The 57671-nt window shown below is 40.3% G+C and carries 59 protein-coding genes and 4 pseudogenes (2 of these 63 running past the window's edge); 51 read left to right on the top strand and 12 right to left on the bottom strand.

What is annotated here, in order from left to right; translation table 11 throughout:
* From G7Y32_RS04560 to G7Y32_RS04515, 10 genes are all read left to right on the top strand, one after another.
* Positions 1-95: the 3' portion of a flavodoxin gene (locus tag G7Y32_RS04560; protein ID WP_165211334.1), read on the top strand. 370 nt of this gene lie to the left of the window's left edge; only the last 95 of its 465 coding nucleotides appear in the window; the start codon falls outside the window, past its left edge; its stop codon occupies positions 93-95.
* 283 nt (positions 96-378) lie between these two features.
* On the top strand, positions 379-1332 hold the full coding sequence (locus G7Y32_RS04555) for an aldo/keto reductase (RefSeq protein ID WP_165211223.1): 954 nt from the start codon (positions 379-381) through the stop codon (positions 1330-1332).
* A 22-nt stretch (positions 1333-1354) separates the two neighbouring features.
* A complete protein-coding gene (locus G7Y32_RS04550; RefSeq protein ID WP_165211220.1) occupies positions 1355-1645 on the top strand; it encodes a YciI family protein in 291 nt (96 codons plus the stop codon).
* 1 nt (position 1646) lies between these two features.
* Positions 1647-2165, top strand: a complete 519-nt coding sequence (locus G7Y32_RS04545) for an NAD(P)H-dependent oxidoreductase (protein ID WP_165211217.1) — start codon at positions 1647-1649, stop codon at positions 2163-2165.
* Between the two features lie 72 nt (positions 2166-2237).
* A complete protein-coding gene (locus tag G7Y32_RS04540) occupies positions 2238-2696 on the top strand; it encodes a MerR family transcriptional regulator (protein WP_165211214.1) in 459 nt (152 codons plus the stop codon).
* Positions 2680-3600: an amidohydrolase family protein gene (locus G7Y32_RS04535; RefSeq protein ID WP_165211211.1), complete on the top strand. Its 921-nt coding sequence runs from the start codon at positions 2680-2682 to the stop codon at positions 3598-3600. Before G7Y32_RS04540 ends, G7Y32_RS04535 begins: the two co-directional genes overlap by 17 nt.
* Before the next feature lies 1 nt (position 3601).
* A complete protein-coding gene (locus G7Y32_RS04530) occupies positions 3602-4234 on the top strand; it encodes a putative quinol monooxygenase (RefSeq protein ID WP_165211208.1) in 633 nt (210 codons plus the stop codon).
* Positions 4235-4384: 150 nt separating this feature from the next.
* Complete coding sequence (locus G7Y32_RS04525) at positions 4385-4804, top strand: cupin domain-containing protein (protein WP_165211205.1); 420 nt, start codon at positions 4385-4387, stop codon at positions 4802-4804.
* 1 nt (position 4805) lies between these two features.
* Positions 4806-5129, top strand: coding sequence for a carboxymuconolactone decarboxylase family protein (locus G7Y32_RS04520; protein ID WP_165211202.1), 324 nt, complete (start codon positions 4806-4808; stop codon positions 5127-5129).
* A gap of 114 nt (positions 5130-5243) precedes the next feature.
* Complete coding sequence (locus G7Y32_RS04515; protein WP_004225781.1) at positions 5244-5732, top strand: GNAT family N-acetyltransferase; 489 nt, start codon at positions 5244-5246, stop codon at positions 5730-5732.
* Positions 5733-5821: 89 nt separating this feature from the next.
* Here G7Y32_RS04515 and G7Y32_RS10365 read toward each other — a convergent pair.
* The 4 genes and pseudogenes from G7Y32_RS10365 to G7Y32_RS04495 form a co-directional block, all read right to left on the bottom strand.
* Positions 5822-5953 (bottom strand): annotated as a pseudogene (locus G7Y32_RS10365) (ABC-ATPase domain-containing protein); the annotation flags it as partial.
* 38 nt (positions 5954-5991) lie between these two features.
* Complete coding sequence (locus G7Y32_RS04505) at positions 5992-6702, bottom strand: ABC transporter permease (RefSeq protein ID WP_165211199.1); 711 nt, start codon at positions 6700-6702, stop codon at positions 5992-5994.
* A complete protein-coding gene (locus G7Y32_RS04500; protein WP_165211196.1) occupies positions 6695-7408 on the bottom strand; it encodes an ABC transporter ATP-binding protein in 714 nt (237 codons plus the stop codon). Before G7Y32_RS04500 ends, G7Y32_RS04505 begins: the two co-directional genes overlap by 8 nt.
* A 54-nt stretch (positions 7409-7462) precedes the next feature.
* A complete protein-coding gene (locus tag G7Y32_RS04495; RefSeq protein WP_165211193.1) occupies positions 7463-8011 on the bottom strand; it encodes a PadR family transcriptional regulator in 549 nt (182 codons plus the stop codon).
* Between the two features lie 226 nt (positions 8012-8237).
* Here G7Y32_RS04495 and G7Y32_RS04490 point away from each other — a divergent pair, with 226 nt between their 5' ends.
* Entirely contained in the window at positions 8238-8549 is a 312-nt protein-coding gene (locus G7Y32_RS04490; protein ID WP_165211190.1) for a carboxymuconolactone decarboxylase family protein, read from the top strand.
* 567 nt (positions 8550-9116) lie between these two features.
* Here G7Y32_RS04490 and G7Y32_RS04485 read toward each other — a convergent pair.
* The gene (locus G7Y32_RS04485) at positions 9117-10037 is read right to left on the bottom strand and encodes a phosphatase PAP2 family protein (RefSeq protein ID WP_165211187.1); all 921 of its coding nucleotides are present in this window, start codon (positions 10035-10037) and stop codon (positions 9117-9119) included.
* Between the two features lie 193 nt (positions 10038-10230).
* Here G7Y32_RS04485 and G7Y32_RS04480 point away from each other — a divergent pair, with 193 nt between their 5' ends.
* From G7Y32_RS04480 to G7Y32_RS04425, 12 genes are all read left to right on the top strand, one after another.
* Positions 10231-11109, top strand: coding sequence for a substrate-binding domain-containing protein (locus tag G7Y32_RS04480; RefSeq protein WP_165211184.1), 879 nt, complete (start codon positions 10231-10233; stop codon positions 11107-11109).
* Positions 11110-11119: 10 nt separating this feature from the next.
* Positions 11120-11965: a phosphate ABC transporter permease subunit PstC gene (gene pstC, locus G7Y32_RS04475; RefSeq protein ID WP_165211182.1), complete on the top strand. Its 846-nt coding sequence runs from the start codon at positions 11120-11122 to the stop codon at positions 11963-11965.
* A 29-nt stretch (positions 11966-11994) separates the two neighbouring features.
* Positions 11995-12849 carry a phosphate ABC transporter permease PstA gene (pstA, locus tag G7Y32_RS04470; RefSeq protein ID WP_435796726.1) on the top strand — a complete coding sequence of 285 codons (855 nt, stop codon included), beginning with the start codon at positions 11995-11997 and terminating at the stop codon, positions 12847-12849.
* On the top strand, positions 12839-13591 hold the full coding sequence (gene pstB / locus G7Y32_RS04465; RefSeq protein ID WP_165211176.1) for a phosphate ABC transporter ATP-binding protein PstB: 753 nt from the start codon (positions 12839-12841) through the stop codon (positions 13589-13591). Before pstA ends, pstB begins: the two co-directional genes overlap by 11 nt.
* Positions 13591-14241: a phosphate signaling complex protein PhoU gene (phoU, locus tag G7Y32_RS04460; protein ID WP_165211173.1), complete on the top strand. Its 651-nt coding sequence runs from the start codon at positions 13591-13593 to the stop codon at positions 14239-14241. Before pstB ends, phoU begins: the two co-directional genes overlap by 1 nt.
* Positions 14238-14912, top strand: coding sequence for a winged helix-turn-helix domain-containing protein (locus G7Y32_RS04455; protein ID WP_165211170.1), 675 nt, complete (start codon positions 14238-14240; stop codon positions 14910-14912). Before phoU ends, G7Y32_RS04455 begins: the two co-directional genes overlap by 4 nt.
* Complete coding sequence (locus G7Y32_RS04450) at positions 14902-16560, top strand: sensor histidine kinase (RefSeq protein WP_165211167.1); 1659 nt, start codon at positions 14902-14904, stop codon at positions 16558-16560. The genes G7Y32_RS04455 and G7Y32_RS04450 overlap by 11 nt, the downstream gene beginning before the upstream one ends.
* Positions 16561-16870: 310 nt before the next feature.
* Entirely contained in the window at positions 16871-17356 is a 486-nt protein-coding gene (locus tag G7Y32_RS04445) for a MarR family winged helix-turn-helix transcriptional regulator (RefSeq protein ID WP_241154203.1), read from the top strand.
* Positions 17357-17365: 9 nt separating this feature from the next.
* A complete protein-coding gene (locus G7Y32_RS04440; protein ID WP_165211164.1) occupies positions 17366-17722 on the top strand; it encodes a class Ib ribonucleoside-diphosphate reductase assembly flavoprotein NrdI in 357 nt (118 codons plus the stop codon).
* A 58-nt stretch (positions 17723-17780) separates the two neighbouring features.
* Positions 17781-18089, top strand: coding sequence for an antibiotic biosynthesis monooxygenase family protein (locus G7Y32_RS04435; protein WP_165211161.1), 309 nt, complete (start codon positions 17781-17783; stop codon positions 18087-18089).
* An 824-nt stretch (positions 18090-18913) separates the two neighbouring features.
* Entirely contained in the window at positions 18914-20263 is a 1350-nt protein-coding gene (locus G7Y32_RS04430; RefSeq protein WP_165211158.1) for a dihydrolipoyl dehydrogenase family protein, read from the top strand.
* Between the two features lie 672 nt (positions 20264-20935).
* Positions 20936-22120, top strand: coding sequence for an oxidoreductase (locus G7Y32_RS04425; RefSeq protein ID WP_206221352.1), 1185 nt, complete (start codon positions 20936-20938; stop codon positions 22118-22120).
* Positions 22121-22431: 311 nt separating this feature from the next.
* On the opposite strand, the gene G7Y32_RS04420 is transcribed toward G7Y32_RS04425, so the two are convergent.
* Both G7Y32_RS04420 and G7Y32_RS04415 read right to left on the bottom strand, forming a co-directional pair.
* Positions 22432-23346, bottom strand: a complete 915-nt coding sequence (locus tag G7Y32_RS04420) for a LysR family transcriptional regulator (RefSeq protein ID WP_165211155.1) — start codon at positions 23344-23346, stop codon at positions 22432-22434.
* A gap of 124 nt (positions 23347-23470) precedes the next feature.
* Positions 23471-23605 (bottom strand): annotated as a pseudogene (locus tag G7Y32_RS04415) (MurR/RpiR family transcriptional regulator); the annotation flags it as partial.
* 276 nt (positions 23606-23881) lie between these two features.
* Between G7Y32_RS04415 and G7Y32_RS04410 the strand changes: the two are divergent.
* The 13 genes and pseudogenes from G7Y32_RS04410 (at position 23882) to G7Y32_RS04355 (ending at position 35116) form a co-directional block, all read left to right on the top strand.
* On the top strand, positions 23882-24325 hold the full coding sequence (locus G7Y32_RS04410) for a MarR family winged helix-turn-helix transcriptional regulator (RefSeq protein ID WP_165211152.1): 444 nt from the start codon (positions 23882-23884) through the stop codon (positions 24323-24325).
* A 14-nt stretch (positions 24326-24339) separates the two neighbouring features.
* A complete protein-coding gene (locus G7Y32_RS04405; protein ID WP_165211149.1) occupies positions 24340-25326 on the top strand; it encodes an alcohol dehydrogenase catalytic domain-containing protein in 987 nt (328 codons plus the stop codon).
* A pseudogene (locus tag G7Y32_RS10545) lies at positions 25304-25480 on the top strand (replication-associated recombination protein A); the annotation flags it as partial. The gene G7Y32_RS04405 and the pseudogene G7Y32_RS10545, both read left to right, overlap by 23 nt.
* Positions 25481-26438: 958 nt before the next feature.
* On the top strand, positions 26439-27131 hold the full coding sequence (locus tag G7Y32_RS04400) for a GNAT family N-acetyltransferase (protein WP_165211147.1): 693 nt from the start codon (positions 26439-26441) through the stop codon (positions 27129-27131).
* 394 nt (positions 27132-27525) lie between these two features.
* A complete protein-coding gene (locus tag G7Y32_RS04395; RefSeq protein WP_165211145.1) occupies positions 27526-27954 on the top strand; it encodes an Rrf2 family transcriptional regulator in 429 nt (142 codons plus the stop codon).
* A 131-nt stretch (positions 27955-28085) separates the two neighbouring features.
* Positions 28086-29090 (top strand): NADP-dependent oxidoreductase, encoded by a 1005-nt coding sequence (locus G7Y32_RS04390; RefSeq protein WP_165211143.1) that lies wholly within the window; start codon positions 28086-28088, stop codon positions 29088-29090.
* A gap of 3 nt (positions 29091-29093) precedes the next feature.
* Entirely contained in the window at positions 29094-29939 is an 846-nt protein-coding gene (locus tag G7Y32_RS04385) for an alpha/beta fold hydrolase (protein WP_165211141.1), read from the top strand.
* A complete protein-coding gene (locus G7Y32_RS04380) occupies positions 29932-30213 on the top strand; it encodes an SDR family NAD(P)-dependent oxidoreductase (protein WP_165211139.1) in 282 nt (93 codons plus the stop codon). The genes G7Y32_RS04385 and G7Y32_RS04380 overlap by 8 nt, the downstream gene beginning before the upstream one ends.
* 184 nt (positions 30214-30397) lie before the next feature.
* Positions 30398-30883, top strand: coding sequence for a QueT transporter family protein (locus G7Y32_RS04375; protein WP_165211137.1), 486 nt, complete (start codon positions 30398-30400; stop codon positions 30881-30883).
* 264 nt (positions 30884-31147) lie between these two features.
* On the top strand, positions 31148-31972 hold the full coding sequence (locus G7Y32_RS04370; protein ID WP_165211135.1) for a glycosyltransferase family 8 protein: 825 nt from the start codon (positions 31148-31150) through the stop codon (positions 31970-31972).
* Positions 31973-32138: 166 nt separating this feature from the next.
* A complete protein-coding gene (locus G7Y32_RS04365; protein WP_165211133.1) occupies positions 32139-33026 on the top strand; it encodes a LysR family transcriptional regulator in 888 nt (295 codons plus the stop codon).
* An 88-nt stretch (positions 33027-33114) separates the two neighbouring features.
* The gene (locus tag G7Y32_RS04360; RefSeq protein WP_165211130.1) at positions 33115-34053 is read left to right on the top strand and encodes an NmrA family NAD(P)-binding protein; all 939 of its coding nucleotides are present in this window, start codon (positions 33115-33117) and stop codon (positions 34051-34053) included.
* A gap of 121 nt (positions 34054-34174) precedes the next feature.
* Complete coding sequence (locus G7Y32_RS04355) at positions 34175-35116, top strand: NAD(P)H-binding protein (protein ID WP_241154202.1); 942 nt, start codon at positions 34175-34177, stop codon at positions 35114-35116.
* 323 nt (positions 35117-35439) lie between these two features.
* Here the strand turns inward: G7Y32_RS04355 and G7Y32_RS04350 are convergent, their stop codons facing one another.
* On the bottom strand, positions 35440-37383 hold the full coding sequence (locus G7Y32_RS04350) for a BglG family transcription antiterminator (RefSeq protein WP_165211127.1): 1944 nt from the start codon (positions 37381-37383) through the stop codon (positions 35440-35442).
* Positions 37384-37580: 197 nt separating this feature from the next.
* Here G7Y32_RS04350 and G7Y32_RS04345 point away from each other — a divergent pair, with 197 nt between their 5' ends.
* The 4 genes from G7Y32_RS04345 to mngB are packed head-to-tail and all read left to right on the top strand — an operon-like array spanning position 37581 to position 42208.
* Entirely contained in the window at positions 37581-38036 is a 456-nt protein-coding gene (locus G7Y32_RS04345) for a PTS sugar transporter subunit IIA (protein ID WP_165211124.1), read from the top strand.
* Between the two features lies 1 nt (position 38037).
* A complete protein-coding gene (locus G7Y32_RS04340) occupies positions 38038-38352 on the top strand; it encodes a PTS fructose transporter subunit IIB (RefSeq protein ID WP_165211121.1) in 315 nt (104 codons plus the stop codon).
* A 31-nt stretch (positions 38353-38383) separates the two neighbouring features.
* Positions 38384-39478: a PTS fructose transporter subunit IIC gene (locus tag G7Y32_RS04335; RefSeq protein ID WP_165211118.1), complete on the top strand. Its 1095-nt coding sequence runs from the start codon at positions 38384-38386 to the stop codon at positions 39476-39478.
* Between the two features lie 60 nt (positions 39479-39538).
* Complete coding sequence (gene mngB, locus G7Y32_RS04330) at positions 39539-42208, top strand: mannosylglycerate hydrolase (protein ID WP_165211115.1); 2670 nt, start codon at positions 39539-39541, stop codon at positions 42206-42208.
* Between the two features lie 372 nt (positions 42209-42580).
* On the opposite strand, the gene G7Y32_RS04325 is transcribed toward mngB, so the two are convergent.
* On the bottom strand, positions 42581-43585 hold the full coding sequence (locus G7Y32_RS04325; protein ID WP_165211112.1) for an AraC family transcriptional regulator: 1005 nt from the start codon (positions 43583-43585) through the stop codon (positions 42581-42583).
* A gap of 112 nt (positions 43586-43697) precedes the next feature.
* Between G7Y32_RS04325 and G7Y32_RS04320 the strand changes: the two genes are divergently transcribed.
* The 7 genes and pseudogenes from G7Y32_RS04320 to G7Y32_RS10540 all read left to right on the top strand — a co-directional run bounded on the left by G7Y32_RS04320 (position 43698) and on the right by G7Y32_RS10540 (position 51072).
* Positions 43698-45605, top strand: a complete 1908-nt coding sequence (locus G7Y32_RS04320) for a beta-glucoside-specific PTS transporter subunit IIABC (RefSeq protein WP_165211109.1) — start codon at positions 43698-43700, stop codon at positions 45603-45605.
* Between the two features lie 359 nt (positions 45606-45964).
* The gene (locus G7Y32_RS04315; RefSeq protein WP_165211106.1) at positions 45965-46603 is read left to right on the top strand and encodes an AEC family transporter; all 639 of its coding nucleotides are present in this window, start codon (positions 45965-45967) and stop codon (positions 46601-46603) included.
* 15 nt (positions 46604-46618) lie between these two features.
* On the top strand, positions 46619-48109 hold the full coding sequence (locus G7Y32_RS04310; RefSeq protein ID WP_165211103.1) for a family 1 glycosylhydrolase: 1491 nt from the start codon (positions 46619-46621) through the stop codon (positions 48107-48109).
* Positions 48110-48178: 69 nt separating this feature from the next.
* On the top strand, positions 48179-48865 hold the full coding sequence (pynA, locus tag G7Y32_RS04305) for a pyrimidine 5'-nucleotidase PynA (protein ID WP_165211100.1): 687 nt from the start codon (positions 48179-48181) through the stop codon (positions 48863-48865).
* A gap of 855 nt (positions 48866-49720) precedes the next feature.
* The gene (gene msrB / locus G7Y32_RS04300) at positions 49721-50161 is read left to right on the top strand and encodes a peptide-methionine (R)-S-oxide reductase MsrB (protein WP_165211097.1); all 441 of its coding nucleotides are present in this window, start codon (positions 49721-49723) and stop codon (positions 50159-50161) included.
* 22 nt (positions 50162-50183) lie between these two features.
* A pseudogene (msrA, locus tag G7Y32_RS04295) lies at positions 50184-50669 on the top strand (peptide-methionine (S)-S-oxide reductase MsrA); the annotation flags it as partial.
* A gap of 64 nt (positions 50670-50733) precedes the next feature.
* On the top strand, positions 50734-51072 hold the full coding sequence (locus tag G7Y32_RS10540) for a hypothetical protein (RefSeq protein WP_165211094.1): 339 nt from the start codon (positions 50734-50736) through the stop codon (positions 51070-51072).
* A gap of 277 nt (positions 51073-51349) precedes the next feature.
* Here the strand turns inward: G7Y32_RS10540 and G7Y32_RS04285 are convergent, their stop codons facing one another.
* Together G7Y32_RS04285 and guaA are read right to left on the bottom strand one after the other, a co-directional pair.
* The gene (locus tag G7Y32_RS04285) at positions 51350-52006 is read right to left on the bottom strand and encodes a CPBP family intramembrane glutamic endopeptidase (protein WP_241154201.1); all 657 of its coding nucleotides are present in this window, start codon (positions 52004-52006) and stop codon (positions 51350-51352) included.
* A gap of 181 nt (positions 52007-52187) precedes the next feature.
* Entirely contained in the window at positions 52188-53741 is a 1554-nt protein-coding gene (gene guaA, locus G7Y32_RS04280; protein WP_165211091.1) for a glutamine-hydrolyzing GMP synthase, read from the bottom strand.
* Between the two features lie 148 nt (positions 53742-53889).
* Between guaA and G7Y32_RS04275 the strand changes: the two genes are divergently transcribed.
* A complete protein-coding gene (locus tag G7Y32_RS04275) occupies positions 53890-55425 on the top strand; it encodes a hypothetical protein (RefSeq protein WP_004227451.1) in 1536 nt (511 codons plus the stop codon).
* 164 nt (positions 55426-55589) lie between these two features.
* On the top strand, positions 55590-56288 hold the full coding sequence (locus G7Y32_RS04270; protein ID WP_165211087.1) for a GntR family transcriptional regulator: 699 nt from the start codon (positions 55590-55592) through the stop codon (positions 56286-56288).
* Between the two features lie 112 nt (positions 56289-56400).
* On the opposite strand, the gene G7Y32_RS04265 is transcribed toward G7Y32_RS04270, so the two are convergent.
* Positions 56401-57162, bottom strand: a complete 762-nt coding sequence (locus G7Y32_RS04265; RefSeq protein ID WP_165211084.1) for an alpha/beta hydrolase — start codon at positions 57160-57162, stop codon at positions 56401-56403.
* A 117-nt stretch (positions 57163-57279) separates the two neighbouring features.
* Between G7Y32_RS04265 and G7Y32_RS04260 the strand changes: the two genes are divergently transcribed.
* On the top strand, positions 57280-57612 hold the full coding sequence (locus G7Y32_RS04260; protein WP_004229497.1) for a putative DNA-binding protein: 333 nt from the start codon (positions 57280-57282) through the stop codon (positions 57610-57612).
* A gap of 28 nt (positions 57613-57640) precedes the next feature.
* Positions 57641-57671, top strand: partial view of a signal recognition particle protein gene (gene ffh, locus G7Y32_RS04255; RefSeq protein ID WP_165211081.1) — the 5' end (the start) only. It continues 1544 nt past the right edge of the window; only the first 31 of its 1575 coding nucleotides appear in the window; its start codon is at positions 57641-57643; its stop codon lies beyond the right edge, outside the window.

Raw genomic sequence — 57671 nt, 5'->3', positions numbered from 1 at the left:
CGATCTTTAACCAATATGCAGCTAAATATCATATTGCAGGTGATGTCTTGAATAGTACAGCGGCCATGAAACGTTGGCTAAAGCAATTAAACTAAGGGAGTTACATTAATATAGAGCAAAAATCCCTCAGCTTAGCTTTGACAAAAGAAGTGGTTGCGCTTATTGTCAGTGTGACTAAAGAAGGCTATCTAAATGATTATATAAACACTCTGATACTATTCTTACAGCCGATGATAGTCTATCTAGATAAATTTCACACCACTCACATCATATTGTAGGAGTTCTCAGATAAGAAAATTAATGTTTGATCAAAAAGTCTTGACTTACAGTTCACTAGAAGTAGTAGAGTAATCTCATAAAGAAAAAAGGAGAATTTTTATGTCAACTAACCAAACAGCACCAATCGTACTTGGAACTTGGTCTTGGGGAACTGGCGGATTTGCCGGTGGGAACGTAGTCTTTGGCAATAGCCTTGACACCGCAGATCTCAAGGATGTCTTCAAAACAGCTATGGATGAAGGGCTCAACACCTTTGATACAGCTTATGCCTATGCTAATGGTGAAGCTGAACGTATCTTGGGTGAACTTACTGGTCAATATGATCGCTCGCAAGTAATCCTATCAGACAAGTTTACCCCTGGTATGCAAGATGACACGAAGGAAAATCCTGTAGAAGATATGCTGGAAGGCAGCCTCAAACGTCTGGGTACTGATTACATTGATATTTATTGGATTCACAATTCTGCCGACGTGGAACGTTGGACACCCTTCTTGGCTGACTTGGTCAAGTCAGGCCGAGTTAAGCGCATCGGTGTTTCTAACCACAGCCTTGAGCAGGTTAAACGTGTGCAAGAAATCTTGAAACCAGCTGGTGTACAAATTTCAGCCGTGCAAAATCACTTCAGCCTTCTCTATCGTCATTCTATCAATGATGGTCTTCTTGACTACTGTAAAGAAAATCATATCCAATTTTTCTCATACATGGTCTTGGAACAAGGGGCTTTGTCTGGTAAGTATGATAGTCAGCATCCAATGCCTGCTGACTCTAACCGTGGTAAAACCTATAATCCAATGTTCCCAGCTTTGAGTGATTTACTGGCTGAGCTGAAGCGTTTGGCAGACTATTACAAGGTCAGTCCAGCTCAAATTGCGACCGCTTGGGCTATTGGACGCGGCACAACACCAATTCTTGGTGTGACAAAAGTAGGGCAAGTCGAAGATGCTGCTAAGGCTAGTCATGTGTACCTTACAAATGGAGAAATGGCTAATCTTGAAAATCTAGCGACTCAATCAGGTGTTGATACACGTGGTGGCTGGGAAGGTCAAGCCTAATATCAATCAAAAGGAGTCTATAATGTTTTTAATTACCATTACTATCAAAGCCGATCAAGTCCCTCAAGACCAGGCCGATGAACTCTTGAACAAACACAGAGCTTGGTTCAAGTCAGAATTTGATGCAGGTAACTTCAAGATTGTTGGCCCTCTTAAAGATCGTGGCATGGCAGGGATTGTCATTGCCAAGGCTGATTCACGAGATGATTTGGATGCTATGATTGCCAAAGATGCCTATTACCCAGACTATGCCACTTATGACGTGGCCGAATTTAAAGCCAATCTGGTAGCAGATGATATCGAAGGAGACTAAGATGACAACAAGAATCTTTTTATTCCATCCTAATCCTGACCAATCTAGAGCCAATAAGGCCATGGCTCAAGCAGCTGCTGAGCAAGGCATTGAGGTACGTAATCTCTATGCCCTCTACCCAGATGGTAAGATTGATGTCAAGAAGGAACAGGCTGCGCTGACAGCTACAGACCGCATTGTCTTACAGTTTCCAATGTACTGGTATTCTATGCCATCCTTGATGAAGGAGTGGCTGGACCAGATACTAGAGTATGGTTGGGCTTATGGTTCATCTGGTGACGCCCTCCAAGGCAAGCAAGTCCTGCTTGCTGTCACTCAAGGAGCAGGAGCGCAGGATTATACAGCTAACGGCCGATTCCATGTAACCACACAGGAATTGCTCAAACCAATAGAGACCATCAAGTACCATACGGGTCTCGTTTTTGAAGAGCCTTTTGTTCTATCTGGCGTACTCAATTTATCGAATGAAAAACTGGCTCAAGAGGCGGCTAATTATGTTGGCTGTTTACAAGAATCATAGCCAAAAGGTTTAAAATTGTGTATACTGAACAGATAGTTAAACTGATGTGTATATATTGAAAGGTGATCGAATATGCCAAAAGAAGGAACTTACACTATTACTCAGGTTTCTCAAATGTACGATATTAAGCCCAATACCTTGCGTTATTACGAGCGCATTGGGCTCTTGCCTGAGATTCCTCGTCAGGCAAACGGCAATCGCTATTTTACAGATGATCTCAATAAGTGGCTAGAGATGGTCATTTGTCTGCGTCATTCGGGTGTTTCTATCGAGGTCTTAGTAGATTACTGTCAGTTGCTCATGCAGGGCGATCAGACAGTCGAGGCACGTGAAGAATTGCTTCGTGAGCAGTTAGAGAACCTTGAAAATAAGAAAAGGAATCTCCAGCGTTCGATTGATCGCCTGACCCATAAAATAGGTCTCTACGAGTCGGGAGAAATTCTCAATAAAGACACCTACTATGAGGAATATGGGATCATCTTCGATAAAGACGGCAGCTGGAAGGAGCGCTTAGATGACTTTGAAAATTGATGCCTTTGCTCATGTGCTCTTGCCTAATTTTTATGAAAAAATGCTTACGCTGGATAAGGCGTTAGCACAGAAGATGCCTTTTATCCAAAATCCAGTCCTGACCGATCTGAACAAGCGCCGTGAGACCATGCCTGCTGACACTAAGCAGATTATCAGCTATGTCAATACCAATCCAGAGGATTATATGGCAGGTGAGATGGCGGCCCTCTTAGTAACCGAAGCCAATGGAGAATTGTTAGCAGCAGTGCAGGCCAATCCCGATATCTTTACTGGCGGTGTCGCCATGGTCGCCATGAATCATATTCTGGAAGCCGTGCGCGTGGTGGAAGCATTTGTCCCAGCCCATCCTGAGATACTGGGAATTCAGCTCTTTACCCGTCATCTAGGGAAGTCTGTGGCGGATGAGGAGTTTAAATCTGTCTTTGAAGCAGCGGCTAAGCACGATGTGCCAATCTGGCTCCATCCTGTTTTTGATGCCCGAAAGCCCGACAATAACATTATCTTTAGCTGGGAGTACGAGCTGACTCAAGCCATGCTTGAGATCGTACAGGCTGGTTATTTTCAGGCATTTCCAAATTTGAAAATCTTGGTTCATCATGCCGGCGCCATGGTTCCTTACTTTGCCGGTCGTATCGAGCGGATTCTGCCAGAAGATCAGGCCGCTGACTTTAAGAAGTTTTATGTGGATACTGCTCTCCTTGGTAATCCTAAAGCCCTCGAACTCTGTGTGGATTATTATGGTGTTGACCATGTTCTCTTTGGAACAGATGCGCCCTTAGGAATCCTGCCGGCGGGTGCGACGGAGGTCATTGCCCAAGCGATTGAAACTCTTGCGCTCGGTGATGAAGAGAAACGGCAGATTTTCACGGGTAATGCTCAAAAATTATACGGATTGGAAGATTAATATGACAGAGATTTTTAGATTATTTAGATTGGGGCTCGATTTGTCCTATGAGACTGATTTTAACCAAATCGGCTATAACAACTTTACCCAGTCAATGGAGCTGGAGCCAGGAACCTTGGCTATGTATGGCAGTCATGTCCCCAGTGATAAGAGTCAGCAGGTTGTTCTTGAGCGCTATGCCAGTGATGAGGCCTACCAAAAACATGTAGACTCACCGCATTTTAAAGCCTTTGCCGGTTTGGCGCAAAAGGCCATCACCAGCCGTGAAGTAGTGACATTAAAGCCTGAGATTTTTCTCCAAAAACCAACAGCATTGAGAGTTTTGGAGCCAAACGATTTTTCAGTGCGTCTGGCAAGAGTGACAGTCAGTGACAGTCAGGCTTTCGCAGCTATCGTCTTACCAGAGATGCAGGCCAGTATGGACAAGGAGTCTGGTGTCCTTGTCATGTACGCAGGTAGAGACATTGAGAATCCCAATACTTGGTATTTCTTTGAAGTTTATGAAGATGAGGCTGCCTATGAGGCTCATCGGGGAACCTCCCATTTCAAAGATTATATTGCAAAAAGCAGCAACCTTGTTTTAGACAAGACCCTGCAAGTCTTGACTGGTGACATGCTGGTTAATAGAGGCTAATTTATTCAAGCCTTTATCAAGCAGAGGGTAACGTGCAACTGAAATGCCTTTTAAGCATGGCAGTTAGTTGTTCTTGGTATTTGTAAATTAATTTACACAGAGCTATACTAATGGTAAAAAATAACTATTGAGAGAAAGAAGTGATAATTCATGGCTAAACATGAAGAAGTAAAAGCACATCCTTTATTTGCCTTTGGTGAAGAGAACCCTTATGGCGCTAGCTTTACAGGCCAATCTTATCTGGCTATGTTAGCCCAAGCACCAGATAGACAAACCAGTGTTGGAAATGTGACCTTTGAACCGGGTTGCCGCAACAACTGGCATGTCCATTTGGATGGCTATCAAATCCTGCTAGTGACAGGCGGAGAAGGGCTCTATCAGGAGGAAGGAAAGCCAGCACGTCATCTGAGAGCAGGCGATGTGGTCGTGACAGACAAGGGTGTCAAGCACTGGCATGGGGCAACCAAGGACTCTTGGTTTAGCCATATTGCTATCACAGCAGGCGCTAGTGAGTTTTATGAGCCCGTTACAGATGAAGCCTACGATACCGCAAATAAGGAGGAAGGTTAATATGGCTAAAAAACAAACAGCAGGACGTGATAATTTAGGAGATTTTGCTCCCAAGTTTGCAGAACTCAATGATGATGTCCTCTTTGGCCAAGTCTGGTCGCGTGAGGAAGAATTATCCCCTAAGATCCGCTCTATCGTAACAGTTTCAGCTCTCATCACAGGCGGCAATTGGGAACAGCTTAAGTACCACCTGAATACGGCTAAAAATAATGGCGTCACTAAGGAAGAGATTTCAGAAATCATTACCCACATTGCCTTCTATGTCGGCTGGCCCAAGGCTTGGTCTGCTTTTGGATTAGCCAAGGAAATCTGGGGGGAAGAATAGAAAAGGCCAGTAGGCCTTTTGAGTTTGAAGACAAAGTCTCATTTTTTCATAACTCATCGGCTTAAGTTTTATAGAATACCAGCACATATTTACGTCAAAAAAGAGGAGGATGATATGATGACCATTACCATCAAACCTTACCAACATCGCTACAAAGACGCAATCTTATCTCTGTCAATTGAAAGCTGGGCAACGGTCTTTTACCAAATGCGCTCTGCTGTACCGGCTTTTGTCTATGATAATTTTTATCCTCAAGGGTGGGAATCCCGTCAAACAGCAGATTTGTCGCAGGTCTTGGATGAAGCAAGCAGTCAGACTCTGCTGGCCTTTTCAGATGACGAACTAGCAGGCTGGCTTGCTTATCGCATACACCCAGAAGATAGGATGGGGGAAATCTATGTTGTGGCCGTTTCACCAAAACACCAAGGTAGGGGGATTGCTACAAGGCTGCTGGAAACTGCTTGTCAGAAAATCACTCAAGCTGGCATGAAGATGGTTATGGTGGAAACTGGCGGAGATCCGGGACACTTACCCGCCCGCCAAACTTACGAAGCTTTTGGCTTTGAACCTTGGCCGGTTGCAAGGTATTTTAAAAAACTATAAAACGAAAAAAGCGCCATTGAAAAGAGTGAATGGCGCTTTTTTGGATCTAAAAAATGACAGTCAGCAAATAGCCACTGAGACTCGTACGCTCAGCCCTCAGCAACGGTTGAGGGCTGAGTATAGGGATCAATTTGCCCCAGCTCAATGCAGAAGGTAAATTCATGATAGGCGTAAATCCCACTGATTTGCTTATATGCGCCCCATCCCTTGCCGTCTATCGCCTCTAATTTTTTCTGCTAATCAGTCATGGTCATGCCCCTTACCTTTCTTTTAACCGAAATGTCTTCTGTGCAAGCCATGCTGTTAACAGGATAGATATAGCCAGTAGACCAAAGATGGTCATATAGGCTGAAAATTCATGGCTAAGAATGCTTCGGTAGCCTTTTTGGAGCCATTCAAAGGGGTTGATCCATGAGATTGCCTGAACGAATCGGGGAGCATGATTCAAGGACCAGAAAATACTACTTGGTAAAAGCAAAGCAAACATGGTTAAGTTAGTAAAGGTACTTAAATGCGCTTCGTCTTTTGGAAACCGTGACAAGACAAAGCTAAATAAACTAAACAGGACAGCTTCTGTCAAAAATAGAGGAACGAAGAACAATATTTTTCCAAAAGTTATGGCTAGTGAAAACAATTTAACCTCAATGGTTAAGAGCAGCAAGGCAATGAGGCTGGCCAGCAATGCCTGACTGAGAACAATGCCGCTTAGATACTTCCAGATAGAAAAGGGGGTGACAGACAGCAATTCAAATACGCCCCGCTTTCTTTGCGAAAAGATGGAGAAGGACTGTGTAATGCAGGCCTGACAAAAAATACTAAAGGTTATGATACCAAAGAGAGTGTCTGCGCCTAGAGTGACTTTAAAATAGTGAAGTCCGATAATAAAGGCCAAGGGCAGGCAAATCGACCAGAATAAGAGGACAATGTCCTTTAAGCTGTTTTTTAATGAAATGGTGAATACATTAAACATGAGCGTCCTCCTTATTGGCTGTTAATTCGTAGAATAATTCTTCTAGGTTCGTGACCTGATAGTTTCTAATTAGCTCATCGGGATCCCCGCTTTCTAAGATGGTTCCTTCGTGAAGAAACATTACGCGATCGGCTGTATTCTTAATTTCAATCATATCATGAGAAGCAAAAAGGACAGTCTTCCCATCTTGTTTTAAGCGTTGAATCATTTGCTGAACCTCTCTTTGTCCGCTTGGGTCAAGACCGGCTGAGGGTTCATCCAGAATCACCAAGTCTGGCTGGTGAATCGTTGTAATGATAATCGCCAGTCTTTTTTGCTGCCCCAGTGACAATTTAGCAGCCTTGGTTTTCCTTGCTTCATAGAGATTGTGTTCTTTTAGTAGCTTCTCAATCTCATCTTCAGACAAAGAAACAGCGTAAAAGGTTGCAAATAATTTGAGGTTATCGACAATATTCAGTGCTTCAAAGAAGGGTGTTGTCTGCAGCTGGGCGCCAACCTTTTTATTAAAGTCTGGCATTCCAGAGCTGATCTGCCCCGTGTCCGGCTTAATAATCCCAAGCAGGAGCCGAATGGCGGTTGTTTTCCCAGCTCCGTTTTTTCCTAGTAGGGCAAGGATCTCATTTTCTTTGATGGTAAAATTCATATCCTTGATAATTTTGCGATCTCTAAATTGCTTGTAAACATGGTGAAATTCTACTAGATTCATATTATTCTCCTTTGTATAATCAACTTTGACTATATTGGTAAAAAGAAAGCCGGTCTATAACTCATTTTTTTGCCGGCTCAAGATAGTCAGAGTTTTATCGATTAGCTCGATTTGAGACCTGACCGTCTCAAACATATGTTCAAAAATAATTTGCGTTAGTTCTGGAATATGATTGCCCATTGATCTTTTCTTACTGTCCATCCCCTTACTTAACATATCATATTCTATTTCAAGCTGCTCCTTGTTTTTTTGCAGATCGTCTATTGCTTCTTGCAGAGGAAGCTGGTCGGCAAAAGAGATGCCAGTGTAAAGTTGAGTAGGGTAGTGAATTTTGTTAGCCGTCAGACATTCTTTGATGAGTTCAATTTGGTGCTTTCTCCCTGATTCCGTTATTTTGTAGATGGCTTTTTGCCTGTTTCCGTTAGCTTCGATACTTTCGATTTCAATGTAGCCATCTCTTTCCAGTTTCCGTAAGGCATTGTAAATGGACCCTGGTAGCACTCCCGCCCACCTCTGTGTATCGCTGATCTCCAATAGTGATTTAATATCGTAACCAGACATGGGTTTTACATTTAAGATAGCCAGAACTAAAAGCTTAATCACGCAACAACCTCCTTTGTTTATTCAACGTTGAACATTTATAGCTTAGCAATTTCTTTCTTAGATGTCAAGATGTAAAAGTTAAATCTTAAAACTAAAATGCAAATAAATTTTTAAGGTAGTAAGGATTATTGGCTCAGCCATATTGCTATCACAGCAGGCGCTAGTGAGTTTTATGAGCCCGTTACAGATGAAGCATACGATGCCGCAAATAAGGAGGAAGGTTAATATGGCTAAAAAACAAACAGCAGGACGTGATAATTTAGGAGATTTCGCCCCTAAGTTTGCAGAACTCAATGATGATGTCCTCTTTGGCCAAGTCTGGTCGCGTGAGGAAGAATTATCCCCTAAGATCCGTTCTATCGTAACAGCTTCAGCTCTCATCACAGGCAGCAATTGGGAACAGCTTAAGTATCACCTGAATACCGCTAAAAGTAATGGTGTAACGAAAGAAAAAATTTCAGAAATTATTACTCACATCGCTTTCTACGTTGGTTGGCCCAAAGCTTGGTCAGCCTTCGGATTGGCTAAGGAAATCTGAGGAGAATGAATCATCGATAGTAATTGTTGAAATTGATCACCTGATTGACCCTGATATCTCCAATCCTGATGAAAATCGGTTTATCTATTGGCATTATCCTATCATCTTTGGTCTGAGCTTTGTAACGGTGGCTCTTGGATTTTTGGGCAATGCAAAAGCTCATAATTGTTTTGCTGTCACACTGTTTTACCTCGGTGTCTTTTCACTATTGCTAGGAATCTATCAGTTGAAATCAGTGAACAAGCCAAGTCATCGGTTTACACGGAAACTCGTTATCAGATGCTCAGTGACTTGGCTGATGGGCCTTATCTTGAGTTGTCTTTTCCTAGCCAGCAGTTCTATTTTAATGGTAATTGGTGCTATAGTGACTGGTTTCCTAGCAATTATAGCTGTGCAGTTTAACTTAAAAAATCGGCCAAATCCATGAGTTAAAAATCACAAACGCGTGAGTCCTATATCGGTGCGGTTTAAAACCGAGAAATAACACCATCTCGTTTGAGGTGGTGTTATTTTGTGTATGTATAGATGCAAAAAGTTGGAGGTTTATAAACCATCAATTTTTTAGCATTAATCCTCTTCAATAAAGTTGTATCCAATAACTTTTGCCAGAGCAAAGATAATAAAGAAAGTAATCATGGCGCTGACAGCGACGTCCGATAGGAAGTGTGCTTGTACACGCACACGTGAGAGCGCCATCAGAAAACCGTAAGCTAAGCAAATATAAGTTACGATCTTTTGGCCTTTGATATTCTCACGGCTAACAAGAAACGGGAAGAACATGGCACTCATCCCAGCTAGTGTGTGTCCTGATGGGAAAGAACGATGACCGTTTACCCCATTGATTTGCCACCAGTTGGTAAAGTGAGCCCCATCGACATGACCAAAGACTTCGTAAGGGCGAAAGCGTCCCCACGTTTCTTTCATGGTATCGATGATACTTTCAGATAAGAAATGAAAGGCAATTCCCATGATGGCGACTGAAATTAGATAGTGCAGAGCTTTTGGATCTTTTTTGGCTAGCCATTTGAATTGAATGAAAGTTCCCAATGCCCAAATGACCAAGCTGACACTGTATTTCAAACTTATAGGGTAGCTAATGGCACTGCCAGTATCATTGTTAGCAGTAGCGATTGGGAGTCCTTTATCAATATTGGCCATGGTAGAGTATCCATAGTAAAGCCAGTCATCAACCATGTGGAGAATGGCCCAGAATGATAGGAGTAATCCTGCCAGTGTCAGGATAAGTTTAAGTCCTGTGGATCGACTTCGCTGATAGCCTGCAAAACCTAAGATATTAGCTGATAAGAAGAGGACTAAAGGTTCAGGAAACATCCCAAAGTTTTGAAAAAGTGTTCCAAAGATGGAATCTTGGCTACTAAAGTTCTGGGAAATCTGCTGGTCAAAAAGACTAGCCAATATAAGGAAAAAGATAGCACTAACATAAGTTATGGTTAACAAACGTTTGTCGTGACGATTAAGTGTAAACATATCAAACCTCGTTTCAATTGTGATGACTACATTCTATCAATCAATTTCAATGTTCTTATCAAATTCCTGTAAAATCATTGAAAATTGTACTTCCGCTGATTTTACAAAAACTTTACAAAACTATGGGGATAGATTTGATAATTGGGACTTAGAATAAGACTTGTCAAAATAAGAAATAAGGAGAATTTTACAGATGAAAAAAATTACTCGTCTCTCACTCATTGCCTTAGCTGGATTGACTGGTCTTAGTATACTAACAGCTTGTGGCGGTTCTAAATCAGGTTCTAATAATCAACCCATTAATATCATTACCCGTGAAGATGGTTCAGGAACACGCAGTGCCTTCATTGAACTTTTCGGTATTGAAGAAAAAAGCAGCGATGGTAAAAAGGTTGACCATACAACTCAACAAGCCACGGTTACTAACTCTACAGCAGTTATGCTGACCACTGTAGCCGATGATAAGAATGCTATCGGTTATGCTTCACTTGGTTCTGTCAATAACAAGGTCAAGGTTCTCAAAGTCGATGGAACCAAGGCTAGTGCTAAGGCTGTTAAGGATGGCAGTTATAAGATTTCTCGTCCATTTAATATCGTCACTAAAGATAATATCAACAGCCAATCCAAGGACTTTATCAATTATATCCTGAGTGAAGAAGGGCAAAAGATTGTCGAAGATAATGGCTACATCTCGGATTCCAATACAGGTGCTTACAAGTCTCAGGCTCAGAGTGGTAAGATCGTCATTGCTGGCTCAAGCTCGGTCACTCCAGTTATGGAAAAACTCAAGGAAGCCTATGTCAAAGAAAATCCGAATGTGACCATCGAGATTCAGCAAAGCGACTCAACAACAGGGGTAACCAGTGCCATTGATGAAACTTGTGATATCGGTATGGCCTCACGTGAACTGGATAAGTCTGAAACTGACAAGGGGGTCAAATCACAAGCTATTGCCCTTGACGGTATTGCTATTATCGTCAATAAAAATAACAAACTTAACAATATTACAAGTGACCAAGTTAAAGCTATCTACACCGGTAAGACCAGCACTTGGGGTGCACTTGATAAATAAGGAGTCTTAAATGGCCCAAACAAAAGAAAAAGTGATGCAAGCGGTCTTCTTTCTGACTGCCTGCATTTCTGTGTTATCGGTTTTATTAATTTGTATCTTCCTCTTTGCCAATGGAATTCCAGCTATCACTAAAATTGGTTTTGGAAACTTCATCTTTGGCAAGATTTGGCAGCCAGCTAATAATAGCTATGGTATTTTTCCTATGATTATCGGCTCTATCTATGTGACTGCTGGAGCCTTACTCCTTGGAGTCCCTATTGGGATCTTGAGTGCTATTTATATGGCTAAGTTTTGTCCGGATAAGATCTATAAGCCACTCAAGATGGCCATTAATCTCATGGCAGGGATTCCATCGGTTGTCTATGGTTTCTTTGGCCTAGTAGTCTTGGTTCCCTTCGTCAGAGAACAGACCTTGAGTATGGGAACAGGCGTGCTAACAGCATCAGTCTTGCTGGGCTTGATGATATTACCGACCATTATTACGGTGTCAGAGTCAGCGATAGAGGCGGTACCAGAGTCCTATTATGAAGGGGGCTTAGCGCTTGGGGCTTCTCATGAACGCAGTATCTTCTTTATCGTAGTCCCGGCAGCTAAGCGTAGTATTCTCGCTGCGGTTATTTTAGGTTTGGGACGGGCTATTGGTGAGACTATGGCAGTGATTATGGTAGCGGGAAATCAGGCTGTTATCCCGACATCTGTCACCTCTGGGGTCAGAACCTTGACGACTAATATCGTCATGGAAATGGGCTATTCGACTGGACTTCACCGTGAAGCTCTCATTGGGACAGCTGTGGTATTGTTCGTGTTTGTATTGTTGATCAATGTCAGCTTCTCGCTGATGCGTAAAGAGGAGTGAGTATGAAGCCAGTAAGAATATCAAAAAAGATGAAGGAGAAGTGGTTGTGTTATAAGGAAGATCCGATTTCTCTTATCCTAGCAGTTTTGGTCCACCTTGGAATCGTTTTAACGACACTCTCTATTTTGACTATTGTAGGATATGTTTTGATTAAAGGAATTCCTAATATCACACCTGAGCTCTTTTCCATGACCTATACAACGAAAAATGTCAGTCTCATGCCGGCTATGATTAATACAGTCTTTATGACCTTTTTAGCTCTCATTTTTGCTGTACCGGTGGCTGTTGGGGCTTCAATTTACCTGACAGAATATGCTAGACGAGACAATCCTTTTGTAGCAGTTATACGAATTGCGACGGAAACTTTGGCAGGAATTCCATCTATTATCTATGGTTTGTTCGGTGCCCTCTTTTTTGTTAAGTATGCCCACATGGGCCTCTCGCTCTTATCTGGAGCAGTTACGCTTGCTATCATGGTTCTCCCCGTAGTGATGCGGACGACCGAAGAAGCGCTCTTATCTGTACCCGATGGCTATCGTGAGGGAAGTTTTGCTCTTGGCGTCGGCAAACTTCGGACCATTTTTCAGATTGTTCTGCCTAGCGCAATGGCAGGTATCTTTTCAGGCATTATCCTAGCTATTGGCCGTATTGTCGGGGAATCAGCTGCTCTGATTTTCACAGCTGGTACGGTCGCAGAAGTGGCCAAGAGCCTCTTTAGTTCTAGCCGTACCTTAGCGGTCCATATGTATGCCATTTCCGGAGAAGGTCTCTATATCAACCAGACCTATGCTACAGCTGTAATTTTGCTGGTTTTGGTAATTGTCATCAATTTACTATCAGAGTTTGTTGCTAAGCAACTAGAAAGAAAGATCAATGGGGAATAAATTAGAAATCAATCAATTAAACCTCTACTACGGTGAGCATCATGCCCTAAAAAATATTAATCTGGCTATTGCTGAGAAAGAAATTACCGCTTTTATCGGACCTTCTGGTTGTGGAAAGTCCACTCTTCTCAAAAGCCTCAACCGTATGAATGACTTGGTCATAAATTGTCGGATTAAAGGTTTGGTGACCTTGGATGGGCAAGATATCTATAAGGATGTAGATACGAATATTCTGCGCAAAAAGATCGGTATGGTCTTTCAAAAGCCGAATCCATTTCCAAAGAGCATCTATGATAATATCGCTTTTGGTCCTCGTTCGCATGGGATTCATAACAAAGCTAAGCTAGATGAAATCGTAGAGCGCTCTTTGCGCCAAGCGGCTATCTGGGACGAAGTCAAGGACTGGCTTAATAAGTCGGCTCTGGGACTTTCTGGTGGACAGCAGCAACGTCTATGCATTGCAAGAGCCCTTGCCATTAAACCAGAAATTCTGCTTATGGATGAGCCGACTAGTGCTTTGGACCCTGTATCGACTGCCAAAATTGAAGAATTGGTTCTGGAGTTGAAGAAGAACTACACCATCGTCATGGTCACTCATAATATGCAGCAGGCAGTGCGGGTGTCAGATAAGACAGCTTTCTTCTTATCTGGTGAGTTGGTTGAATATGGCAAAACCAGCCAACTTTTTTCAGTCCCTAAAGATAAACGCACCGAAGACTACATTACAGGGAGGTTTGGTTAATGCGTAGTAAATTTGATCATCAGTTGAATGACCTAGATAAGGATCTCAGTATTATGGGGTCCCTCTGTGAAGAAGCTATTACCCTGTCATTAGATATCCTGAAAGACGATGAGTTTCACTTAGCTGAACAAGTATCTGAGACAGCTAGGCGTATCGATCATTTAGAGCGAGATATTGAGTCTCAGTGCCTGAAACTCTTGTTGCGGCAGCAACCGGTGGCTAAGGACCTGCGCCGTATCTCGGCTGCTCTTAAGATGGTTTACGATATGAAGCGTATTGGTGCTCAGTCTGGTGAAATGGCATCCATCATGTCGCAAAAGCACATTGTTTCAGGACCAGAAGTAGAGCTCCTTGAAGATATGACCAAGCGAGTGAGTACAATGGTGACAGCTAGTATCGATGCCTTTGTCGAAGAGGATATGGAGAAAGCTCAAAAAGTTATTCAAGACGACGAGAAAGTCAACCAACAATTTGATACAATAAAGAAAAAACTCATCACCTACTTTTCTCAGCCGAATGCAGATGGGGAGTACGCTGTGGATCTCTTAATGGTGGCTAAGTATGTCGAGCGTATCGGTGATCATACGGTGAATATTGCCAAGTGGGTGCTCTACTCAATTACAGGACAGTTAGATGGAGATAGTGCATGATTTATTGCGTGGAAGATGATGATGACATTCGTGAACTGGTTGTCTATAGTTTGCAGACAGCAGGATTTGATGCCAAAGGGTTTGAGAGCAGTGCTCCATTTTGGGCAGCTCTTAAACTGCAGCAGCCTCAGCTCATTCTATTAGATATCATGATGTTAGATGAGGATGGGCTTAGTATTCTCAAGAAGCTAAAAGAAAAATCGTCAACCAAGGATATTCCAGTTATCATGTCGACGGCCAAAGGGACGGAGTTTGATAAAGTTAAAGGCTTGGACTTGGGAGCAGATGACTATTTGGTTAAGCCTTTTGGCATGATGGAAATGATTTCTCGCATCAAAGCAGTGCTGCGTCGGAGTCAGCCAAGGATAAGTAAGCTCAAGCTGGGGGCTATCAGTCTTGATAGTGAGCAGCATTTGGTAACAGTAGATGATCAGCGTCTGACCTTGACTCGAAAGGAATTCGACCTCTTAGAGCTTATGATGCGTTATCCAAAACGTGTCTTTTCCCGCCAGGAGCTATTAGATGCGGTCTGGGGAGAGCAAGCGGTTCTTGAGACACGGACAGTTGATGTTCATATTGGAACGCTGCGTACCAAGCTGGGTGAGAGTGGTTCCTCCATCCAGACAGTCCGAGGTATCGGGTATCGGATGGAGGTAGAAGATGACACGTAGGATTTTCAGCGCAACCTTATTGGCCACTCTAGGGGTGTTATTAGCGACTTTACTAATGATTTCAGGTGTGCTCTATCGCTATTTCACTGAAAATCAGTTTGACCAATTGCGCACAGAGACTCGTTTAGTAGCTCAAGGAATCGATTTATCTGGACCGGAGTACTTTGAGCACTTGGATACTTCCTTGATTCGGGTGACTTGGATCGATCAGTCAGGCCAAGTCCTTTATGATAGTGAGACGGATACAGCAAAAATGGGAAATCATGCCAACCGTCAGGAAATCAAAGATGCTCTAGCGCACGGGACTGGAGAAAGTTCCAGATACTCATCAACGCTAACGCAGCGCTCTCTCTATACAGCTAAGCGGTTAGAGAATGGGACAGTGGTTCGTCTATCTGTGACTCAGCATACAATCCTCTTACTCTTGATACGAATGAGTCAACCGATCTTTTTAGTCGTATTGGTAGCCGTATTCTTGTCAGTCTTTTTAGCCCGCAGGACAGCCAATCGTCTGGTAGCACCGATCAATCAACTCAATCTTGAGACCCCCCTTGAGAATGATGCTTATGAAGAGTTATCGCCACTCTTGCGCCGCATTGACCATCACCAGCAAGAAATCAGTCAGCGTGAAAATCTTTTAGCTCAGCGTCAGCAGGAGTTTGACACCATTACCTCGCGGATTAAAGAGGGGATGATCCTCCTCAACAGCAACCGTCAGATTATCAGTATCAATGGAGCAGCTCAGCATCTGTTTGAAACGGATGAGACTAGTATCGGTCGTGATATTATAGATGTTAGCAGGGATTATCAGCTTAATGATTTAGTTGACAAAGGGTTAAATGGTCATAAAGGGGAAGGCTACCTGGAGATGGACCAGGCCGTCTTTCGTGTCTTAGCTAGGCCGGTTGGTGAGTACGACGCGGTGACTGGCGTAGTCCTCTTGCTCTTTGATATTACCGATCAGGTGCAGATCGAGCGGATGCGTCGTGAATTTACAGCTAATGTCTCTCATGAACTCAAAACACCCCTCCATGTCATCTCAGGTTATTCCGAAATGATGGCGAATCGGCTGGTCACGGGAGAGGATGTGCCAAAATTTGCTCAGAAAATCTATCAAGAATCCAAACGAATGATTCAGCTGGTTGAAGACATCATTAATCTCTCCCATTTAGATGAGCGGGAACAAGTGGAAATGTCTTTGGTGGATGTTCACGAAGTGGCAGAAGATGTTATCAAGACTCTCCTGCCTAAGGCTGATGAGCATGAGATTTCTCTCAATCTCATTGGCCAGTCAGCCACGATTAAGGCGAATCCGGCCTTGTTGGAATCCATTATTTACAATCTCTGCGACAATGCTATTACCTATAATCATGATGGCGGCAAGGTGGACATCCGTATCGCTCCCAAGACTAATCAAGTCATCCTAGAAGTGGAAGATAACGGTATTGGTATGTCCGAACAGGACCAGTCGCGCATCTTTGAACGCTTCTACCGCATCGATAAAAGCCGCTCCAAGAAGGTCGGTGGTACAGGACTTGGTCTCTCTATCGTCAAGCATGCCGTACAAATGCATGATGCTCAAATCCTCGTTGACAGCCAAGAAGGTAAGGGAACCAAAATGACTATGATTTTTAAGGCAGTCAAGTAATTCTGGAAGATGCCAAAACTAGGTGAACGGATTAGAGTGTCAGACACTGGTATGGGACAACTAAGGATTTTTGGTTGACTCATGTGATCGTTGTAGCAGGAGCTAGTGAATTTATGAAGCCGTGATAGATACACTCAAGATTTAAACAACGCTCCTGCCAAGAAGAATGGGAATTAATTGAAAAGGCCTGAAAAGGTCTTTTTCTTTTGACATCATATTTGTCAGACAAATTTTTTGTCAGAGTAAATCGATTGTGCTAAACTGATCTCATAAAATCGATTAAAAGCAACTGATTGAAGAGGGGGATGATGTGACTACTAATATACAAAGTAAGGCGGATGAGTTGGTTGGCGCAAAGGAGTCATCTTTATTATTAGGAAATAACCTCTGTTTTTCACTCTATGTGACTTCAAGGGAATTTATCAACCGCTATACACCCTTATTAGCCGAAATTGGCTTGACCTACACCCAATATGTGGTCATGATGGTTTTGTGGGAGGAGCAAGAAGTGATTACCAGGGATCTTCGTGACAGGGTATTTTTGGATAGTGGTACTTTAACACCAGTATTGAAAAAACTTGAAGATAAAGGCTTCATCACTAAAGCCCGTTCAAAGACAGATGCTCGTGATTTGGTGGTTACTATCACTGAGGAAGGACAAGCTCTTAAAACAGCTGCCTTGGCTATTCAGGCAGAAATTGCCAAGGGATTCAAGGGCATGGGTGAGGTGGATGGCCTAATGCAGTCCCTGCAAGAGATGATGGACTTCTTTCAGCAAGAACGTAAAAGAAAGTGAGGTAGTTAGATGAAAATTGTTTATGCCAGTCGTTCAGGGAACGTCGAAAAAATTGTGAATCAGCTTGGTTATGCCGATACCTTAAAAATTGAAAAAGGAAATGAGAGCATTGATGGAGACTATGTGATCTTTACTTACTCGACTGGAAAAGGTCAAACACCTAAACCGGTTGAAGAGTTTTTGAGCCATAATCCCGGTGTTCAGGCAGTCGTTGGCAGTGGTTCTATGGAAAAACATGCTGCAACCTTTAACTATGCGGCTGACAATATCAGTAAGGCTTACGGGGTACCGGTTTTAGCTAAGCTTGATGGTGTGGGCACTGAAGAAGACTTGAAAGCCTTGACTCAAGCCTTGAAGAATCTATAAAAAATTTCGAGTCATTAACAGCCTTGAAAATAGGAGATAAAAATAAGGAGATAAAATTATGGCAATCGTACAAACCGCAGTATTTACAGTAGAAAAAGATTATCAAGAAGAATTTCTTGAAAAAATTAAACGCGATGTAGCGTCACTGAAAGCCTGGGAAGGCAACCTTGCTGCCGAAGGCTGGCAGGGTGAAGTCAAAGACGGAACAGTTGACTTCGTTCTTGTGTCAAAATGGAATAAAAAGGAAGACTTCGAAGCTTGGCTCAACCGTCCTGAGCATGCTCAAAGGCACCAAAAGCCTGAGGTAAAAGAAGTTCGTCAGCATGTTACTCGTAAAGTTAACAGCTATCACGTCTTGGCAGACTAAGTCTGTTTGGTAACAATATGGCATTAATTAGTAAATCGTTGGTGTTCTTGCTCAGCAAAGGAACAAAGAGTAGGACCTAATCAGTAGGGAGTGGGATCAACCTCAAAATTGAGAATTTTGACTCTCACCACGTCCGAGTTTTAAAGTAGTGACCTGAAAGGGTCTTTTGCCAGAGCGTTTTTAACACTGGCTTTGCGAGTTTCATTTCCCAATTAAAAAGATTTCTCAAACCTTTTTAACCTACCCCGCATAGCTCCAAAGGTCCGGTGGACCTTTGGAGGTTGGAAATGAGATGGAGGCTGTTATCACATTCGTTTAAGTTTTCCGCTTTGGCCTTGTGGTAAAAGGAAAACTAGCTAGCAGTGGTTCTTTGAAGCTGGAAAAAAAGTATTCCAGCCTTCTATTTTTGCAGTAATAACAGTTTGACGCAGTGGTTGATTGGAGGTCCTTATCTCGGGGCGCATTCCTATTTTCAGGCGCCCCTTAAACAGTCTAGTGGACTGTTTAACTGCTCCGCAAGTGATAGCTCCAACAGTTTGTTTGGGGAACTGTTGGAGGATATCCAATTCTATGAACGTTAGTTCATGTCAATTCCTAATCAACTGTGCGGAGGTGGGAAGACGAAGTCAATTGACTTCTGTCTCACTCTCTAATGAACTGTGCAGGGGGAAGACTTCTTGGTGTGGCTAACAAGTCTTGCTCCCAACCACTGCGCCAAGAGTGTACTTCAAAACAGGGAGACTGGACAAGTTTTGCCCAACCTCTTGATTTTGTTGTCACTCTCTAATCCAGTAATTGAACTAGAGCAATAGGGAGGAATAATCATGGATTATGATGTAATATTTATTGGAAGCGGGCACGCTAATAATCACGGTGCTAGACTTCTTGCAGCAGCTGGTAAAAAGGTTGCGATGATCGAAGCGGATAAAATTGGTGGTGTTTGTACTAATTATGGCTGTGATGCCAAAATTCTTTTGGATGGGCCATTTGAATATTTAGATGGCCTGCTTAATTATCAGGATTTGGGCCTTAAAGCAGATGTTCAGATTGACTGGACAAAGCTTATGGCTCATAAGCGCCAGACTTTGGCAGGCTTTCAAGTGGCTTCTGCAGCTATGTTTAAGGAACTGGGAGTTGATATTATTCGCGGTCGCGGCAGTATTGAAGACGCTCATACTGTGGCCGTCGGTGATCAGAAATTCTCAGCAGAGTACATTGTCATCGGTACAGGTGCTCGAAATGCTAAGCTTGATATTCCCGGTAAGGAATTAACGAATGGCAGTACAGAATTTCTAGATTTAGACGTTTTACCTGATCACATGATAGTGATTGGAGCAGGTATTATCGGGATGGAATTTGCTTCTATGGCTTTATTAGCTGGGAAGAAAGTGACATTCTTTGAGTATGCTGATCGCCCCCTGCTCGCCTATCCCGAAAAATACGTGAAGAAGATTGTCGACAAATTTAAATCACAAGGTGCCGTATTCCACTTTAACCAAGCAGTATCCTCTGTGGAAGAAGTTGACGGTGGTTTACGGGTGTCCAGTAAGGATGGTATCAGTGCCGTTGGGGATTTTGTTCTTGATGCAACAGGCCGCGTGGCTAATATTGAAAATATTGGTTTAGAAGAGCTTGGTATTGAAGCCAGCCGACGCGGTATTAAGGTAGATAGCTACATGCGTACTGCTGTCCCTAACATCTACGCTTCAGGTGATGTGGTCGATAAAACCATTCCTAAATTGACTCCGACAGCTGAGTTTGAGTCCAATTATATCGGGCGTGATATTCTAAATCCTGAAGGACCTGAAATTGATTATCCCGTCGTGCCAAATCTAGTCTTTACCCTTCCTCGTATCGGACAAGTGGGTGTGACTATTGATGAGGCCGCAGCCAAGTCTGAGCAATACAAATTGGTTGAAATTCCATGGGGCAAGCTAAATGACTGGGTCAACAACCATGAATTAGATTCAGGACTGACCTTGATTTTTGATCGTGAAAATTACTTAGTAGGAGCAGCAGCCATTTCCAGTCAGGTTGGTTCATGGCTCGATTGGTTAACACCGATCATTGAGAAGAAAATGACGGCTAAGGATCTTAACAGTATGATTATGTCCTTCCCAACCCAAACTTATATGCTATGGGCAACATTGACCCCGCTCTTGAAATCAGAATAATGGCATTAAAAACATGGGAGACTCTTTTACTCCTAAGAGAAAAGTAAGGAATGGCTTAGCGATGCTCTGAAAGCTACAACACGGCTGTTAGGGTTATAGGAAGATCATCATATTAATGCTGCAGGCTGAAGATGACCTTTTGGGATATTTAAAAATCCTTTGTCAGTTTAATAGCTGATGGAGGTTTTTTCATGTCTGGACTGCTTTTGACTATGAAGACATTCAGCTGATTTTAACAAACTGTATATTATTGATAGTCAATCTTAGGCTGATACAACCGTAACATTGGGGAAGCATTAATTCAAGCTACCTTTGGTCCCTGCTAAAATGCAGATCTTTATTGATAGAGATAGGTTATATAAGTTAGTAATTTCCTACGGTTCCAATAGCCGGTCTTATATGAAACTTGACTATTTTCAGGCCAAGTAGCTTCTGGGGCAAGGGGAAGTGACCCTCAGCTTACCTTTAAAGGACTAGGTGCTATAAAATTTATCTGACTAATAAATAGTAAAATGGGATTGGAAATGTGTTGGTTCTAGTCTTATTTTTATGATATCGTACGGTAACTTTCAGTGTTTAGTTACAGTCAACACTGTATCAAGTTTCGTGAACTTCCTAAATAACTTGTGAAATGTTAAACTTGATTTATCAGAATAAGGAGGCGCTTTCATTATGAAAAAATTGACAGATACTGTAACTTTTCGCCATGGCGCAAGTATTAAAACGCGGACAGCTCAGTCCCCCATGCTGACTAACAGTGGTTTGGATGAGAAGGTGACACAGGACACCATCGATTATTATGCAGCACGTTCGCAGTCTGCAGGAATGGTCATTGTGGAGTACACCAGCGTTAGTCCCAATGGCGGACCGTCACGCTCATGGGCAAAGGACCGTGAACAATTAGCCATTTACAATGACGATTTTAAACCGGGTTTGACTAAAATTGCTAATGCTCTTAAAAAAGATGGCAACAAAGCGATTTTGCAGTTGGTGCACTCTGGCCGTGAAGCACAGTACCGCCATGTCCTCGGTGGTCGTGTGGAAGTGCCATCTGCTATGGATTTTCCTTGGATTGACTACCCTTTGCATGAGTTGACTGAAGATGAAGTCTGGCAAATTGTCAAAGATTTTGGTGCTGCGACCAAACGTGCCATTGACTGCGGTTTTGACGGTGTTGAAATTCACGGTGCTAACCACTATCTCCATCAGGAATTTTTCTCGGCTTTTTCCAATCTTCGTACAGATTTCTGGGGTGGATCGCTGGACAAACGTATGAATTTTGCTATTGAAGTAGCGCGTGAAGTGTTCAAGGCTGCCGAAGAATTTGCACCTAAAGACTTTATCGTTGGCTACCGTATTAGTCCTGAAGAAATCCATGGCGATAATGTCGGCTATACCTGGCATGAATCACAGCAGCTGGTCAAAAAGTTGACGGAAACCTTTGAGTTTGACTATATTCATCTCTCAACCAATGACTATACGTCGACTCCTGTTGATTCGGATAAGAATTTTGCCCAATTGCTGGGCGAAGGGATTCAAGCACCAACTTTAGAGTTGATTGCCGGCGGTATTCACACTGTTGAAAAAATGGAAGACGCTCTGAACTATGTGGATATTGTATCACTTGGCCGCGCAACGCTGATTGATCCGCAAATCGCTTATAAATTGCAGACCGGTCAGGCAGATAAGATTTTCTTGGAATTCAGCGAAGAATCGGTTAAAAATTCTCATCTGACACCGGGCTTGATTGATCTGCTGGCAAATGCTGAATACTTTGCTATGCCGGGTATTGATTATCTCAAAACCCTATCAACAACCAGCCTTGATGATGTTGTCACCCATGATGGTACACAATAATACTGTTTTTTGGAACTAAATTTAGATTGTCAGCTTTTGAAACAATGGTCTTTGCCGGTTGTTCCAGCTTGGTTTCAGCTGACTGTAAAAACACAAAAAGAGAATGCAGTCAAGCAGCAAAGAATTTGATTTTGGCTGTATTCCCTTTTTAAATCATGGCTTCCAGCCAGTTTTCTCAGAGAGAAAAACAAGAAAACCACCAGCTAGGCTGGTGGCTGATAATAAGGCTTCTAGCTTCCATTTATTTTGTTTCAGCCGCTCTGGTAAAGAACGGCTGTTTTTGTGTTCAGCGTGTTAGACTATTGGTCGGCTTAAGACTGAAAAGATTGAATCTCGGCTGTGATGTCTGCCATTAAATATTGAACCTTGCTTGATAGCATGTGGTTGGGATTAGTCAGCCAACCGAGTTTAAAATTATCATCAATCAGATGTCCGATATCAATGCTGACGAATTCCGAAAAATCAGTACTGCTGGAGAGCTCTTCTTGCAGGGTTCTGCCAAAACAGACAGTATTGAGTTTGCTGATGGCTTCTTTCATAGCCCAAGCATCGTCAACGCGTAGAACAAGCTGTAAGGGGCCGCCTTGAAATTGTAGACGTTCAAACAGGATATCGTGGAAGCGGTCATTAAAAAGGCTAAATTTTTGTGACTTCAAATCCTCCAGTCTAATAGGTCGTTTTAGCTGACTCAACGGATTATCAAGAGAGCAGATGAGCTTTAACTTGGTATCGCAGATAGGTGTAAAGACCAGATGCTGCAGCCAGTCATTGTCACTTTGTTGGACAGCAATAAAACCAGCATCAATTTCCTGACTGTGCAGGCGCCTGATAATGGAGCCTAATTCATGGCAGCTAATGTCCAGTTGAATCTGACTGTACTTTGTGTGGAAATTCCTGGTAAAAGGAGTCATAAAAGGCTTTAATAAGGTATTCATATAATGAATAGTGACTTTTTGATAATCACGAGCAACGATTTGTTTGGCAGTGCTTTCGAGATTATTTTTAAATCGCAGAATATCTGAAATTGAAGCTAGAAGCTGCTTACCTTGTTTAGTCAAGTAAGTTCCCTTGGCTGTTCGTTCAAAAAGTTTGACGCCCAGTTCGTTTTCAAGTTGGGTAATGGCTAAGCTTAGACCGGATTTACTGATATGAAGTGCATCCGCAGCTTTTTGCATGGAATGGTGCTGTGCTAAAATTTCTGCGTAGAGCAGTTGTTCAAACGTCATGGTAAACTCCTTAAAAATAAAAACAGCAATGCTAGGCAAGCAATCATGCTCTTACAACACAGATGATATGAGTTAGTCTAAGACTATCTTTGCAACTTAAGCAAGGGTAGTTTTTTGTTGACTGAACACTAGCTGAAAAAGTATCTAGTAAGACTCTACCTAGAATATAAAGCGGTAGACGAGAGTGAACCTCAAAATCAGGAAAGTAAGACAGTTCTGTTTTAAAGCCGTACAATTTTAAACGGGTTAGTTTTACTAAAATAAATGTTCTTTTTAGATGACAGTAAGGTAGTAACTATAAATAGATTATATCAGAAATGAGAAAAGGAGGATATCACGAACTTGCCGCTTTTTGGTGACTCTCTTGATTGTATGGGAAATTTTATTGGGTAAATCTTTGACAAAGTTTTTTTTTGTGTACTATGATTTAGGTGACAGAAAGTTTTATATAAAAATAAATATGGTAGAAAACTGGTCTTTATAGTTTGTTTTTAAGCAACTAAATTGTTTTAGATAGAAATAAAGGAGATTGGAAATGCCGGGTAAGGATGGGGGATATCTGACACTCAAGATACGATTGTTGAATGGGCGGCTGTTTAACCGCTATCTCGCAATGGATCAGCGAGCGCTGTATAAGGCAGAACAAGGGAAAATTTTATCTGCTCTCTGGGAACGGCAGCCCCAGACAGCAACGGACTTAGCTAGGGTGACAGGACTAGCTACCAGCAGTTTATCCCTGATGTTAAAACGCTTGGAAGAACAAGGTTTGATTACAAGCCTTGCCTCTGCCAGTGATAAGCGCAAGCGTTATTATGAAACGACTTCACTGGGACTAGGCCAGCAAGAGGTTGGCCAATCTGTCAGTCAAAAATTGAGTGATGTCTTTTACCGAGGTTTTACAGAAGAGGAAATTACGGCTGTTGAAGGCTACCTTCAGCGCATTCTTAATAATCTGGAGTCTGAAGAGAAGAAATATTAAACTGGGAGGAAGTTATGAAAGCTATTGTTGTGGAAAAAGCGGGCGGCCCTGAGGTTCTTCAGCTAAAGGAAGTTCCCAAGCCTAAACTTAGGAAGGGTTGGTCGTTGATTAAGGTGAAGGGATTCGGTGTTAATCGCTCAGAAATCTTTACGCGGCAGGGTTATTCACCCAGTGTCACCTTTCCGAGAATTTTAGGGATCGAGGTGGTCGGACTAATAGAGCAAACGACCGATGAAAAACGTTTACCAGTTGGGCAAACGGTGGTATCACTTATGGGTGAGATGGGCAGAGATTTTGATGGCAGTTACGCAGAGTATGTGTTGGTCCCTAATCATCAAATCTATCCTATTGAGACTAGGTTAGACTGGGCACGGTTAGCTGCCGTTCCTGAAACTTACTATACCGCGTTTCTGGCGATGAAAAATCTACAGCTAAAGGCTGAGGATGCCGTCCTAGTCCGTGGTGGTACGAGCGGTTTAGGTCTGGCCTTTCTGCAGTTAGCTAAGGCGAAATATCCACAGATGACCGTAACGGCTACGACGAGAGTCCTGTCCAAAAAGTCCCAGTTGAAAAAGCTGGGATTTACAGATATTATTGAGGATAGGGATGGTCAGCTGCAGACCGAGCAAACCTACAGCAAAATACTGGAACTAGTTGGTCCCGCAACGATTATGGATAGCCTCGGTCACTTGCAGCCTTTTGGTATTGTTTCAAGTGTCGGCCAACTCGGTGGTAAATGGTTTTTAGAAGATTTTGATCCCATTATGGCTCTGCAAAATCATAAGTATCTGTCAACGGCCTATTCAGGCCTTGTTGATGAAGGGACTGTAGAGGAACTGTTTGCTTTCATTGATTATTATCAGCTTGATGTCAAGCCAGCGGGAATTCACCGCTTAGAAGACCTTCCAGATATTCATCGTCAAATGGATGATAGCCACAATCTTGGAAAACATGTTGTTTTATTAGAAGAGGCCCAAAATGGCACAAACATCTCTATTTGATCAAGATATGGAAGCGGCCCCCTTAGCCAGTCGTGTTCCTCCAACGACTTTGGAAGATTTTATCGGCCAGACACACTTGGTGGGGAGAAGGTGAATTTTTACGCCAGATGTGATCGATAGCAATCAGATTACATCAATGTTCTTCTGGGTGCCGTTTATTATAAGCCGCCAGATGAAGGGCAAAAAAGTAGGATTAAGCAGTGTTTGAACTCTATTAAAGATTGGAAAAACAGTCATTCGACGAATTTTGGGGGTAGTAGAAAGAAACGGCTCTCATTTAGATCGCTTTCCTTTGCAAAACCTATTATAGTAGCAGTAATAGGAATAGCAAAAGTATCATTTGATAACGGCTAAAAGGTATCGCGTCGACTAAGAGATTAAAAGTCATTTTCTCCTTAGCCATCTGCATTGCCTGCCCTAAAAGCTTGGCCTGCTTAATGTAAGACAGGTGCAGCGCTTCTAGTGAGGTTACTTGTTTTTTTAATGAACGGGTGCTATAATGATGAGCAAATCGGATACGATCTAAAGACTGTATAAAAAAGATAAATGGTTTAGAAAATTAGGACTTTCTGCTGATTCTCTATTTTCCTTTGAGTCACTTAACGGCTTTGCGACACTTCGTTTGGCTAGTCGATTTTACTAACCAAACGAAGTTAGTGGGAGAGGTAGCCAATTCACCATAGTGATTGGCGTTTGGTATCAAGTGCGAAGCTCTTAGATAACAAGCCTCTGCCGTATCTTAATTAACTGAACATGAAGCTAATCTCTTCGGAAAAAAGACCGACTTCTTTGTGTCCAAGGACACGGCGTCTGTCGCCTATTTTTCGGTCAGAGATTTTCGCTAAGCGAATCGCTTCTTTGTATCTTAGTAACTGAACACGCCTACACTCCTGCGAAAAAAGACTCACCTTCCTTGAATCTTTAGTGATTCATCGTCAGGTTCCCTATTTTTCTTTGGAGTGCTTAACGGCTTTGTATCTTAGTAACTGAACACGCCTACGACTCTGTGGAAAAAGATAAGGTCTCCTAGATGCCTACTGCATCTGCGTCGACTTTCCTATTTTCCTTTGAGTCGCTTAACGGCTTTGTATCTTAGTATAAGGAGGACTGCTATGCCTTATAATGAATTTCATCAAAAAATCGGAGAGTCTCTCCCCAACTTCACTCCCGGTGCTTTTCCAGATGTTGCGGTGCTTACTGGAAGGACAGTTGTCTTGGAGCACTTAGATATTGAGAAGCATTTGGATGATATCTATGACTTTGCTGTTACCAATGGACAGCCACAAGATTGGACCTATTTACCTGTCGGTCCCTTTGAAACGCGTCAAGAAGTGTCTGATTGGCTAGTGAGTTTATCGTACAAGACAGATGCCTATTTCTTTGCCATTCGGGATAAAGCAAGGAATAGGGTCGTCGGCCTCTTTTCTCTGATGCGTATCAATCCTGCCAACCGTACTATTGAAATGGGATGGGTTGTTTATTCTCCGGTCTTGCAGCATTCCATCGCAGCGACAGAAGCTCAATATCTGGCCATGTCTTATGTCTTTGAAGAGTTGCAGTATCGCCGCTATGAATGGAAGTGTGATGCCCTCAACCAGCGTTCGCATCAGGCTGCCCTTCGCTTGGGCTTTACCTTTGAAGGAACCTTCCGTCAGCACACGGTCTATAAGGGACGCAGCCGTGATACGAATTGGTTCTCCATTCTTGATAAGGAATGGCCTGCTCAGAAAGTACGCTTTGAGCGGTGGCTCTCACCTGATAATTTTGATGCCAACGGCCAACAGAAAAGATCTCTGCAAGATTAGATATAGCAGAGATAACAAATAAAAAAACACTTCTGATTTCTAGGTTACTAGATGTTAGCAGAAGTGTTTTTTCTATCTTCTTTATAGGTGCACTTTTACATTATGATAAATTTCTATCAATCACTAGTGTAGCAATAGTTTGTGAGATTCAGAAAAGGCAAGGATTATTTCTTGAAAGACAAGAACAATAGCTAACTGTACTTGAATTTAGAATCATAAAAATTATGCCAAATCGATCCAATATGCTTGACTTTTATTTTATATAAGTTATACTTGTATCATCAACAGGAACAACTTGCTGATTGTGTGGAATTGAAGATATTTCTTTTTTTGTTAAAAGAGACTTGTCTTCTTTGAAGTACATAATGGTTTAGGATTTCATGAAAGGAGTGCTATGGATACGAAATTTTCAGTGGCCATCCATATTTTAGCTATGATTGCTGAAACCAAGGAAAGCTTATCTTCACAAGCTTTGGCAACAAGCGTAGGAACCAATGCTAGCTATATCCGAAAGGTCATTGCTCTTTTAAAAAACGCTAATTTATTGACCTCGCATCAGGGCAAGGTCGGCTATGAGCTCACTAAGGCTCCCTCAGATATTAGCTTGTTAGACATCTATTATGCGACTCAAGAAGTGGCGCAGGTCAGGCTTTTTCAAGTCCACCAGCATGCCAATATGGATTGTCCTGTTGGCAAGCATATCGGAGAGGCCATCAGCCCAGTTTTCCAACAAGCAGAAAGACAACTAGCTGAGGAGCTAGCCGGTCAAAGCTTGGCAGATGTCATTTCCAACCTCTACAAACAAGCGAGTTTAGCCAAGTGATGAGCTTGGCTAATTATTAAAACCATCTTGTATCTGTATTAAAAACAAGAACAAGACAGAGTTGACAATTACCTCAATAATTACTAGCAGACCCAGCTCTGCTATTTCCAAAAATTAGAAAGAAGAAAATCATGAAAGCAGCACAATTAAACGCCTACAACAAAAACAATCTCAACCTTGACTTAGTCGATATCGCAAAGCCAACACCAGCGCAAGACCAAGTCCTTATCAAAGTATTGACTGCCGGTGTTAACCCACTGGATAACATGATTACTCGTGGTGAGATCAAGATGATCGTTCCTTATAAGACGCCCTTGATTGCAGGGAATGAAGTTGTGGGGATTGTCGAGGAGGTCGGCAGCAATGTGAACCAGTTCAAGAAGGGGGAACGTGTCTTTGGACGCCTGCCGTTAGATAGTATTGGTGCTTTTGCCGAATATGTGGCAGTGAACGCTGAAGCCTTGGCTATCGTTCCAGATTATTTGACAGATGAAGAAGCCGCTGGTGTGCCACTGACTGCTCTAACCATTATGCAGGCCTTAGAGCTGATGGATGCCAAAGCCGGGCAGACCCTTTTTATCTCAGGTGGAACTGGTGGCGTCGGAGCTATGGCTATCCCTCTTGCTAAGGCTAAAGGCTTAAATGTTATCACCAATGGCGGAGCTGATAGTCGTGATCGTGTCCTATCACTAGGTGTGGATCAATTTTTGGATTACAAGACACAGGATTATACCGAGCTCTTGTCAGATATTGACTTGGTTTTAGACACACTAGGCGGTGCGGAGACCGAGAAACAGATGACTGTCTTAAAACCTGCTGGTCACTTAGTGTCGCTTCGTGCTATGCCCAATGGGGCCTTTGCCAAGCGTATGAACCTTCCCAAATATAAGCAGCTTCTCTTTGCTCAAGCTGGTCGTAAATTCGATAAAATGGCTGATAAATATGGGGTCCATTATGACTTTATCTTCGTGAAAAGCAATGGTAAACAGCTGCAAGAAGTGGCAGATATCTTTACCGAGCGCCAGATCAAGCCGTCTATAGATAGCGTCTTTGCCTTTTCAGATGTCAATAAAGCCTTAGACAAAATCGCTAATGGTCGCTCACGTGGTAAAACAGTCCTCAGCATGAAAGGGTAAAACATGGCTTATTTAACAACTAAAAACCAATATATTACTGTTAATGGCAATAAAATCGCCTACCGTGAAATCGCAAAAGGTAAGTCAGAACGGCCTTTGGTCATGCTGGTTCACTTAGCAGCAACCATGGATAATTGGGATCCTAAGCTGATCGACCTTTTGACTCAAAAACAACATATTATCCTACTTGACTTACCAGGTGTTGGAGCAAGCGAAGGTAAGGTTGCCCCAACTATTCCAGGCATGGCTGAGCAGGTGATTGCTATTGTCAAGGCCATGGGTTATACCAGCATCAATCTACTGGGACTGTCCATGGGCGGTATGGTCGCTCAAGAAGTCGTGCGGCTTGCGCCCAATCTAGTCAACCGACTCGTTCTAGTTGGGACAGGGCACCGAGGCGGCGTCGGTATTGATAAAGTAACGGCAACGACCTTTCGTTACATGGCGCGTGCTGGTCTCCACCGCGTAGATCCTAAACGCTATATTTTTTACGGGCATGATGCTAAGGGCAAAATAGAGGCGGATAAGGTTCTCAGTCGTTTAGACAGCCGTGATCAGGCTTATACGGACAAGGCCATGGCAGTTCCGTCTTTCCTGCGTCAGCTTAAAGCCATCAAACGCTGGGGCAAGGCTGTTGAGGATGATTTAACCTTTATCAGCCAACCGACTCTTATCGCCAATGGGGATAAGGACATGATGGTGCCGACGGAAAATTCTTACATCATGCACAAAAAAATTCGCAATAGCCAGCTGATCATCTATCCCAATGCTGGTCATGGTTCACTCTTTCAGTATGCTGATCAATTTGCTAAGGACTTAGAGGATTTCTTAGGAGTGTCACATGACTAAAACCATCCTCATCACTGGATCAACAGACGGTATCGGCAAACACTTAGCCGCCAAGCTAGCCAGCGAAGGCCATGAGGTTATCTTACACGGTCGCAATCCCAATAAATTGCAGGCGACCCTGCAAGAGATTAAGGAGAATACAGAGAATGCTAGACTTCATACCTATCTGGCTGATTTGTGCAAGTTGTCAGACACGCTAGACATGATGAAAGCGATCACAAAAAAAGAAAACTGGGTATCCCAAAAGGGCCATTCCGTGGTCATGACCGCATAAAATGAAGCTAAACCGGCTAAAATTCTATTGTTTAGTCAAGGCTATAAACATGCTGACGCCCTAGTTCCCCATAAACAGTTCTTTACCTAATCTGATATTCTTGTTACAATAATAATCCTGTCAGTTATAAGCTTGCAAGTAATAGCAGTGACAGAAATTATAGAATAAGATTAGGAAGTGAACCATGAGCAAACTATCTACCAAACTCATCGCACAAAATACTATGATCGCAGCCATCTATCTAGTGCTGACCCTCATCAACCCTATCTCAAGTGGGATTTTCCAATTTCGCCTATCAACACTCTTGATGGCAGTTCCCTTTTTCTTTCCAAGGCTATCTTATGGTCTCGTGATCGGGGTCATGGTCAGTAACTTTTTTACAGGTTTCGGTCTGATTGATGTCTTGGGTGGCTTTGTCATCCAAACTCTATCTCTATTCGTCTATAATAAAATCTTCAAATCAGCCTACCTTAAGAGCTTTTTATACGCCCTAACAGCTGGTCTCGTCGTTTCAAGTGTCATTTTTTACGTAACCAAGATTCCATTTGAAAGCAAGGCTTTTGCCCTCAGCGTCTTTTCTGTAGGTGTTTCAAACTTCTTGATTGCCGTCATCGGTGTCTTTATCGTCGATAAATACCTCAAAACACCCCTAGAAAGATTCCTTATTTAAGTAGGGGCCAGTTACTATGGAAAATGTGTTTCCAATTTCTGTTATTATGGATAAACTCATGAGCGGGATTGCAGATTTGGTATAACTCATGGGGAGATATTAGTGGTTATCGGCCTTCCAAATAACACAAGATTTGTATAAAATTCTATCCGAGTTTGGATAGAATTTTTTGTAGCTATCATTTGGGCAATCATTCTACTCGTATTTTATTTTTAGGTTGAGCGTGTTACAATGACACTAGCATTAAAAAGAAGGAATTGAGTTATGGAGCCAGTCAATTTGTTGTTCACTGTCGATGATGCCTATGTCGAGCAGCTTAAAGTAACGCTCTATTCTGTTAAGCGAAATCTATCTGCTGCTGAGGTGCATGTTTATCTTCTGCAAAAAACACTCCTAAGAAAAAACGACCAGCTAGCTCGTTTTTGTCAAACGTTAGATTATCATTACCATCCTATTATTGTAGGGGATCAACCTTTCAAGGATGCCCCGACGACAGATCGCTATCCTGATACTATTTATTATCGCCTTCTGGCGCACGCGTTTTTACCGGAAGATATGAACAAGATTCTCTATCTGGATGCGGATATCCTCTGTCTCAATGATTTTAGAGAGTTTTACCAGCAAGAATTGGGGCTAAATCTCTATGCCGCAGCCAGTCATAATGCTGACAGTAAAGTTATGGATGTGATCAATCAGCTGCGCCTTCAGAATTATGAGATGGAGTCCTTTTATTTCAATACAGGTGTTCTCCTTATGAATCTTCCTATGATTCGTCAAACTGTAGAGCGTCAGGATATTTTAGAGTATATCGAAAAAAATCGGACCAAGCTGATTTTGCCTGATCAGGATGTCTTAAATGGCCTCTATGCAGACAGAGTACAAGCTGTTCCTGATGAGATTTACAATTACGATGCCAGATACAGTCGTTTGTACCAAGCACGCAGCAGTGGCAATTGGGATATTGACTGGGTCATTGAAAATACAGTCTTTTTGCACTTTGCTGGTCGAGACAAACCTTGGAAACCTAATTATACTACCCGCTATGCAGCTCTTTATAAATATATGGCTAAAAAAGCGCATGAGATTTAAAGTAGAGACGCTTAAAATCGACTCGAGTGTTGAAATGGAGGCAGACCAACGAAAGAACGGGAGAAGGCACAAGAAGGTTATTTCTGCGATCCGATTATGATGAAAGTATAGAAGATTAGTTGGGAAAAAGTTTTATTAATATTTAGTGCTATAACGGGAGAAAGATATGTACATCGAAAAACTTAAATACTTTATTGACCTATACGATTGTAGAAACTTTACTGAAACGGCGAGAAAAAACTATATTTCTCAAGCTACCATTAGTCAATACATTTCTAGCTTAGAGAAAGAGTTTGATACAGTATTTTTCGATCGTTCTAAAAATCCCATAAGACCTACAGAGTCAGGAAAAATATTTTATGATCATGCACAATTATTACTGAGGCAGTATGAAGAAACCCAAGAGGCTATTTGTCGTTCCCAAAGTCAACAAATTCCCAAAATTACTTTAGCTTATACATCTTTAAGTGATATAAAGTTACTGCTACCTCTTATTAGCTTTCTAAAGAATCAACCACAAGTTTTCAGTGTGGAGCTAGAAAAAGTTGACTGCAAGGATATTGAGAACTATCTTTTAAAAGGATTGGCTGATATGGCACTATCATTTTCAGAGGAGTTTATGAACGAGGACATATCAAAAATGATCGTTAAATCCGGGACTTACAGAGCTTTAGTTCCGAAAGGACACGATCTTTTTAAATATGATAGTATTGATGTCGAGAATTTATATAAGTATCCTTTGCTTATGCTAAGTGAAGAAAAAATGGGAAAGCCTTATCAAACAATGAGGGAACGTTCCTTGGAAGATGGCTTTTATCCAAATATAGCCAGAACTGTAGATGATTTTGAAGAAGGTTTCTTTTATATCCTCACTGAGCAGTTGATTGGATTTGCGATTGATGAGTATGCTCTTGATAATTTAAAAGGAATTATCAAGAGTATTCCCATAAATAGTAGTCAGCATACTTATGAACTTGTGCTAGCCTATAAGGATGACACTGAGAATGAAGCATTAGCCCAGTTTATAAGGCAGTTAAGCACTTACATATTATAAAAATTTATAGCTCATCACAAATCAGAATTGGCATTTTGGGAGCGTTTCACCTATAATAAGTTTATCTACTGAAAGTGAGGATATTCACATGGGCAAATTATTATTAACAGGCGTTGACGGAAATTTGGGTAGTCTTGCTGCGGATTATCTGCTTAGCCTAGCAGAAAAATCTAGCCTTATCTTTGGCGGCTATAGCAAGTCAGCTCTTGAAAAATATGAAAATCAAGGAGTTGAGACTCGCCAAATGAATTTCAACCACAAAGGTCTGGCTGAAAAATTTGAAGATGTAGCGGTTTTGGCCCTTATTTCTATGCCATTTGTTGGTGAAAAACGACAAGCCGCTCATAAAAATGTTGTAGATGCAGCTAAAGAAGCGGGGGTCAAGAAAATTATCTACACCTCTTTAGTCAATGCATCTGACCCAACCAATCCTAGTAAGGAAAAGATTGACCATGCTTTTACCGAAAAATATATAGAAGAATCTGGTCTCGATTATATTTTCTTACGGAACTCACAGTATGCTGAAGCCATGATTACAAACTATTTCACCTTTGTTCACGCAAATGCACCGCTTGCTAATAGCCAGGGCGATGGCAAGATGGCTTATATTTCTCGAAGGGATTGTGCAAAAGCAGTGGCTTACGCTTTGTTAGCAGATGATTTGCATAAATCTATACAAAATATTAATGGACCAGAGCTTTTGACTATGGCAGAGTTTGTGGCCATTGGTAATGACGTTACTGGCAATAATATTACTTATAAAGCAATTACCGACGATGAAAATTATGCTATCTTTGATGCTATGGGTGTCCCTCGTACAACCGATGGTGATTTTAAAGATAACTCTGAAGCCCCTTATTCATCGGAAGGTATGGTGACGTTTGCTCAAGCCATTCGTGAAGGTAAGATGGATCTTTGTACTGATGATTTTGAAAATCTTACGGGAGACAAGGCTTTGACTGTTCGGTATATGTTTGAACATGAAGCAGAATTCCAAGTTGGAGAGCGACACTCTCAAGATAATTAAATAATACAGCGACAACACCTCTTGCAAAATATAAAGACTTCCTAGCCGCTTCAAGCGTCTATGTTAGGTTTCCTATTTTGCTGTGTGTCGCACACTTTTGTCGCTTAATTAAAGGAGAAATATGATGACTAAAATTGTGGTTAATGGAGTTGACGGTAATTTTGGGGCTCAAGTTGCCAAAAATGTTTTAGAGTTATTGCCTAAGGAATCATTACTCTTTACAGCACCCAAAGAAGATGGATTAGAGTGGTGTAAGCGTGAAGGAGTTGCAACAGCTGTTGCCGATTTTACCTCTCAGGAAAATTTAGTTGAGGTCTTTGATAATGCTGATAAGGTATTGCTCGTATCGATGCCATTTGTTGGTGAAAAACGTCGTTTTGCTCATAAAAACGTGGTGGAAGCTTGTGTAAAAGCAAATGTTAAACAAATGATTTATACCTCAGTTCTTTCAGCAAGTCATCCCTTCAATCCAAGTATTGAAAATGTCGATCACAGCTATACAGAGGCATTGATTGAAAACTCACCATTAGATTATATTATATTGAGAAACTCTTTGTTCGCGGAAGCCTTTATTAGTGATTATCTACGAGCTGTAGAGACTGGTGAAGATACGATTTCAAAAAATATGGGAGATGGTCGTGTTTGGTTCATTTCAAGAAAAGATGCTGCACTTGCAGCTAGCTGTGCTTTGGCAAATGATTTATTACACCGAGAAATCTTGAATATCAATGGTCTGGAACCGGTGTCTTATCAACGCTTTTTAGATATTGCGAATCAGGCAACTCAAAATAATATTACTTATACAAAACTCACGGATGAAGAGCTTTATGCTTACTTTGACAGTATTGGTGTGCCTCGTGATACTGATGGTGATTTCAGTAAGAGTCCTATTCAGGCAACATCTGAAGGAATGGTCAGCTTTGGTACGACTGTTACTCAAGGGTTCTTAGATGTAGCAGCTAGTGATTTTGTTAAACTAACAGGAAGGCGGTCAATTACAGTTGCCCAAATGTTTGAAAGTCCAAAGGACTATCTCTTAGGCGATAGACATGTGGCGGAGTGAGGAGAAAGTGTAAAATAGTCAGAGAAGGTCACTTAGATCTTCTTTTTTATTGGAGTTATTCTCAATTGAATTTATAAATTGCTCTGTTCCACAACTATACGTGATATACAAATCAACAATTAAAAGCCCTTAAAATTGCTCGGTTTTAAGGACTTTTTGGATGTTTTGAAATAGCGATTGATTACTGTCTTACTCTATCAAGAAGTAATTTAATTTTGAGGTCGGTCTAAATTAGTACAATAAAAGTATCAATTCTTTAAATGGTTAATAGAGAGGCATCATTGCCCCCTACTCAGAATAGAAAATTGAAATTTAAGAATCGATTACTGATGTTTATTTTTCACCAAAATAGAAAGCAGAGAGTCAAAGGTGGGTTCTTTTAATAATTTGGCTTGTAGCTTTTCTGAAGTTATGAAATCTAAAAGTCGCTCATAGATGAATTCCATTTTTTCAGGTTCTTCTGCCTTTATGGCAAATAAGAAAACGAATTTTATTAGCTTACTATCCCAGGTAATCCCTTTTGGTGCAATTACAGGGAAAATGGTACTTGTTATGACAGCATCACCGAGTGGGTGTGGTAGGGCAACAGAGTCTGAAATGATGGTAGATGAGATACTTTCTCTTTCATAAATTTCAGTTAAAAAGTTCTCTTTGACATATCCTTGAGAGAGTAGTTCCGTATGTAAGTAACTTAGAACATCTTCCTTTGTCGATTTCTCATGTATAACATGGAAGTATTTAGCTGAAAGTAATCCTTCAGGAGTGTTGATTGAATGAACCACTAACTCGTTTATTTTATTACCAATTTGGGTCATTGAGGCATCTAAATCATTAATGTCGATAAAAACAATTTTAGAGCTATTTTCTCTAATAGGTATAGTAGACACAATTAGATCAAATCTATTGGATGACTTATCATAGGTTAAAAAAGTAGTGTAGGAGAGTTTTTCAATGCTAGAGAAGGTATTGGGAAATCTTCTTTTTATCTTAGCTTCAATGATTGAACTAAGGGTTTGTCCTGTTCCGCAAATAATAGCTAAAGATACTTGTTTGTGGTTTTCTGCGCTGTTACGTTCTATAGCATTTGCAAAGTGCAAAGCGATATATGAAATTTCATCTTCTGTAAAATGGATATTGTACCTTTTAACAATTTCTCTACTGCAGCCAATTGCTAAATCAAAGGCATAAGGGAAATTATTTTTGACAGTATTCAATAAAGGATTGTTTCGATTGCCCTTGATGGTTTGAATCTTAAGAAAAAGTTTTATATGTTCTAGCAGATTGTTTTCTAAGGTAAGATCATCAATCCAATTTGAATCAGTCAACTTTTGTAAAGTATTGTGGATGAGTTCAAGGATATTCTCAGCAAGCTCTTGATTTTCGTTGATTGCTGAATCATCGATGAGATGCGGAGAATTTTCAGCTATGCAAAAATTAATATAACTTCTTTCTATAGCTGATAGCTTTAAATCAAATTGCTTTTCAATGATTTTAATGAACTGGTTAATTACTGGTTTGAAATGTTGACTAAGTCTAATACTTTGCTCAAATTTAGATAGCGTATGCCCAGCTTTAACTCTACTGACAGTTAACAATAAGCTTGTAAAAATATTTCTTTGGAAGTAATCAGAATCAATAAATATTTCTTTAGAAAGTTGTTCCTCATAAATCTTATTAAATTGATCATAGTTGATATTGCTACAGACGTCTTTCTCGGCAGAAGTGGAAGCTGTGAGATATTCTGTAAAATTATTTTTGAAAATGAGATCTATGATGGCACTTCTAAAGTCTTGTTCTTGACCAAGTACTTTATATCCTAAATTACTTTTATTTTGAATTTTAAGATTATATCCAGTTAGGGATTGTCTTAAAGCGCGTAAATCACTGTAGAGTGTATTTTGGCTGACGAATAACACAGACTGAAGATAGTTGTGGCTGATAAATTCCTCAGAAGTTAAAAATAGGCGAATAAGAAAGGTTAGTCGGGCTTCAGAAGTCGTAAAAAGAAATGTTCCAGTATCTTGGTGAGACCAAAATTCATCAAAGGCCTTTTTATCAAAGTATTCTATGACATATCCTTTTTTCCTGATTAAAATGACATGCGCACCATGGTCTTTAATATAATCATTGATAGTATTGATGTCCGAACGGATGGTTCTGTCAGAAACACTACAGTATGAACTTAATTCATTAATGTGAACAGCCTCTTTTTTATTCAATAATAGATTCACGATATCATCAAGTCTTTGGTAGTCAAAAAAAGACATAAGAACCTCCTTATTCTTAGGCTATTTTTATTTTATCATAAAATCATTTTTGAAAATTTTGATGTTTTTCAAACAAAAAGTTGAAAAAAGTAAAAAATATTTTTTGCTTCTTGCGGAAATAAAGTGGAAAAAGGTGTTAGTGACGTCTCCGTATTTTGATGTTAAGATGTATCTGTAAAATGAAAGGAGGTCGAGTAATGGAATTTACAAAAGACAATATTTTATTAAATGTTAACGTTAAAGATAAGTTAGAACTGTTTCGTTATATTGCTCAGTATGCTGGGAAAAAGAATATTATTGATAATGAATCTGCATTAGTGGCAGCCTTTCTTGAAAGGGAAGAAGAGGTCTCGACGGGATTGCAAGATTCATTTGCCATACCACACGCAAAGTCGGATTTTATAAAAGTACCAACAGTTCTCTTTCTTAAGTTAAAGGAACCCATTGAATGGGAAACATTTGATGAGAAACCAGTATCAAATGTCTTTGTATTGCTGGTTCCTAGTAAAAACAGAGGCATATTGCATCTAGAAATGATTAGTAAAATTGCTACATCTCTTTTAGAAGAAGAATTCATTACCTCAGTCAAAAATTCATCAGATAAGGATGAATTAGAAAAACAAATCAAAAAAGCAATGGAAGGAGCTTATTAAAATGAAAATTGTAGGAATCACCTCTTGTCCAGCTGGGTTAGCTCATACACCAATGGCTGCTAAGGCATTGGAAAAAGCTGGTTCTAAATTAGGTTATAAAGTACGTATTGAGCAACAGGGTTCTATGGGACAAGTCAATAAGCTGACTGCTCAGGAAATTGCTGAAGCAGCGTTTGTTTTGTTAGCGACGGACCAAAAAATTGTAGATCAAGAACGTTTCGAAGGAAAAAAACAAATTCGAGTAAATATTGCAACATGTATTAAAGCACCAGAGGCTGTACTAACCAAATGTGTAGATGCAGTATTAAAAAAGTAATTAAGGTCGAATAAATAAAGGAGTGATTGGGATGAAAAAATTTCTTAACACGGCCAAAGGTCATTTAATGACAGGGATTAGTTATGCTCTCCCTATGATTATTGGAGCGTCATTAGTTGTAGCAATTCCTAAAATGATTGCTCTTGTAATGGGAATTACAAGCTTAGATCCCTATGCTGAAACGTCAGGATTCACGCATTATTTATATCAAATTGAACAGGTTGGTTGGGCTGGTATTGGCCTGATTAATACAGTTCTTGCGGGGTTTATTGCTTACTCAATTGCGGACAAAGCAGCCCTTGGAGCAGGTTTTATCGGTGGTGCGATTGCCTCAAAAACAAATGCCGGCTTCTTAGGAGCTATGATTGCAGGTTTTGTAGCCGGTTATGTTGTTGTCTGGTGTAAAAATCATATCAAAGTACCAGAAAAATATAATGGCATTTTACCTTTGATTGTTTTTCCGCTCTTTGGAACAATGTCCGTTGCTTTGGTTATGGGAGTTCTACTTGCAGATCCACTTGGCGCGATTAATACGGGACTTGTCGCATGGATTAAAGGCATGATTGAAAATGATGTCAATAAAGTTGTTCTGGCCCTTATTATGGGAGCTATGATTGGTTCTGATCTGGGTGGTCCAATCAACAAAGCATCTTGGATGGCTGGTAATGTTTTGCTAGCGGAAGGTATTTATCTTCCAGCAATTATCGTAAATGTTGCCATCTGTGCCGTCCCAATGGGGTATGCTTTTGCCTCACTTTTCCACAAAAATAAAATGAGTGATGAATTGTTGGATGCAAGTCGCAATAACTATGTGATGGGGTTCATTGGTATCACGGAAGGTGCCATCCCATTTACACTGGTAAACCCACTTAAGTTGGTTCCAGTTAATATGATTGGCGGTGCTCTTGCGTCAGCTATCGGTATTGCTCTTGGCATGTATGCTAAAATGCCTCCAGTTGGTGGTGTGTATGGTTTCTTTACAGTAGGCAATGGATGGGCTTATCTCATCGGTCTATTTGCTGGAGCAGCATTTATCGGATTGGTAGCCCCAATATTTGTCAACTTTAAAGAAAGTACTTCAACAGAAGACATTAGTGTTGATGATATCGAGATTAGTTTCGAGTAAATACGTATTATTAGCACATATCATAAGAGGTATGTGCTTTTTTAATAGGAAGGTTTAATCATGAAAAAAACTATACACATTGTTCCTCACTCTCATTGGGATAGAGAGTGGTATTTTACTACAAGTCGTTCAAAAATCTATTTGATGAATAATTTAAAGAAAGTTATTTCCTTATTAAAAGAAGAAAATGGTTATGATACTTATACTCTGGATGGGCAGGCTTCTTTATTGGATGATTATCTAGCTTGGTGTCCTGAAGATAGGGAAGTTATTAAAGAATTAGTCCAAGAAGGTAAGTTAATTATTGGTCCATGGTATACACAGACTGACCAAATGGTTATTTCAGGGGAAAGTATTGTCAGAAATATGCTCTATGGCATGAATATTTCCAAAGAGTTTGGTAATTACATGAATGTTGGCTATGTCCCAGATTCTTTTGGTCAATCAGCAGCAATGCCACAAATTTATAAAGAATTTGGTATTGAAGACACTCTGTTTTGGCGTGGTGTCAGTGATGATGATGTCAAGCAATCAGAGTTCAAGTGGCGTGGTGAAGACGGAACAACCGTTAATGCTTATCAAATTCAAGCAGGTTATTACATCGGTGGAGATATTCCAGAAGATGATAAGCGCTTAAAAGAATACCTACATAAAGAGCCCTATAGCAGAATTTGGGCAAGAAGTAGCACGGATCAGGTTGTTTTTCCAAACGGATTTGATCAAGCGCCGGCTAGGGAAAATCTCGTTGAATTAGTTGAGCGTATGAAGAAATTTTATGAAGGAGAATTTGAATTTAAAATTTCAACTTACACTGACTATATCCAAGCTATTAAAGAACAGCATCCTGAGTTAGAAGAAGCTGCTGGTGAGTTACTAAATGGCAAGTTGATGCGTATTCATAAGTCAATCTTTTCATCTCGCTCTGACTTAAAAAAATTGAATACTCAGGTACAAAACTACCTCGTAAACGTTCTTGAACCATTATTATCATTTTCTCAATCTTTAGGTTTTGAATATCCAGTAGAAGTAGTCAAAGAGATTTGGAAGTTGATGTTTGAAAATGCAGCTCATGATTCAATTGGTTCCTGTGTTTCCGATACTACAAATGAAGATGTCTATCTGAGATATAAGAAAGCGCGTGATTTAGCTGAAAATCTTGCAGAATTGAAGATGCGTGAAATTGTCATGAGGATCGATGCTGACCGAGATATTACGGCTACGGTGTTTAATCTATCAGGTAGAGAAAAATCGGGCGTTTTCGAGACAACATTCTATGTACCTCAGCATCATTTTGCTATTAAAGATGCTGAAGGAAATAGTTATGAGTACACGATTACTTCTTCCGAAGACCAAACGGACTACATCCTAGGGCAAGGAAATGTTCTAGATTCTACTAAAGAGACTTATAAACCATCAAAAGTCTTTAAGGTTAAAATTGCTATCAAGTTTGAGAATTTACCATCTTTTGGTTATAAGTCCTTCTATCTTGATTTGAATGCAGATACTCATCAGGAACAAGCAATTTCTCAATCAACAACTATTGAAAATCAGTATTATAGCATTACTTTGAATGCTGAAAATACAGTTAATATTTTAGATAAAATATCTGGTAAACTTTACTGCAACCAGGCAGTTTTACAAGAAAATGGAGATGGTGGAGATTCATTTAACTATTCTCCACCACGTGAAGATTTAGTCATTAACTCTAATGAGTTTGTACCAGCTGCTTCAACAAAAGTTTCTAAGTTAATCAGTACAATGAGTTTAAGTTATGATTTCAAGGTTCCAAGAAATCTTGAAGAGCGTGCAAAAGGTCTTAAAACAACAGATCTGCCAGTCAAATTGGATATTACTCTAAAAGATAAGTCACCAATTATCGAGTTTAACTTTGAGGTAGATAATCGTTTTGTAGATAGTCATCGCATGTGCGTGTTATTCAATAGTGAAATTGCTTCTAAATTCTCTAAAGCAGACCACCAATTCGGTGCTATCAAACGTCCAGTAATTACTGATAACATGGCATTGTGGGAAAAAGAGCCGGAGAAATGGAATGAAGTTCCAATTGCGATTGAAACCTGTCAGTCATTTGTCACCTTAGATGATGATGAACGAGGTGTTGCTGTTATTCCTAAAGGTGTTCGTGAATACGAAATAGTAGGAGACAATTTTGATACCATTCGTTTAACACTATTTAGAACCTATGGTCACATGGGTCGAGAAAACTTGTTATATAGACCAGGACGTGCTTCAGGTGAAACAGTCATTGAAACACCAGATGCTCAGTGCCATAAGGTCATGAGTTATCAATTTTCTGCTATCTACTATCAAGGAGATATGAATAATTATCATTTGGCAAATGTGGTGAGTGATTATCTTAAAGGTGTTCAGATTTATCAATATTCAGATTATCTAAATACGCGTCTTCGTTTTACACAATTTGAAGTTGAAAAAACACTAGATGTTAAGAACGAGTTATTCAAGTTAAATTCAGATGGAATTCTCAGTGTTGTTAAAAAAGCAGAAGAGCGTTCAGGTTATATTTTACGTCTTTATAATGGACAATACGATGAAGAGGTTTCGCCAGAAATTACTTTTAACAAACAGCCTTCAGTTGCAGAACTTGTAAATCTGAAAGAAGAAACAAAAGAAAGTCTAGATCTTGTTAGTGATAAAGTTTTATTGGGGCATTTAGGGTATAATAAATTTGTGACATTGTATGTAGAGTTCTAATAGGAGATTTAAATAATTGACTAATATATTATTTTTAAATCCTCTCAACCTTATACTCTCTGGGGGAATTGAAACTAAATAACCACCAAATAGGCAGCTTGAAGTCGTAGAAACGACTCTTGGTTTTGGTAGCTTACTATTGCTTTGATTAGCTTGTGCTATAAAATCTTCAAAGATAGAGACAAAAAATAAATCCGCCCCCACTTTTGGCTAGTTGGACGGAATTATTCTGTAAAACAAGCTGCCATTTTTTAACAGTTCTACATTGGAGTTGGATCGCCGTCCAGCTCCTTTTCTGCTTTATTGTACTATACTCAGTATTTTTTCAAATAAGTGTATAATTTCGTCCTGACGAAAACGTTAGGCATTTCTTTATCTTTGGTTTAATTTTCTATATTCATTTGGTAGCATACCATACCTATCTTTAAATTTCTGATAGAGTTGATTTTGGTTAGAGAAGCCTGCTTTTTCAGCGATTTCAGAGATAGTATATGTGGAGTTGACAAGATAATTTTCTACCTCGGCTATTCGTTTAGTCATCTGTATTTCTTTAAAAGATTTACCGTATGAGTTTTTCAAAAGACTCGAGAGATACTTTTCGTGGTAACCATATAGCTTGGCAAGCTTTTTAAGATTAATCTCTTTATAATTATTTTCAATGTAATTGACGATATTAAAAATATTATTGGATAATGCATCTGAGAAATGAATTTCTGTTTGATTCTGATGTTCCCCAATATGCAGCAACTCAAGGAAAATTAGCGAAAAATAATACTGGATAGCTTGGTGCTTATAGTCTCTATCACTATAGTGTTCAAGGAGAAGGTCTTGAAATAGCCGTCTTATTTTGTTACTGTCCTTTGTTTTAAAAATAATATAGTTATTGTGGCTAGTATTTGAGTATAAAGTCTTACTAATAAAAGTAGACAATAAATTAGAAGTATCTACTGTTAGTAATGATTTAAGATAACTATTTTTCATCACTATATTAATAATAATATCATCATAATTTGGTTTCTTTTTTTCACGTATAACCTGTGTATCAAAGAAACAAATGTCTCCAGCCTCCAGTGTTACCTCCTTATTATTTATAACATAGGTGCATTTGCCAGAGTAGATGAAATTAAGATTAATGTTGGAATAAATATGAGGGGGCATGGGGGTGAAACGAGAATCTTTACGAATATGGAGAGGTGATACTCTTAACTTGTAATCGTTAATCTCAAAAATTTCTTTTCCATTCAATATTCGCTGGGGAGTACTGCCATTGTTATAACGCTTGGAAAGGCTATTAGGATTGGAAAGATAGTAATTTTCATTTTCTGTATAGGCAAATAAATGCTTTTCCAAAGAGTTTATATCTTGTTCAAAATTCATACCCCTATATTATCTTACTTTTTGATAGTAATCAACTATCTTTTTGACATTGTACACAAGTGCGTGCTTATCTATAATAAAAGTATAAAAAACACAGAAGGGAGCCTAAAATATGGCAAAAGATTATTCAGCTTTAGCCAAGGATATTGTGGCGCATGTTGGTGGAAAAGATAATATCATTGATTTACGCCATTGTGTTACACGTTTGCGTTTTACACTAAAAGAGCAATCCAAAGCTGATACTGATTATCTCAAAAAGAGAGAAGGAATCGTAACGGTAGTTCAAGCGAGTGGACAGTATCAAGTTGTAATCGGCAATCATGTACCTGATGTTTATGCTGCCGTGTTAGAACAAGGCATTACAGTATCTGGAAATACTGATGCAGATAATACAGCAGATACGAATACTAATTGGTTGAATAAACTGATTGATGTAATTTCTGGTATTTTCCAACCAGTACTTGGGGTAATGGCAGCGGCTGGGATCATTAAAGGTTTGGTAGCCTTGATGAAAGTCGTATTCACTATTTCTCCAGATAATTCTATCATAGCACTCTTGTTGAATGCAGCTGGTGATGGACTTTATCAATTTTTACCAATTATCCTAGCATTTACTGCTGCTAGAAAATTCAAAATGTCAGAATTTACTGCGGCAGCTATTGGTGCCGCTATGGTCTATCCTACCTTACCAGATGGGGTTGAGGCTCTTCAAAAAGTAGGCATTACCAGTGTTTTGGGAATTCCGTTTAGCCTTCCAGCTTCTGGAAGCTATTTATCGACAGTAATACCAATTATTTTGGCTGTCTGGTTTGCTTCACATGTTGAAAAAATCATTAAAAAAGTATCACCAGATTTTATGAAAATGTTTCTAATACCATTCGTGACTTTGATTTTGACTGTACCATTAGCGTTTATGATTATCGGACCAGTAGCGAATGTATTGTCAGATATCCTTTCTAAAATTTTTACTGGTATTTTAGATTTTAGCCCTGTACTATATGGTATTGTGATGGGTGGTTTATGGCAGGTGTTAGTTATTTTTGGTCTACACTGGGCGATAGTACCACTCGGCATCTTGCAATTTGCACAAAACGGTTGGACTAATATATTAGTTTCAAGTCAAGCAGCTGTATTTACTCAAACAGGACTTTTAATAGCGATTTTATTTAAAACTAAAGAATCAAAAGTGAGAGCCCTTGGATGGCCCGCAGCAATTTCATCTGTATTTGGTGTGACAGAACCAGCTATCTATGGTATCACTTTACCAATGAAAACACCGTTTTTGATTTCTTGTATTGTTTCAGCTGTTTTAGGTGGATGGACTCAGTTTTTTGGACTAAAGAATTATGCAATGGGTGCGCTCGGTATTTTTGGAGTCCCTGGTTATGTCAGCCCTAGCCAAGGATTGCGTCCTATGTTTATTCTTATCATTCTTGATATTCTTGCCGTTCTGATTTCGTTTACTATTCAAATGTTTGTTCCTGTTCCAAATTTATATGGGACACCTGATGAAAAATCTACTGTTAAGCAAGAGTCTGAAGTTACAACTTCAGCGGTTGAACCAATTGGAGAAGAAATCCAAAGTCCCATGATTGGCTCTGTCGTTCGACTTTCTGAAGTGCCTGATGAGGTCTTCGCTTCTGGTGCCATGGGGCAAGGTCTTGCGATTAATCCTACAGACGGTACAGTTGTTGCGCCGGCTGCTGGTGAGATTACTTTAGTGTTTCCAACTGGTCATGCTGTTGGACTGAAAACTGAGCACGGTGCAGAAATTCTGATCCATATTGGTATGGATACTGTGTCATTGGCTGGTAAAGGATTCAAGTCTTTTGTTAAACCTGGTGATAAAGTAAGAGCGGGTAATCAATTGCTTGAATTTAACTTGTCAGAAATCAGGGAAGCGAAATTGTCAGTTATTTCACCTATTGTCATTACCAACGCTTCAGAGTATCAGGCTATTGAGCCGACAGTAGCAGGTACCATTAATTCTGGTGATTTCTTGATGAAGACAGTCAAGTAACTAAGAAAATAAGAGTCTGGAAATATCTCAGACTCTTTCTTGGATTAGAGATGAGGAAGAATGTTTACTAATATTCTTAATCAAGTATTTTTGATGTTTGTATTGGTTGGAATTGGGTTTATACTAAATAAAATTCAATTTCTTCATAAAGAGACAGGTTCTGATTTAACCAATATTTTGCTATATGTCATAAGTCCAGCGCTTATACTAAAGTCAATGCAGCAAGATCGGAGTTCCTATAGTTTAAAAATAATTGCCCTTGTTGTTATTGCTCTGGTGATTCTCTATTTTATAGCTATTTTGCTATCTAATGCGAGCTTTTCACATTTACACTCTTTAGACATGAACGTAGTGCAATTATGGGAACAGTATATTCTAATATTGGCTTTGTTGGAATACCGATTGCAAGTGCTTTATTTGGTGACAGAGGAGTGTTTTATTCAGCCATTGGTATTATGGTTTACAATACTTTTGTCTGGACACACGGAATGACTCTTTTTGAGAATGGTGACGGAAGTTCAAAAGAGAAGCTTCTAAAGATGTTTAAAAATCCTAACACCATAGCAATAGGTGTAGGTCTGGTGCTGTTTTTCTCAGGTGTAAGACTTCCAACTCCCCTTAATCAAGGTCTGGGATATCTGGCGGGTGCCAATACTCCTTTATCAATGTTTTTGATAGGGAATAGTTTGGCAAATATAGCGATGGATAGAAAAGTTGTCAAACCTTGGATGATTGTAACAGTGTTTTACCGTAATCTATTGATGCCAGTTATTGGAGTATTGATATTTGCACTTCTGGGAATAAAAGGAATAGACTATTTTGCAAATGTCATTTTATTCGCTTGTCCAATCGGGTCTTTAGTTACTTTATTTATAATCCAAGCCAAAGGAAATCCTGAGTTTTCAATTATTGAAATTGGTCTCTCGATTGTGACTTGTATTATATCAATACCAGTAATTTATCTTATAGCACAATTAGTCATGCAACAATTGTTTTAAAGAAAGGAATTCAGAATGTCAAATAAATTTCCAAAAAATTTTTTATGGGGTGGTGCAATTGCTGCAACGCAAGCAGAAGGAGCCTACAAGGAAGATGGGCGTGGTTTAATCAAACTCGATGTGACTACAGGGGGAACAAAAGATACTCCTCGTATGACAACTTACCTCGATAAAGATGGCAATTCTGGTGAGGCACCGGGTCGTGGTCACCATGCAGTTATTCCAGAAGGAGCGCGTTATGCAGTTTTGGAGGATTACTATTATCCTAATCACGATGGGGTCGATTTTTATCATCGCTATAAGGAAGATATTAAGCTCTTTGCTGAAATGGGCTACTCCATTTTTCGATTGTCGATTTCTTGGAGTCGCATTTTCCCGAATGGTGATGACCAAGAGCCCAATCAAAAGGGTTTAGATTTTTATCGCCAAGTATTTGAAGAGTGTCATAAATATGGTATAGAGCCCTTGGTTTCAATTTGGCACTTTGATACACCTTTAAATCTAGAAGTGAAATATGGTGGTTGGAACAATCGTCAATTGATTGATTTTTACGAAAGATATGCCAGAGTAATCTTTACAGAATACAAAGGTCTTGTTAAGTATTGGCTAACGTTTAATGAAATTAATAATACAGTCATGATGTTGAATATGTTTGGCAGAAAAGCTACTAAAGAGATGTATCAACAGGGCTATCAGCAGCTCCATTATCAATTGGTGGCCAGTGCCCGTGCTGTTAAAATTGGACATGAAATTGACCCTACAAATAAGATTGGTTGCATGATTTGCGGCATTACATTTTATCCAGCTACTTGCGACCCTAATGATATTCTGGCTAATGAACATAAGTGGCAACAAGGAATTTATTATTGTGGAGATGTGCAGGTGAAAGGGCAATATCCTACCTATGCTAAGCGCCTTTGGAAGCTGCATGATGTGGAGCTTGATATCACAAACAAAGATTTAGAAGAGTTGCGTGAAGGATGTGTGGATATGTATACTTTTTCTTACTACATGTCAAACAATGTGACAACTCATAATTTAGATGCTAAAGATATGGTAGACGGAAATTATTCTACTGGGGCTCGTAATGAATACCTAACTTATTCTGAGTGGGGATGGGCAGAAGATCCACTTGGATTAACCTACTATCTTGAAAAAATTTATGATCGTTATGAAATTCCATTAATGGTCGTCGAAAATGGACTCGGAGCCATCGATACAGTATCCGAAGATGGCAGTATTCATGATGATTATCGCATCAATTATCATAGAAATCATATTGCTGCTATGGCAAAGGCGATAGCAAATGGCGTTGATTTAATTGCTTATACAACTTGGGGCTGTATTGATATTGTATCTTCCGATACAGGGGAAATGCGTAAGCGTTATGGCTTCATTTATGTTGATAAAGATGATGAAGGCCATGGTACATTTAACCGAGTACCAAAAGACTCTTTCTACTGGTATAAGAAGGTTATTGCTTCTAATGGAGAAGACTTAGAATAATTAACAGTCAAGACCGCGATTGAAGTTTTTGCTATAATAAGCGTATTAAAAACTTTTGAAAGGACCATCATGCCCTACAAATACCTTCTTTTCGATCTTGATCATACTTTGTTAGATTTTGATGCGGCGGAAAGCCTTGCGTTGCACCAGCTTTTGCTTGAGGCGCAAGTGTCGGATATTGCAGCTTATATGGACTACTATGTTCCCATGAATCGTGGACTTTGGGATGATTTGAGCTTGGGCCAGATCAGCAAGCAAGAATTGATCGATACACGTTTTGCCCGACTATTTGCCCACTTTAATCAAGATGTGGATGGCCGCTATTATGCCCAGCGTTATCAGCACTTCCTCAGCCAGCAGGGACAGGTTTTAGAGGGGGCTAAAGAACTTCTGGGAATCCTTGGGGCGCGTGGTTATCGTCTTTTTGCTGCGACCAATGGGGTGACCTTTATCCAAAACGGCCGTTTAGATCGCTCTGGAATCAGAGATTATTTCGAGCAGGTGTTTATCTCGGATGATCTGGGGCATCAAAAACCCCAGAGGGAATACTATGATAGCATTGCTCATCAAATTAACGGCTTTGATAAAAAGCAAGCACTGATGATTGGTGATGGACTTCTCAGTGATATTCAAGGCGGCAACAATGCTGAGATTGATACGGTTTGGTACAATCCAAATGGTAAGGAGAATACCAGTCAGGCTCAGCCGACCTACATCGTAGCTACTTATCAGGGACTACTGGAAATTCTTGATTAAGATGATAAATGGTTAGAGGCTGAGATAAAAGTTCTCAGCCTTATTTATTTGGTCAATTTTATTTGCTAGGCGCAGTGGTTAGGGGCAAGACTTGTTGGCTCTACCGAGAAGTCTTACCCCTGCACAGTTCATGAGGTGCTTCAGCACCAATGAACCACTACTGATTGGAATTCCTTATCTTGGTGGGGTGCAGTCCCATTTTCAGCCACCCCCTTAAACAGTTCACTGGACTGTTTAAGGATCATACAAGTGATAGCCTCAACAGTTTGGGAAACTATTCAGAAGTTATCTAATACCATGAACCTTGTTCATCTTATTTCCAACCTTAAAAGGTCTCCCGGGCATTTTGAGCTGTTCGGAGGTGGGTTAAAAAGGTCTAGTAGACCTTTTTAATTGGGAAATAAAGCTTGCAAAGCAAGTGTCAAAATCCTTCACTGAAGGATTTCTACCTGAGTTTTAAAATAAGGAAGCGAGGACAATCACATTCTCCGAATGATTAATTTCCGTATCACTCTCCCATAGCTTCTCATAAAAATTTCTGAGCCGAATTCTTGAAATCCAAAACCGATTGAGTTAAACTGATTCCACAAGATCAACCTAAGTACAAGCTGGGGCATCGCTTCACGGCTTGGTATCTTGTTGATTGAACACGCCTACGGACTTTGTGAAATTAGGTACGTCTTCCTAGAATCTTTAGCGATTCCTTGTCAGGCTTCCTAAATTTCTTTGAGTCGCTTAATGGCTTAGTGGTATAACGTTGGTTAGTTGATCTTGCTGACCAAACGGCGTTAGTGGGAGAGACTTAGCAATGTCCACAGACGCCTTTTGTATCTTATGAAAGAGGGAGGACTTTCTATGGCAAAAGAAAATGAACAAGAGTTACGCCAGCGTATCGGAGATCTAGCTTATGAGGTGACACAGAACGCTGCTACTGAGCGTGCCTTTACAGGAGAGTACGATGAGCACTTTGAAAAAGGGATCTATGTAGATATCGTTAGTGGACAGCCTCTGTTTTCATCGACAGACAAGTATGATTCAGGTTGTGGCTGGCCGGCTTTTACTAAGCCGATTGAAGAGCAGAAGGTGACCAACCACAAGGACTTATCGTACGGGATGAGACGTATTGAAGTTCGTAGTCAAGAAGCAGATTCTCACCTTGGGCATGTCTTCAATGATGGCCCGATTGATAAGGGAGGTTTACGCTACTGTATCAATTCTGCAGCCCTTAGATTTGTCCCCTATGAGAATATGGCAACAGAAGGTTACGCAGACTACTTGAAGCTCTTTGATGATTAAAATAAAAGAAGGAGTGCTACTTATGAAAAAAATTTATCTAGCTGGTGGCTGTTTTTGGGGTGTTGAAGGATACTTTGACTTGATCGATGGCGTTACAGCTACCCGTGTCGGATATGCCAATGGTCAGTCTGAGGTTACCTCTTACGAACTTGTCGATGCGACTGATCACGCTGAGACAGTGGCTGTGACCTATGATCCTGAGCGTGTGAGTTTGTTAGAGATTCTAGCCCATTACTTCCGTATCATCGATCCATTTTCGATTAATCGTCAAGGAAACGATATTGGCAGGCAGTACCGTACCGGCATCTATTATGAAGATGAGGCAGATAGGGCTATCGCGGAAGCTATCATGCAAAAGGTCAGCCAAGAGCATGGCGGTCGTCCTCTAGCAGTTGAGCTAGAACCGCTTCGTCACTTTATTGATGCTGAAGAGTACCATCAGGATTACTTGAAAAAGAATCCAAATGGCTATTGCCATATTGATTTAGGCTTGGCAAAAGTCCCGCTGGCTTAAATAGCCTTATGGAACGATTGATTTGGACTATCAAGCTTTCCACCAACCTATTAAGAAGATGTTGCTAGATAAAATTACCGAACTACCTGATCAAGTAGATTCTAAGGCAGATTTGCTCAAAGATTGGCGAGAAAATTTAGAAGGCAAACCAGTAGCAGAACAGGTGGACATCATTGAAGCTAATGCCGTTATGAATTTCTTAACAGCTCTCGAGCACGAGCGCTGGAATCATTTCTACTTTATGCGCCATTTTGTTTTTAATGATGAGAAGAACCTAGAAAATTATCAACACGATTGCCTCATTACCAACTGGTCAGACTTCATGAGCAGCAAACAACGAGACAAAGCTATCTATGACTTCCTCTCTGTTTTAGACTTGGAGAAGGAAGAAGAGTAGAAAAAGAGGCTCTATGTAATATGAACTCCCTTTTATAATGGAGAATCTCAAAACATAAAATTTCTTTTCCGTTCTCAATATATACATACTTGAGAGGTTTTTCACTATCTCCAGTAATCTTATAATAATCAGAACCTCGTCTAGAAAAAACATATGAACATATCCGCTAAGATTCCACCGGATATAAAATAAACACAGAAAAAGCACATAGCTGAAAGATTTTTAGATCTTAAAGTTATGTGCTTTAACAATATCAATATTATTTTTGTACAGATAATCAATGCAATAGGAAACCACATACTTCTACAACAGCAATTCCGTTTATAACAAAATTACATATAAAATGTGCTGTCATTGCAACATATATGTTTTTGGTTTTGATATAGGAAATGCTCAACGGTAAAGCCCATATCATGCATAAGAAAATTCCCCAAATTGTAAATGCATGCTCTAAAGCATATGCAAACATACTGAATAGCGTTGTCAAAATTAAAGTTTTCCCATTTTTAAAAGATGTAAGATTTTTTCTATAAAACACTTCTTCTACGATTGGTGGCAATATTATTGTAGAACCTGTAAACAGAATAAGCTTTAACCAGTTATCCGCTTTTAATTTAATCATTCCCGTATTAAGATATGGGAACATATTTTCTAAGATATTTGTAAATACGAAAGCAAGACAAAAGAACAATATCGTCAACGCTACCTGCTTCCAAAAATTTTTTCCTCCTTTAAAGGAATCCAACCATTCTTGAATGGAAAAATCTTCTCTTAACCAAAAACAAATTGCCAATACTATATAAAACAAAAAATTGATGTATATATAATATCCTTGAAACAGCAAACATACTAATACAAATAATACCTCAGTAATAATGGGAAAGATATTTAATTTGATATATTTATTGTCCATACGCTCATACCAATTTACCATTTATAATTTCCACAAAAACATCCCACCAAAACGATGGAAGGTTTCAATTCAGCAACTCCCTTTTGAACCTGCTTTTTTAGCTTTTAGTATCAAAATAGTATCACTCAAGAGTTTTTTCTTCCACATATAGATAAAGCCCACTGTTTTCAATGATTTTATAACAGTAACATACTTGCTTCTGTTATTCCCACTCTACAGTTGCTGGTGGCTTGCTGGTAATGTCGTAAACGATGCGGTTAACGTGGTCAACTTCATTGACAATGCGGGTTGAGATTTTTTGTAGCACATCCCAAGGGAGTTTGGCAAAATCTGCAGTCATACCGTCGATGGAAGTGATGGCACGAATGGCAATGGTGTAGTCATAAGTTCGACCGTCGCCCATGACACCGACAGATCGTACACCAGTATTAACCGTAAAGTATTGCCAAACATCACGTTGAAGACCGGCTTTGGCGATTTCTTCTCGAAGAATAGCATCGGATTCCCGAACCGTTTTCAATTTTTCAGCTGTGACATCTCCCATGACACGGATAGCTAGACCGGGACCAGGGAAGGGTTGTCGCCAGACAATATCATCAGGCATACCTAGTGCAGTACCTAGAGCCCTAACTTCATCTTTAAAGAGGGTGTTAAGGGGTTCAATTAATTGAAACTGCATATCTTCTGGCAGACCACCGACATTATGATGGGATTTGATAGTCTGGGCTGTTTCGGTTCCGGACTCAATGATGTCTGTGTAGAGCGTACCCTGCGCCAAGAAGTCAACCCCTTTGAGTTTGCTGGCTTCGTCATCAAAGACATAGACGAATTCATTTCCAATAATCTTGCGTTTTTTTTCAGGGTCGTCAACGCCAGCTAGAAGGTTAAGAAAGCGCTCTGAAGCATCTACACGGATGATATTGAGCCCAAACTTTCCTCCTAGCATATTCATAACTTGATCACCTTCGTTTTTCCGAAGTAAGCCATGGTCAACAAAAATGCAGGTCAATTGGTCGCCGATGGCCTTTTGTAAAAGGACACCAACAACAGACGAATCGACACCGCCTGATAGACCGAGGAGAACCTTCCGCTCACCAACTGTTTGGCGAATCTTAGTGATTTCCATTTCGATAAAATTATCCATAGACCAATCACCCTTGGCCTCACAGATATTTAGGGCGAAGTTCCTCAAAATATCATTACCATAGACTGAATGACGAACCTCGGGGTGAAACTGAATGCCATAGATCTTTCGATTGGAATTTTCAATGGCTGCATAGGGACAATCAGCTGAGTCACCAACGAGATGGAAGCCCTGAGGAATTTCGGTGACGGCATCGCCATGGCTCATGAGAACAACTTGTTCCTTAGGTGTATCAGTAAAGAGTTCAGAGTCCTGACGTAGATGCAAGGTGGATTGACCATACTCGCTGCTTCCAGTTTGACCAGCTGGTACTACCTTACCACCTAGTTGGTCAGTAAGGAGCTGCATGCCGTAACAAATACCCAGTATTGGAATACCAAGCTGGAAGATTTCTTCATCAATACCAAAAGAATTTTCTGCATAGACAGAGTTAGGACCACCAGAGAGGATGATACCAATTGGATTTATTTCTCTAACTTCCTGGGCAGTAATCTTATGGCTTTTGAGTTCAGAAAAAACACCGATTTCACGAATTCGACGAGCAATCAATTGATTGTATTGACTACCGTAGTCCAAAACGATGATCTTTTCAAGATTGTTAAATTCAGTCATCAATAAGCCTTTCCAATTTTGTCGATTAAGTCGACAGATTATTGAATCCATTGTAACACACTTTGAGTGGAAGTGCACCAGAAATTCAGGGTGAAAATTCCTGCCATATCCCTATTCTAGCTGATTAATCTATGTTATAATATGACCTATGCGTAAAGAAATGCCACCCACACAAAGAAGAAAAGAAAGTCGTAAGGAATCTCTTCTCAGGGAGAAAAATCATAAGGGGCTCTTTCGGCCTCAAGAACTGATCGCTTTAGGAGTTCTTGTCATTTCTGTTATTATCCTTTTAGCTGTTACTCATAGTTTTGGTGTGCTCAAAAGGGATGTTCGAAGTATTACCAACCATCTGCAAATTGGCTCTGAAAATCTAAAAGCGAAATATCAAGCTGATGAAAGCGTACAACTTTCAGACAAAGCCAAGCAATCCATCGGCGGTAAGGATTTGACTGACTATCACAATTGGATCGGTAAGGTCAAATCTGAAAATCAGGTTGATACCAAAAATGGTAAATCGGTCATGACCTATTCCATTACATTTGAAAATGGCGATAGTCTAAACGGTGTTAAGGAATCTGATTTGACCAAAGCACCAGATGCTAAATTTAAAAAGGATGCGACCATCCAGATTAGTCATTCAGCAGAATCTGACTTGGATGGTTATGATTTAAGCAATTATCAGGGAGACGCAGCAAAGGTCGAAAAGGTTAGCTACAATTATACATCTGGCGGCGGTTATAAGTATGATGTTAAGCTGGATGATGGCACAGATATTTCTAATATCGCAGAAGCCAGTGTCAACGATATTTACCACGTCCCTCTAAAAGAAGAAAATTCTGCAGCAGATAATAATCAGGTATTAAAAGACGCCTTTAATTACGCCAAAGAGAATCCTGGAACAATCCTTGGTCTTCCAAGTGGAGATTTCACCATCGGAACACAGACTCCTGAAACAGACTATATTACTTTAGCATCAGATACACAGATTCGCGGTGATAATACCAATCTCATTGTTGATGGTGCTCAATATTGGTTCGGTTTTGCGACAGGGCCTGGTGCAACAGATGGCGTACAAAACTTTACTATGAGAGATATCACTGTCAAAGCCAAAGATTTAAAAAAAGGAAACCAATTTATGATTATGGTTAATCATGGTAGCGACTGGACTGTTGACAATAATACCTTTATCATGGTTCATAAAATGGGGAGTCATATTTTTGACTTAGGCGGCTTGCAAAACTCCAGTTTTGATGGCAATACCTTCGAGGGCTATGCACCAGAGCTGACTGATAAAACTGATTTATCGGAAGTCAGCAAAGATCATGATATTTACGCTGAGGCTATTCAGTTTGATACTTCCGACAATAGGGGAGAATGGGATGGCAATTTCTTGAAAAATATCGACCCTAATTATGGTAATTTCAATCAAACAAAAGCAGTTACTAGCAACATCAGTGTAACTAATAATTCCTTTATCCCTTATAAGGATGGGTCAGGAAAAATTATTGCTTACGGTGCTAGCATCGGTCAGCATTCTGGAGATGTTAATAATGTCACGGTATCTGGAAACACGCTTACTGATACTTTAACCAGCCGTTTCCATCAAGATAATAACTGGATGTTTAAACCTATTCATTTTACACCAAGTTCATCAATGTCTGTCTATGGCAACACAACTAATTAGTTGGGGAGTTGAGCGACAGTGGGAGTTGTAGATTATTTTCGTATTTGAATATGAGATTTGCTTGGGCAGAAGCTCTGTGTGTGCTTTTCTCGAATTAGAAAAAAGCCAGAGCTCTTCTGCTTTTTTGTGCTACAATATTGGTATAGATTAAGCAGGAGGAAGCTATGTTACCAGCTTATATTCGGATTCATGATGCCATCAAGAATGAAATAGATCAGGGGGTTTGGAAAATTGGCAGCCGTCTGCCCAGTGAAAGGGATTTATCTGATCAGTTTGAAGTCAGTCGGATGACCTTGCGACAGGCCGTTACACTCTTGGTTGATGAAGGCATCTTAGAAAGACGGATAGGCAGTGGCACTTATGTGGCCAGCCAACGAGTCCAAGAAAAAATCCGCGGAACAACCAGTTTCACAGAGATCATCAAAGCTCAGGGCAAAGAGCCATCGAGCAAATTGATTTCTTATGAAAGAACTTATCCAAATGAACAAGAAATCCGTCATCTGGGTGTCACACCTAAATCTTATATTATTCGGATGGAACGGGTTCGCTATGCCGATAATATCCCTGTCGTTTATGAGGTAACCAGTATTCCTGAACGGCTAATTCGCAACTTTAAGAGAAACGAAGTTACCAATCATTTTTTTCAGACATTGACAGACCATGGTTATATTATTGGGAAGAGTCAACAAACTATTTCTGCTGACATTGTTGATCCTCAACTGACCAAAGAGCTAGCTGTTGAACAGGGACATGCTATTTTGTCCTTAACGCAGACCTCCTACCTAGATGATGGCACAGCTTTTGAATTTGTCCGCAGTCAATATGTAGCTGGACGTTTTGAATTTTATTTAGAAAACCACTAAAAGAGCCGACTTAATTAATCGGCTCTTTTAAGTGTTATGGGAATACAATATTTACATAATTATATATATATGTATTATTTCTGTCGCTCTGGAAAACAAGGGGAAATGACTGTCATCGCATCCAGAGGAAATCCATAAAGATGGGAACTTGCTTCTGCCAATCCGCTTCACGGTGGCGACCGCCTTCTTGACAGTAAATATAAGTAGCAGCACCGTAACTTTGAAAAGCTGCTTCAATGGCTAGATTTGCCTTAGCTGTCGGACTGTCCAAAGGGTCACCATGAGTATGACCAGCCTCAAGGCGTCCCCAAGACAGATAGATTCGGCTATTAGAATCAAGGTTGCTTGCTGCAACATCGGCTTGCAAGTCGCCCAAGATGGCAGAGGAGAGGCAGGCCGCCTTTGAGAAAATATGATTATATTTAGCCAGAGCATAAATGGCCATCAAGCCTCCCATTGAGGAGCCAGCAATAGCTGTAGCTTCACGAAAGACATAGGTGCGATAAGTTTTGTCAACATAGGGCTTGATATCGTTAACCAGCCAATCCATAGTTTCTTGGCCTAGGCCATTAATATGACCGCCAAAAAAATCTGAGTCAATATCATAAGGACTGTATTCTGATAAGCGTTCATTGCCTTCGTGACCGCATTCAAGCCCAACAACAATCATCTTCTTCGGCCAGTTTTCTAGGAAATCGTAAAGTCCCCAAGATTTGCCATAAGTTGCCATCTGGTCAAAGAAAAGGTTCTGTCCATCAAAGAAATACATAACAGGATAGGTATCCTGACTATTATAGTAATCGTCAGGCAGGTAAATATGCAATTTTCGCCACTTACCAACAGCTGGAAAATAAGAATCATGATACTCAATCATTTTGCGGATGCCTCCTATTGGATTTTTAATCAGTCAAAGCTATTATAGAGAAAATATCTAGTATGGACAAATCTAAACGGCTATAAAATGTGTGAAATTTTTGCTATAATAAGGCTTATGGAAATTGAAAAAACCAATCGCATGAATGCGCTTTTCGAGTTTTATGCTCCACTCCTGACGGACAAGCAGATGAACTATATTGAGCTCTACTATGCAGATGATTATAGCTTAGCTGAGATTGCTGATGAGTTTGGCGTCAGCCGTCAGGCGGTTTATGATAATATCAAGCGAACTGAGAAAATTTTGGAAGACTATGAGCGAAAGCTCCACATGTATTCCGATTATATTGTTCGTAGCCAGATTTTCGACAGTATTTTAGAGAACTATCCTAATGATGCGTATCTGCAGGAAAATATTTCTCTCTTAACCAGTATTGATAATCGAGATTAATTAGTAAAATAAAGGAATAGGAATTACAATGGCTTTTGAAAGTTTAACTGAACGTTTAC

Origin of the sequence: Streptococcus tangpeifui, assembly GCF_011038795.1 — a bacterium.
GTDB classification, from domain to species: Bacteria; Bacillota; Bacilli; order Lactobacillales; family Streptococcaceae; genus Streptococcus; species Streptococcus tangpeifui.
Note: the sequence above shows the minus strand (reverse complement) of the source record. Positions and strands in the feature narration are given on the sequence as shown.

What these genes read in the sequence shown, in the direction of transcription:
- G7Y32_RS04370 (WP_165211135.1), top strand. Translation starts at nt 31,148, where the DNA reads ATGGAGCCAGTCAATTTGTTGTTCACTGTCGATGATGCCTATGTCGAG.
- G7Y32_RS04520 (WP_165211202.1), top strand. Translation starts at nt 4,806, where the DNA reads ATGGCTAAAAAACAAACAGCAGGACGTGATAATTTAGGAGATTTTGCT.
- G7Y32_RS04555 (WP_165211223.1), top strand. Translation starts at nt 379, where the DNA reads ATGTCAACTAACCAAACAGCACCAATCGTACTTGGAACTTGGTCTTGG.
- G7Y32_RS04375 (WP_165211137.1), top strand. Translation starts at nt 30,398, where the DNA reads ATGAGCAAACTATCTACCAAACTCATCGCACAAAATACTATGATCGCA.
- G7Y32_RS04440 (WP_165211164.1), top strand. Translation starts at nt 17,366, where the DNA reads ATGAAAATTGTTTATGCCAGTCGTTCAGGGAACGTCGAAAAAATTGTG.
- G7Y32_RS04480 (WP_165211184.1), top strand. Translation starts at nt 10,231, where the DNA reads ATGAAAAAAATTACTCGTCTCTCACTCATTGCCTTAGCTGGATTGACT.
- G7Y32_RS04310 (WP_165211103.1), top strand. Translation starts at nt 46,619, where the DNA reads ATGTCAAATAAATTTCCAAAAAATTTTTTATGGGGTGGTGCAATTGCT.
- G7Y32_RS04345 (WP_165211124.1), top strand. Translation starts at nt 37,581, where the DNA reads ATGGAATTTACAAAAGACAATATTTTATTAAATGTTAACGTTAAAGAT.
- G7Y32_RS04420 (WP_165211155.1), bottom strand. Translation starts at nt 23,346, where the DNA reads ATGACGTTTGAACAACTGCTCTACGCAGAAATTTTAGCACAGCACCAT.
- pstB (WP_165211176.1), top strand. Translation starts at nt 12,839, where the DNA reads ATGGGGAATAAATTAGAAATCAATCAATTAAACCTCTACTACGGTGAG.
- G7Y32_RS04335 (WP_165211118.1), top strand. Translation starts at nt 38,384, where the DNA reads ATGAAAAAATTTCTTAACACGGCCAAAGGTCATTTAATGACAGGGATT.
- G7Y32_RS10540 (WP_165211094.1), top strand. Translation starts at nt 50,734, where the DNA reads ATGTTGCTAGATAAAATTACCGAACTACCTGATCAAGTAGATTCTAAG.
- pynA (WP_165211100.1), top strand. Translation starts at nt 48,179, where the DNA reads ATGCCCTACAAATACCTTCTTTTCGATCTTGATCATACTTTGTTAGAT.
- G7Y32_RS04365 (WP_165211133.1), top strand. Translation starts at nt 32,139, where the DNA reads ATGTACATCGAAAAACTTAAATACTTTATTGACCTATACGATTGTAGA.
- G7Y32_RS04410 (WP_165211152.1), top strand. Translation starts at nt 23,882, where the DNA reads ATGCCGGGTAAGGATGGGGGATATCTGACACTCAAGATACGATTGTTG.
- G7Y32_RS04355 (WP_241154202.1), top strand. Translation starts at nt 34,175, where the DNA reads ATGATGACTAAAATTGTGGTTAATGGAGTTGACGGTAATTTTGGGGCT.
- G7Y32_RS04340 (WP_165211121.1), top strand. Translation starts at nt 38,038, where the DNA reads ATGAAAATTGTAGGAATCACCTCTTGTCCAGCTGGGTTAGCTCATACA.
- G7Y32_RS04400 (WP_165211147.1), top strand. Translation starts at nt 26,439, where the DNA reads ATGCCTTATAATGAATTTCATCAAAAAATCGGAGAGTCTCTCCCCAAC.
- pstA (WP_435796726.1), top strand. Translation starts at nt 11,995, where the DNA reads ATGAAGGAGAAGTGGTTGTGTTATAAGGAAGATCCGATTTCTCTTATC.
- guaA (WP_165211091.1), bottom strand. Translation starts at nt 53,741, where the DNA reads ATGACTGAATTTAACAATCTTGAAAAGATCATCGTTTTGGACTACGGT.
- G7Y32_RS04545 (WP_165211217.1), top strand. Translation starts at nt 1,647, where the DNA reads ATGACAACAAGAATCTTTTTATTCCATCCTAATCCTGACCAATCTAGA.
- pstC (WP_165211182.1), top strand. Translation starts at nt 11,120, where the DNA reads ATGGCCCAAACAAAAGAAAAAGTGATGCAAGCGGTCTTCTTTCTGACT.
- mngB (WP_165211115.1), top strand. Translation starts at nt 39,539, where the DNA reads ATGAAAAAAACTATACACATTGTTCCTCACTCTCATTGGGATAGAGAG.
- G7Y32_RS04535 (WP_165211211.1), top strand. Translation starts at nt 2,680, where the DNA reads ATGACTTTGAAAATTGATGCCTTTGCTCATGTGCTCTTGCCTAATTTT.
- G7Y32_RS04430 (WP_165211158.1), top strand. Translation starts at nt 18,914, where the DNA reads ATGGATTATGATGTAATATTTATTGGAAGCGGGCACGCTAATAATCAC.
- G7Y32_RS04485 (WP_165211187.1), bottom strand. Translation starts at nt 10,037, where the DNA reads ATGTTTACACTTAATCGTCACGACAAACGTTTGTTAACCATAACTTAT.
- G7Y32_RS04390 (WP_165211143.1), top strand. Translation starts at nt 28,086, where the DNA reads ATGAAAGCAGCACAATTAAACGCCTACAACAAAAACAATCTCAACCTT.
- G7Y32_RS04525 (WP_165211205.1), top strand. Translation starts at nt 4,385, where the DNA reads ATGGCTAAACATGAAGAAGTAAAAGCACATCCTTTATTTGCCTTTGGT.
- G7Y32_RS04505 (WP_165211199.1), bottom strand. Translation starts at nt 6,702, where the DNA reads ATGTTTAATGTATTCACCATTTCATTAAAAAACAGCTTAAAGGACATT.
- G7Y32_RS04530 (WP_165211208.1), top strand. Translation starts at nt 3,602, where the DNA reads ATGACAGAGATTTTTAGATTATTTAGATTGGGGCTCGATTTGTCCTAT.
- G7Y32_RS04450 (WP_165211167.1), top strand. Translation starts at nt 14,902, where the DNA reads ATGACACGTAGGATTTTCAGCGCAACCTTATTGGCCACTCTAGGGGTG.
- G7Y32_RS04360 (WP_165211130.1), top strand. Translation starts at nt 33,115, where the DNA reads ATGGGCAAATTATTATTAACAGGCGTTGACGGAAATTTGGGTAGTCTT.
- G7Y32_RS04380 (WP_165211139.1), top strand. Translation starts at nt 29,932, where the DNA reads ATGACTAAAACCATCCTCATCACTGGATCAACAGACGGTATCGGCAAA.
- G7Y32_RS04260 (WP_004229497.1), top strand. Translation starts at nt 57,280, where the DNA reads ATGGAAATTGAAAAAACCAATCGCATGAATGCGCTTTTCGAGTTTTAT.
- G7Y32_RS04275 (WP_004227451.1), top strand. Translation starts at nt 53,890, where the DNA reads ATGCGTAAAGAAATGCCACCCACACAAAGAAGAAAAGAAAGTCGTAAG.
- G7Y32_RS04405 (WP_165211149.1), top strand. Translation starts at nt 24,340, where the DNA reads ATGAAAGCTATTGTTGTGGAAAAAGCGGGCGGCCCTGAGGTTCTTCAG.
- G7Y32_RS04455 (WP_165211170.1), top strand. Translation starts at nt 14,238, where the DNA reads ATGATTTATTGCGTGGAAGATGATGATGACATTCGTGAACTGGTTGTC.
- G7Y32_RS04395 (WP_165211145.1), top strand. Translation starts at nt 27,526, where the DNA reads ATGGATACGAAATTTTCAGTGGCCATCCATATTTTAGCTATGATTGCT.
- G7Y32_RS04500 (WP_165211196.1), bottom strand. Translation starts at nt 7,408, where the DNA reads ATGAATCTAGTAGAATTTCACCATGTTTACAAGCAATTTAGAGATCGC.
- G7Y32_RS04265 (WP_165211084.1), bottom strand. Translation starts at nt 57,162, where the DNA reads ATGATTGAGTATCATGATTCTTATTTTCCAGCTGTTGGTAAGTGGCGA.
- G7Y32_RS04285 (WP_241154201.1), bottom strand. Translation starts at nt 52,006, where the DNA reads ATGGTAAATTGGTATGAGCGTATGGACAATAAATATATCAAATTAAAT.
- G7Y32_RS04425 (WP_206221352.1), top strand. Translation starts at nt 20,936, where the DNA reads ATGAAAAAATTGACAGATACTGTAACTTTTCGCCATGGCGCAAGTATT.
- msrB (WP_165211097.1), top strand. Translation starts at nt 49,721, where the DNA reads ATGGCAAAAGAAAATGAACAAGAGTTACGCCAGCGTATCGGAGATCTA.
- G7Y32_RS04315 (WP_165211106.1), top strand. Translation starts at nt 45,965, where the DNA reads ATGGGAACAGTATATTCTAATATTGGCTTTGTTGGAATACCGATTGCA.
- G7Y32_RS04550 (WP_165211220.1), top strand. Translation starts at nt 1,355, where the DNA reads ATGTTTTTAATTACCATTACTATCAAAGCCGATCAAGTCCCTCAAGAC.
- G7Y32_RS04435 (WP_165211161.1), top strand. Translation starts at nt 17,781, where the DNA reads ATGGCAATCGTACAAACCGCAGTATTTACAGTAGAAAAAGATTATCAA.
- phoU (WP_165211173.1), top strand. Translation starts at nt 13,591, where the DNA reads ATGCGTAGTAAATTTGATCATCAGTTGAATGACCTAGATAAGGATCTC.
- G7Y32_RS04350 (WP_165211127.1), bottom strand. Translation starts at nt 37,383, where the DNA reads ATGTCTTTTTTTGACTACCAAAGACTTGATGATATCGTGAATCTATTA.
- G7Y32_RS04540 (WP_165211214.1), top strand. Translation starts at nt 2,238, where the DNA reads ATGCCAAAAGAAGGAACTTACACTATTACTCAGGTTTCTCAAATGTAC.
- G7Y32_RS04385 (WP_165211141.1), top strand. Translation starts at nt 29,094, where the DNA reads ATGGCTTATTTAACAACTAAAAACCAATATATTACTGTTAATGGCAAT.
- G7Y32_RS04270 (WP_165211087.1), top strand. Translation starts at nt 55,590, where the DNA reads ATGTTACCAGCTTATATTCGGATTCATGATGCCATCAAGAATGAAATA.
- G7Y32_RS04325 (WP_165211112.1), bottom strand. Translation starts at nt 43,585, where the DNA reads ATGAATTTTGAACAAGATATAAACTCTTTGGAAAAGCATTTATTTGCC.
- G7Y32_RS04490 (WP_165211190.1), top strand. Translation starts at nt 8,238, where the DNA reads ATGGCTAAAAAACAAACAGCAGGACGTGATAATTTAGGAGATTTCGCC.
- G7Y32_RS04515 (WP_004225781.1), top strand. Translation starts at nt 5,244, where the DNA reads ATGATGACCATTACCATCAAACCTTACCAACATCGCTACAAAGACGCA.
- G7Y32_RS04320 (WP_165211109.1), top strand. Translation starts at nt 43,698, where the DNA reads ATGGCAAAAGATTATTCAGCTTTAGCCAAGGATATTGTGGCGCATGTT.